The organism is Elusimicrobiota bacterium (assembly GCA_041660925.1).
Taxonomy (GTDB): domain Bacteria; phylum Elusimicrobiota; class Elusimicrobia; order UBA1565; family UBA1565; genus JBAZUV01.
Genome location: JBAZVI010000002.1, coordinates 1 through 57481, shown reverse-complemented (window position 1 = coordinate 57481; position 57481 = coordinate 1). Strand labels below are relative to the sequence as shown.

Below are 57481 nucleotides of genomic sequence, written 5' to 3'. Positions count from 1 at the left end.
CGCGCAGGCCTGAAGGCCTGTAAGCGACGAGCAACGAAGGAGGAGCCCAATAGCGCGCGACCCGCTCCTCCGACGAGGATACGAGGAGGAGCGGGAGGCCCCATCCCGGCCGTGCGCCGCGTTGCTCCTCGCTCACATAGCGAAGCTATGCTCGCTCGTCACGCCTTGCGCACGGCTCAGGCTGAGGGCCTCCGGGGAATACGCTATTACTCGGACGGACTCCTAGCGAGCACAGGCCCGCGCTTATCCCCGCGCACCCCCAATAAGTTCCGAAAGTTGCGGTGCCTGACGCCGCTGTATCTGACGCCGCTGCATCCATATAGGGAGTACGCGCCGAGGCGTGGGAAAGTTCCAGATTCGCGGGGCAGGGCCGAAGGCGTCCGCCAAATATTCATATCTCAAATGGAACTTATTGCGTTCCCGTACGTATCCTATTTGAAGACCGCAGGAGGGGGGATGATCGGGGTGGGGAGATGGCTTTGGGACATATTGACATATGTATGTCTATACCCCATACTATCCATGGAGGGTATCCCCATGGTACGCACGACCATCTATCTGCCGGAAGAACTGCACAGCGGGCTCAAGCATCTCGCCGTCGAGATGCGCTGCCCGATGGCGGATCTCCTGCGGAAAGCCGTGGAGGAGACCTACCACCAGGAGCTGGCGGACCTCCGCGCCGCACAGAAAGCGTGGAAGAGTCACCTGAAGCGTCCGGAGAAGGCGGTCTCGGCCCGGGGGTATTTCACCCGACGGGCGAAGGATGCATCTGGCGGATCCTCTACTCCATCGACGACGGCAAGCGCATCGTGACGGTCCTGCGAGTCCTACGCCGCAACGAACGGACCTATCGTCGCCGTCTTCACTGAACAGAGCGTGAAACAGCGGGGCGGGGCCGAAAGGCCCCTCCACGCTGTTTCACGCTTCGCTTAGTTCTGGATCTGGGAGACGTCGGCGACCGAGCGGAAGAGCCGCACGAGCCGGCCGACGAGCGAGAGGCGGTTCGCCTTCACCTTCGGGTCCTGGGCCATGACGAGGACCTTCTCGAAGAAGAGGTCGAGGTCCGGCTTGATGCGCACCAGCGCCCGCAGGGCCGCCTCGTACTCCTCCTCGGCGGTCTTGCTGCGGACCTCGCCCTCGACGCGGGCGAGCGCGTCGTAGAGCCCGCGCTCGGCCTCCTCGGAGAACAGGGCCTTGTCGACGTCCTGGAGCGAAGCCCCGTCGTCGCCCTTCACGATGTGCGAGGCGCGCTTGAAGGCCTGGGCGAGCGCGGAGAACTCGGCTTCCGCGCGCAGGGCGTGCAGGGCGGCGAGGCGTTTGTAGGTGCGGGGGAAGTCGTCGAGGCCGCCGTCTTTGACCGCCTTGAGCTCGTCCTGCCGGAAGCCCTGGTCGAGGAAGAGCGACTCGGCCCGCTGCCAGAAGAACTCCTCGAGCTCGCGCAGGGTCTCGGCCTTCCCGTCCTTGAGCCGGGAGGCGGGAAGCTCCTGCTTCTCGACGACGGCAAGAGCCGCCTCGAGGATCTCGCGCAGCGGGACGCGGACCTGCTTCTCGAGGAGGATGCGCACGGCGCCGTTGCCGAGCCGGCGCAGCGCGAAGGGGTCCTCGCTGCCCGTCGGCTTCATCCCGGCGGAGAACATCGCGGCGACGGCGTCGACTTTCCCGGCGAGCGAGGCGAGCACGGCCTCCAGGTGCGAGGGGAGCCGGCCCTTCGCTCCCACGGGGAAGTAGAACTCCTCGAGACCGAGCGCGACGCGCTCGCCGAGGTCCTCGTGGCGGGCGTAGACGCCGCCCATCGTCCCCTGCAGCTCGGGGAACTCCTTGACCACGTCGCTGACGAGGTCGCAGTGGCAGAGGTCGGCGATGGCCTCGGCCGAACGCTCGTCGAGATGCTTCTCCTGGCGCAGGCGCTCGCAGAGCCAGCGCGTCAGGGCGAGGGTGCGGTCGCTCTTGTCGAGCATCGTGCCCAGGCCCTTCTGGAAGCCGACGAGCTTCAGCTTCGCGCGCTTGGCGGACAGCGTCGTCTCGCGGTCGCGCCCGAAGAAGAAGCGCGCGTCGCTGTAGCGCGCGGTGAGCACGCGCTCGAAGCCGTACTGCACCTCCTTCTGGCCCTCGCTGACGCCGTCGCGGACCCCGATGAACTCGGGGAGGAGCCGGCCGTCCTTGCCGACGAGCGGGAAGAACTTGAGCTGGGTCTTGAGCACGGTCGTGAGCAGGGCCTGCGGCAGCTCGAGATAGGCCTTGTCGAAGCCGGCGAGCACGGCGACGGGATGCTCGCAGAGGAAGTTCAGCTGCTCGAGGAGCTCGTCGTCCTCGTCGAGGCGGCCGCCGGAGCGCTTCGCGGCGGCTTCGAGCCCCTCGCGCAGGGCCTTCATGCGCTCGTCCTGGTCGACGAGCACGCAGCGGTCGCGCAGGGTCTTCACGTACTTGTCGGGGTCGGCGACGGGCACGGGCTTCTGCCCGAGCGCGGCGAGTCCGCGCGTGCGGCTGCCCGCGCGCACGCCGGCCAGCGTGAAGGGCACGACCTTCTTCCCGTAGAGGGCGACGAGGTTGCGGATCGGTCGGCCGAAGCGGAAGCGCGACTCCTCCCACTCGAGGGTCTTCGGGAACTCGAGACGCCCGATGAGCGCCGGGAAGACGCGGCGCAGGACCTGCAGCGCGCCCTCGCCGGGAAGGGTCTTGCGGGCGAGCAGGACGAGTCCCTTGGGCGTCTCCTTCGTCGAGAGGTCCTCGACCCGGACGCCCTGCGCCCGGGCGAAGCCCAGCGCCTGCGGCGTGTACGCGCCCTTCTCGTCCTTGAGCAGGCGCGCGGGCGGCCCGGAGGCCTCGCGCTCGTCGGCGGAGGACTTCTCGGCGACGCCCGAGATGAGGAGCGCCAGGCGCATCGGAGAGCCGACGGCGCGGACGGCGCCGTGCTCGAGGCGCTCGGCCTTGAGCATCTCGACGGCCAGCGCCTCCATCTGGCGCAGGGTCGGACGGATGAAGCGCGCCGGCAGGGTCTCGACGCCGATCTCGAGCAGGGCGGTCTTCATCGCGCGCCTCCGGCGACGGCGTCCTTCTTCGGCTCGCCGAGATACGCCCCGATGACGCGCTTGGCCGCGCCGCGCACGCGGGAGATGTAGCCCTGGCGCTCGGAGACCGAGATGGCCCCGCGCGCGTCGAGCAGGTTGAAGAGGTGCGAGCATTTGAGCACGCAGTCGTAGGCGGCCAGCGGAAGCTCCTTCTCGCAGAGCCGGGCGCCTTCCTTCTCGTAGTCGTCGAAGTGCCGGCGCAGCATCTCCGGGTCGGAGTGCTCGAAGTGGTAGGGGGAGAACTCCCGCTCCTGGCGGAGGAAGAGGTCTCCGTAGGTCGTGTCGTCGTTGTAATCGAGGTCGTAGACCCGGTCCTTCTTCTGGGAGTACATCGCGAGGCGCTCGAGCCCGTAGGTGATCTCCACGGAGACCGGGTTCAGCGTCTGGCCGCCCATCTGCTGGAAATAGGTGAACTGGGTGACTTCCATGCCGTCGAGCCAGACCTCCCAGCCCACGCCGGCGGCGCCGAGGGTGGGGGACTCCCAGTCGTCCTCGATCCAGCGGATGTCGTGGCGGCGCGCGTCGAGGCCGATGGCCTTCAGCGAGCGCAGGTAGACGGCCTGGACGTCGGCCGGCGCGGGCTTCAGGATGACCTGGAACTGGAAGTACTTGCCGAGGCGGTTCGGGTTCTCCCCGTAGCGCCCGTCGCCGGGGCGGCGCGAGGGCTCGACGTAGGCGGCCCGCGTCGGCTTGGGACCCAGGACGCCGAAGAAGGTCGCCGGGTTGAAGGTGCCGGCGCCCTTCTCGAGGTCGTAGGGCTGGACGATGAGGCAGCCCTGGCGCGCCCAGAAGCGCTGGAGGTTCATCACGAGATCCTGGAAGTTCATTGGTTCCTCAGGGTCGTCCTTTCAATATTCCCTCCCCTACGGGGAGGGCAGGGTGGGGGAGAACCGCCGTCTTAGGAGTCCTACCCACCCCCAGCCCCTCCCTTGAGAAGGGAGGGGAGATGATGGGCGCGGCGAGCTGCGCGCGCATCCGGAGCGTGCGCAGCGGCTTCTCGGTCAGGCCCTCGACGCTGCGCTGGAGATAGCCCTCGAGGCGCGCGCGGCGCTCGGGGTCCTCGGGCAGGGCCGCGACCTCGGAGAGCGGCGCGTCGTGGAGCAGGTCCCAGAGCGCGCGGTTGCGCTCCGTGACGGGCAGGTCGGCCACGCCGAAGCCGGCCTCGCCGAGCAGGCGCAGCGAGAAGGAGATGAGCAGCCAGTCGCAGGAGAAGAGGGCCTCGGCGTCCTCGATGCGCGCGAGGGTCTCGAGCGCGAGCGAGAACTTGGCGGGACTCGGCTGAGAGACGGGCGTCAGGCGGTCGAGCAGCTCGCAGACCTGCAGCGCGCGCAGCAGCCGGTCGAGGTCGGCGCGCAGGCGCGGGTGGGTGGTGGTCAGGGACCCTCCCGTGCAGAGCGCCGACTCGGAGCCCTCGCGCAGGTGGAGGCGGTACTCGCCCAGGGCCAGCGGCTCGGAGAGGGCCTTGAGCTTCCCGTGCGGGCGGTTGACGCCGATGAAGCGGACCGGCAGCTTGCCGTACTCGGCCGTGTAGAGGACGCAGAAGCGGTCGGACTCTCCGAGCACTCCCCGGCGAAGGACGAGCCCCTGGGCGATCGCCATGCGACCGCGCGAGTGGCGACGGCCCGCCATGGTCAGTTCCGGTCGAACGTCAGGGGGATGTCGATCTCTTCCCCGACGAGGAGCTTCAGCATGCTGTCGTAGCAGCCCTCGGGGAGGCGGGTGAAGAGGCGGCGGGCGGCGGGGGGGAGACCCTCGAGCGCGGGCGCGACGGACGCGGGCGCGTAGCCGAGCAGGAGGAAGTACTTCTCCTCGAAGGGGAGCGCCGCATAGAGGCGCATCGCGCGGTCGGAGTCGAGCAGCTTGAAGAACACGAGCTTCTCGAGCTGCTTGAGACGCGGCCAGGCCTCGGCGAGCGGCGGGACCGGCTCGTCGTTGAGGCGCTCGCTGAGATGCTCGTAGCGCCGCGAAGTCGCGAGGCGGCGCAGGCCGTCGAGGTCGGTCATCGTCCCTCGGTTCAGCTCGCGGAGGAGTCCTCTCCGGAGATGAGGCCCATCTCGATGCCGCGCACGACGGCCTCGGTGCGGTTGCTGACGTCGAGCTTCTGGAAGATGCTGTTGAGGTGGTTCTTGACCGTCTTCACGCTGCACTCGAGCGCCGCGGCGATCTCCTTGTTGGAGAGCCCCCGGCCGAGGCAGGTGAGGACCTTGACCTCGGTCTTCGTGAGGGCGGTGCCGCCGGAGTCGGGGCTGAGCGCCTTCGAGCGCAGGCCCTCGAGGAGCTTTCCCATGACGCCCTGCGGGATCATGACGCCCTCGTTGGCGAAGGTCTTCAGCGCGCGGATGAGCTCGACGGCCGGGAGCATCTTGGAGAGGTAGCCGTTGGCTCCGGCCGAGATGGCCTCGAGCACGTGAGACTCGTCTTCGAAAGAGGAGAGGATGAGGATGTTGATGCTGGGGCATTCCTTGCGGATCTGCCGCGTGGCGCCGATGCCGTCGAGCTTCGGAAGCTTGATGTCCATGAGCACGACGTCGGGCTTCAGGCGCTTGGCCTTCGCCACGGCGTCCGCGCCGTCGACGGCCTCGCCGACGATGACGATGTCCCGCTCACCCTCGAGAACGTCCTTGATGCCCTCGCGGAAAAGAGTCTGATCGTCCGCGATAAGGACGTTGATCTTCTTCTGGGTCGGTTTGCTCGCCATCAGGCCTCCGGTGAAATGGGCTTCTCGTCCGTCATCCGAACCTCTGGATTCTAGCATTGAAAGCGGGCCCCGTATACAAGACGTTCACTCGCGCGTATCCACCAGACGCCCGTCGCGCGCGTTGAAGGTGTAGCGCGAGTTCCCCAGGTTGAAGACCCAGAAGAGGGTGACCTGGGAGAGCGCGGGGTCGCGGAAGGGCGCCTTCTTGAAGTTGACGAGGCGCAGCGTGCCCAGGCGCGTGTAGTTGCGGCCGAGCCCCTCGTTCATGGAGCCGGGCTGGAGCTTGAGCAGTCCGTCGAGGATGACGTCGCTGTCGACGAAGCGTCCCTCGAGGGGCTGATGGGTCTCCTTGCTCACCGGGATGTTCGGCGAGGCGCCCACGCCGACGTCCCCGAGGCAGGAGAAGATCGCCGCGAAGTCCTTCCGGTCGGGATACGCGAAGTAGTACGCCCAGCCGTCGCCGGGCCCCACGCAGGGGGAGCCGCCCCAGGAGTCGACGATGCTCTCGACGGCCATGAGCCGCGATCCGGGATACTTCTTGCCGGCGAAGGCCATGACCTTGTCGTAGTCGGTGCGCGCCGTCGCGTTGCGCTTGCCCTTCTTCGGGCGCTGCTTCAGGTTCGCTTCGCGCTTGGCGATCTCCTCGTCGGGCAGGAAGATCTCCGGGTTCAGACCGTAGGCGGCGGGGTCGAAGAGTCCGGCCTTCCCGGCGTCGACGGTGAACCGGGAAGAGCCGACCGTCACCTCCCAGACCGCGGGCTTGGGGTCGGGGAAGCGCTGGTCCTCGATGCTCGAGAGCTTCAGGGAGAAGGGGCGCTTGCCGACGACCCGGTACTCCTTCGGGTCGAGCGAGACCTTCTGGGCGGAGAGCACGCGCATGGCCTCGTCGCTGTCGATGAAGCTGCCCTCGATGGGACGCTGGAGGATCTCGCTGTCGCGCATCTCCTCGAGCGGCCCGGCGACGGCCCCCGCGCACTCGGCGAGCAGGAGGAACTTCCGGGCCGATTTGGAGTAGAGGCTGAAGCGCCAGCCCTCCTGGAAAGGGGCCGTCGGGTCGCAGAGGACGGTCCCGGAGGCCGTGGTGCGCGCCGAGATGGAGACCAGGCGCGCGTCCGCGCGGGAGAGGCGCGCGCGCCGCAGGACCTCCTTGAGGCCCGCGCCCGCGGTGTCGGGGACCTCGGCGGGGGCCTCCTCCTCGATGGGGCCGGCTTCCGTCGGCGCGGGGGCGGACGCGGCCGGCAGGGCCAGGAGGAGGAGCGCGGCGGAGAAGAAGCTCGTCATCGTACGCCTCATATATCATTTTTTCGACGCCCCCGACTTCCCCGCGAGGGAGCGGCGCCGGCGCGTCGGATTCCTATATATACGCCGGGACGATTCTCCGATGCCGCCTTCGCGCCGATTTTTACTATAATCCGCACCATGCTTCCCACATATCGACCCAATCGACGCAAGCGCGCTAAGCACATCGGTTTCCGGGCCCGCATGAAGACGGCCGGGGGCCGCAAGGTCCTTTCGGCTCGCCGAAGAAAAGGCCGGCACCAGCTGATCAAGATCGAGAAGCACTGAGTCTCCGCCCGGTGCGCACCGGAGGACTCGGGCGATGCGCGCGGATGACGGCCCTCGCGATGAGGGGCGTCTTCTCCTCAGGCCGCAAGTGCGTGCGCCCGGACCTGATCCTCTGGTACCGACGGGACTCGGGGACGACGGTCGGTCCGCGCATCGGACTCTCCGTCAGCCGCAAGCTCGGCGGCGCCGTGCGCCGCAGCCGGTTGAAGCGTCTGCTCCGCGAAGCTTTCCGCCTCAACCGAAGCCGCATCGACCCCGGGGCGGACTGTATCTTCTATCCGCGCCCCGGCTGCCGTTGGATGGGACTGGACGACGCAGAGGCAGCGCTCCTGGATGTCTGCCGCAGAGCGGGCATCCTCCGCCATGAATGAGAAGGTGCGGACCGTACTCCTGACGGTGCTCGACCTGTTCCGCGCGGCCCGTGCGGCCCTGTGGCCGGCGAGCTGCCGGTTCTCTCCGACCTGCTCTCTCTACGCCCGCGAAGCGCTCACCCGCCTGCCCCTGCACCTCGCCTTCATGAGGATCGTCGGGCGGCTCCTGCGCTGCCATCCGTTCCATCCCGGCGGCCACGACCCCGTACCGGCCGGATGACCCCGCGCGCTCGCGGCCTCCAGCCGGACGGCGACCGTCATCGCCTGGAGATGGAATGGACCGCAACCTCTTCCTAGCCGTAGCCCTCTCGATCCTCGTCTACGCCGGCTGGTTCGGCATCATGAAGCGCGTCTACCCGGACACGAACAAGCCCGCGCCGCCGGCCGCATCGGCGTCCGCGGGAGGGAAGGCCGCTCCCGCCGCAGCCGCGCGGACCGCGGCCGCGGAGGGGAAGACCGCCGCCGCGCTGCCCGCGGCCCCGGTCTCCGCGCTCCCCGACGACGGGACCGAGGGGGCCCTGCCCTACACGCTCGGACGCGTCGAGCTCAAGGTCCAGCCGCTCGGCGCGTCGATCGCAAGCTACCGCTACCCCGGGCCTCTCGGCCCCGTCGAGCTCGTGCCCGCGGCCCGGCCGGGCTTCTTCGCGACCTGGCCCGAGCTCGCCTTCCGCGCGGTCCCCGCGGGAGCGGGCGCCCTGGCCTTCGAGGCGAAGCACCCCTCCGGCGCGCTCATCCGCAAGGAGTACCTCTTCGACGAAGCGCGCGGGCTGCACAAGATGAAGCTCACGGTGAACAACCCCGGAGCGAAGCGCGTCGAGCTCCCCGCCTGGGACCTGTCGGTCGGTCCCGGTCTCGGCACGGTCCCCAGCGAGCTCAAGGAGAACTCGTCTCAGTGGAGGAGCGCGCTCCTGCTGCCCCCGGAGCTCGGCAAGAAGCAGCCGCGCTTCCAGGACTTCAAGCCCAAAGGAGAGCCCGTCTCCCGCGACGGGGAGTTCCGCTGGGCCGGCGTGCACAACCGCTACTTCCTCGCCGTCGTCCTTCCCGGCGACGCGGCCTCCGGCCGCGTCGAGACCTCGGCCGAGCCGATGGCGGGGGACCTCGCCCCGCGCACGCGCGTGGGGATGAAGCCGCTCGCCCTCGAGCCCCGCGCCGAGATGACCCTCGAGCTGCCGTTCTACCTCGGCCCCAAGGGCTACGTGGCCCTGCGGGACCTGCAGCTCGGCCTCGAGAAGTCGGTGCAGTTCGGCTGGTTCGACACCTTCGGGCGCGCGGCGCTCAAGGTCATCTACCGTCTCTACCGGCTGACCGGGAACTACGGCTGGGCGATCCTGCTCATGACCGTCCTGCTGCAGATCCTGATGTTCCCTCTCACGTACAAGCAGATGAAGTCCGCGGCCATCATGAAGAAGGTGCAGCCCGAGATGTCCCGCATCCAGCAGAAGTACTCGAAGGACCCCGCACGCATGAACCAGGAGATGATGGAGCTCTACCGGAAGCACGGCGCCAATCCGCTCGGAGGCTGCCTGCCCATCCTCCTGCAGATGCCGGTCTTCGTCGCGCTCTTCAACGCCCTGCGCAACGCCTGGGAGCTGCACGGCGCGCCGTGGATCTTCTGGATCCACGACCTGTCCGCGCACGACCCGTACTACGCGCTCCCGCTGGTGATGGGCGGAGTCATGTTCCTGCAGAGCCGACTGAACCCCGTGCAGACGGGCGACCCCGTGCAGTCGAAGATGTTCCAGTACATGCCCGTGATCTTCACGTTCATGTTCCTGAAGTTCCCGGCCGGGCTCGTGCTCTACTGGCTCACCAACAGCACGCTCGGCCTCATCCAGCAATATTCCCTCCGCAAGCACTGGAGCTGACCATGAAAGAACTAGAGATGGAAGGAAAGACCGTCACCATCGCCGTCGAGCACGGCCTCAAGGAGATCGGCCTGCGCCGCGACCAGGTCGAGGTGCAGGTCCTCGAAGAAGGCAACGCGGGCTTCCTCGGCATCGGCGCCAAGCCCGCCCGCGTGCTCATCCGCGAGAAGCGCTGGGGACCCGAGGCGCCGGAGCCCTCCGAGCCCCCGTCCGTCCGTCCCGCCGCGCCCAAGCCGGTCGCGCGAGCGCACTCGACGCCGCGCCCGGAACGCCACGCCCCGCGCGCGGAGAGGACCCCGCGCCCGCACGCCGCGCCCGAGCACCGGCCGGGTCCCGCGCCGGAACGGCGCGAACCGCGTCCCCAGGAGCCGGAAGTCCCCGTCGACACCGCCAAGGCCTGCGCCGTCGCGCAGGAGGTCCTCAAGGAGTTCCTCCCGCTGCTCGGCGTCGCCGAGGTCGGGGTGAGCGCCGCCTGGGACGTCGAGCAGGCGCGCGTGCGCGCGGAGGTCGAGACCGTCGACGCCGCGCTGCTCATCGGCAAGGGTGGGAAGACCCTGGAGTCCCTGCAGTTCCTCGTCACCGTGATCGCCGGGCGCCGCATGGGCTCGCCGGTCGCCGTGCAGGTCGACAGCCAGGGCTACTGGAAGCGCATCGAGGAGCGGATCGTCGCCGACATCGGCGCCGCCGTCGCTCAGGTCAAGAGCACGGGCCGTCCCTGGCGCTTCGAGCCCATGGACCCCGCGATGCGCCGCCTCATCCACCGAAAGCTCATGAACGACCCGGACGTCGAGACGGCCTCCGAAGGGGAAGGTCCCTGGCGGAAGGTCGTCGTCAAGCCCCGCAAGGGCTGAGACCCCGCGCGGTGAGCGACGTCATCGCCGCGCTCGCGACGCCCCCCGGACGAGGGGCGCTCGGGATCGTCCGGCTCTCCGGCGGGGGGGCGCGCGCGCTCGCGCGCGCCCTCCTCGCCGGGGCGGAGCTCCCCGCTCGCCATCCCGTCCTGCGCACGGTCTTCGACGGGGGGAAGCCGCTCGACCGCGCGCTCGTGACCTACTTCCCCGCCGCTTCGAGCTCCACGGGTGAGGACGCGGTGGAGTTCTCCGCGCACGGCTCCCCCTGGATCCTCGAGCGCCTGCTCGCGCTCTGCCGCGAAGCCGGAGCGCGGCCGGCGCGGCCGGGGGAGTTCACCCAGCGCGCCTACCTCAACGGACGTCTCGACCTCTCCCAGGCCGAGGCCGTCGCCGACCTCATCGCCGCCCGCAGCCGCCGGGCCCACCGGGGCGCGATGCTGCGCCTCGAGGGCGGCCTCTCCCGCGAGACCGCGGCGCTGCGCGCCGTCCTGCTCGACGCCCTGGCCCCCGTCGAGGCCGCCGTCGACCACCCCGAAGGGGAGGTCGCCGCGCTCTCCGCAGAGAGCCTCCGCCGCGCGCTCGCGCGCGCCCGCGAACGCCTCTTCCGGACGGCCGCGGCCGCGCGCCGCGGGCGCATCCTTTCGGCGGAGCCGCGCATCGCCATCCTCGGGCGCCCCAACGCCGGGAAGTCCTCGCTCCTCAACGCCCTGCTCGGGCGCGAACGGGCCATCGTCTCCCCGCTGCCGGGGACGACGCGCGACACGCTCGAAGCCGCCTGCGACCTCGACGGCCTCCCCGCCGTCCTGGTGGACACGGCGGGGCTGCGCGAGGACGGAGTCGGCGCCGTGGAAGCCGAGGGACGCCGCCGCGCCGAGGCGGAGCTCGCCGGCTGCGACGCCGCCCTCGTCGTGCTCGACCGCGCGGCCTCCCCGGGACCGCAGCGCGCGCTGCTCGAGCGCGTCGCGCGGGAGGGGAGGCCGGCCGTCGCCGCCCTCAACAAGTGCGACCTGCCCGCCGGCCTTACGACGCCCGCGGTCCTCTCCTGGACGCCCGGCCTGCCGGTCGTCGAGGTCTCCGCCCTGCGCGGGGAGGGTCTCGAGGCGCTCGCCTCCGGCCTGCGCGCCGCCGCCGTTCCCGCCGACGACGCCGGCGAGCCCTGGGCCTTCGGGCTCGGGGAGCGCCACCTCGCGGCCCTGGAGGAGGCGCTGAAGGAGACGGACGCCGCCTGCGCTCGGGCCGCCGAACCCGAGCTCGCGGCCGCGCACCTGCGCGCGGCGCTCGACGCCCTCGACGAGCTCTGCGGACGGACGACGCGCGAAGACGTCCTCTCCGCGGTGTTTGCGCACTTTTGTGTAGGCAAATGAGTCCGCCCGACCCGATCGCCCGACTTTCCATCACCCTCCCTCTTCGAGGGAGGGACGGAGTGGGTAGAACTGCCGTTCAGAGCTCTACCCTCCCCCCTACCCCTCCCTCGAGAGGGAGGGGGGAACAACTTATGGGCGGACCGCGCGCGTGAGCTCTCCCATCACGGCCGACCTTCCCTCCGAGCGCGCGGCGGCCTGGGCGGGGATCGCCTCTCCCAACGGCGCGCTGCTGCTCCTCTTCTTCATCAACCTCTTCAACTACATCGACCGGCAGGTCCTCTACGCGCTGCTTCCGCTCATCAAGGCGGAGTTCCTCGTCAGCGACGCGCGGCTCGGAGCCCTCGCCTCGGCGTTCATGCTCGTCTACATGTGCGCGGCCCCGCCCATCGGCTGGCTCGCCGACCGCACCCGCCGGACCCGCTGGATCGCCGGAGGCATCGCCTTCTGGAGCGTCGCGACCTGCTTCTCGGGGCTCGCCCGCGGCTACGCGCAGCTCTTCGCCGCGCGCGCCGCGGTGGGCATCGGAGAGTCCTGCTACGGCAGCGTCTCTCCCTCGTTCGTCGCGGAACCCTTCCCGGCCGAGCGCCGCGGCCGCGTCCTCGCCCTCTTCTCGATGGCCATCCCCGTCGGCAGCGCGCTCGGCTACGTCCTCGGCGGCTGGTTCGGCGGCCGCTTCGGCTGGCGCGCCGCCTTCTTCCTCCTCGGCCTCCCGGGGCTCCTGCTCGCCGCGCTCGCCCTGCGCCTGCGCGACCCGCGCGGGGAAGCCGGCGCCTCCCGCATCCCGCCGACCCTTCGAGAGTACGCGGCGCTCTACCGCAACCCCTCCTACCTCGCGAGCACGCTCGCCATGGCCGCGATGACCTTCTGCCTCGGCGGCCTCGCGGTCTGGATGCCGAGCTTCTTCAACCGCTACTGGGGCATGGACGTCGCCCGCGCCGGGACGCTCTTCGGCGCCGTCACGGTGGCGGGGGGACTCGTCGGGAGCCTCCTCGGCGGCTGGCTCGGAGACCGCCTCCTCAAAGTCACCGGCAAGGCCTACTTCCTCGTCTCCGGCACGGGACTCCTGCTCGCGATGCCCTTCGGGATCTGGTCCCTCTGCGCGGGCTCGCTGCCGCTGACGCTCGGCGCCCTCTTCCTCGCGGAGACCTGCGCCTTCCTGAACATGGGGCCGCTCAACGGGGTCATCGTCTCCGTCACGGCCCCGGCCGTCCGCTCCATGGCCTTCGCGGCCAACATCTTCGTCATCCACGCCCTCGGCGACGCGGTCAGCCCGACGCTCATCGGCCGCGCCTCCGACCTCTGGGGCCTGCGCGCCGCCCTGCTCGGCTCCATGGCGTTCATGGGCCTGGCCGGCGCCTTCTGCCTCTGGGGCGCGCGCAGCGTGGAGACCGACTCCCGGGAGGCCGCCCGTGCCGCGTAAGGGGGAAGCGAAGACCCTCGCGGAGGCCGCGTCGGCCTGGGCGCTCGCGCGGGACCTGGTGTTCGCGCCGGCCCGCGCCCTGCGCGCGCTGCACGAGGACCCCGAGGCGCTCTGGTCGGCCGCGCGCGTCTACGCCGCCTACCTCGCCTTCAGCACCGTCTTCTACGCGCTCAAGCCCGCCGGCTTCCCGCCGCTCGGGCCGGAGCAGCCCTTCACGCCTCCCGAGGGGGGTCTCCTCTTCTGGGCGCAGGTCCAGGCCTGGAGCCCGCCCCTGACCGCGCTCCTCTGCGCGCTCACGGCCTTCTTCCTGACGCTCCTCGCCGGCCGGCGCCTCGCGCCGCGCCTGCTGGCGGCCTGCGCGAGCGCGGCCGCGCCCCTCGCGCTCCTGCTCATCTACCGGAACACGGGGATGCCGCGCTGGGCGCTCGGCGCCGGACTCCTCGCGCTCGCCGCCCTCATCGGCCGCCGCCTGCGCGCGACCGACCCCTCGCTGTGGCGGCCGCTCGCAGGCTGGCTCCTGCTCGTCAACGCACTCAACCTCGCGCTGATGCCGCTCTTCGCCGCCGCCGTCCTGCTGCGCGCCGCCCTGCTCTACAACGGGCTCGAGATCGCCCTGCTCTTCGCGACGCTGGGGTGGGGGACCTACGGCGTCGCCCGCATCGCCCGGCTGCCCAACGCCCGGGCCTTCTGCGCCCTCTTCCTGGCGATGCTCTCGCAGATCGTCCTCGTCTTCGCCTTCCACTACCTCGGGGCGCTCCCGCGCACCGTGCTCAAGGCGCTCATGTCCGTATGAGCGCGGCGCCCGTCGTCGTCGTGGTCGGCGCCGGCCACGCGGGCTGCGAAGCGGCCCTCGCCGCCGCGCGCCTGGGCTGCCGCGCGGTCCTCGCCACGCACGCCCTCGCCTCGGCGGGACGGATGTCCTGCAACCCGTCGATCGGCGGCACCGCGAAGGGGCAGCTCGTGCGCGAGCTCGACGCCCTCGGAGGAGAGACGGCGCTGGCCGCCGACCGCTCCGCGCTCCACTACATGACGCTCAACCGCTCGCGCGGGGCCGCGGTCCGCGCGCCGCGCGTGCAGTGCGGCCGCGAGGCCTACTCGGCGGCGATGCGCGCCGCGCTCGAGGCCCAGCCGGGGCTCGAGGTCCTCGAAGACGAGGTCGAGGAGGTGCTCGTCGAGAACGGCCGCGCGCGGGGCGTCCTCGCGCGCCGAGCCGGCCGCGTGGAGGCGGACGCCGTCGTGCTCTGCGCCGGGACCTTCCTCGGCGGCCGCATCCACGTCGGCTCGCGCACCGAGCCCGGCGGCCGCGCCGGAGAGCCCCCCGCGCAGCGGCTCTCGGCCTCGCTGCGCGCGCTCGGTCTCGAGGTCGCGCGCTTCAAGACCGGGACGCCGCCGCGCCTGCGCGCGGGCTCCGTCGACCTCGGGCGCCTCGAGCGCGAGGAGCCCGACCCCGAGCCCGAGCCGTTCTCCCTGCGCTCACCGAAGCCGCGCGGGCCCTTCCAGCCGTGCTGGATCGCGTGGACCGGGGAAGCCGCGCACGCGCTCATCCGCGCGAACCTGTCCCGCTCGGCCCTCTACGGCGGCGTCGTGAGCGCGCTCGGCCCGCGCTACTGCCCCTCCATCGAGGACAAGGTCGTGAAGTTCCCGGAGAAGACCCGCCACCAGGTCTTCCTGGAGCCCGAGGGGCGGGACTCCGACGAGCTTTATCCCAGCGGCCTCTCCACGAGCCTCCCCGAGGAGGTCCAGCTCGAGTTCCTGCGGACGATCCCCGGTCTCGAGCGCGTCGAAGTCGCGCGGCCCGGCTACGCGATCGAGTACGACTACTGCCCGCCGACGGGCCTGCGCGCGAGCCTCGAGACGAAGGCCGTGCCCGGGCTCTTCCTCGCCGGACAGCTCAACGGGACCACCGGCTACGAGGAAGCCGCCGGCCAGGGCCTGCTCGCCGGGATCAACGCCGCGCAGGCCGCGCTCGGGCGCGAAAGCTTCACCCTCTCCCGGGAGGAGGCCTACCTCGGGGTCATGGTCGACGACCTCGTGACCCGGGGCGCCGACGAGCCCTACCGGCTCTTCACCGCCCGCGCCGAACACCGCCTCTCCCTGCGCGCCGACAACGCCGACCTCCGCCTGCTCGAGAAGGGCTTCGCGCTGGGCCTCGTCGGACGCGAGCTTCGCGAGCGCTTCCTCCGCTACCGCGACGCGGTCGACGCTCTTGCCGCCGGCCGCGCGCCGGCGGACGGCGACGCGGCGATGAGCCCCTGGTCGCTGGAGAAGGCGCGGGCGCAGGCCGAGACGGTCCGCCACTACGCCGCCTACGTGCGCCGCGACCTGCGCGCTCTCGAGGAGCTGCGCCGCCTCGAGCGCACGCCGATCCCCGCCGCCTTCCGCTACGAGCGCCTGCCGCTGGTCGCCGAGGCGCGCGTCCGGCTCTCGCGCGTCCGTCCCGAGAACCTCGCGCAGGCCTCCCGCGTCCACGGCGTCACCGCCGCCGACCTCCAGGTCCTCTCGGTCTGGCTCAAGAGGTGCGCCGCATGAAGCCCGAGCTGCGCGCCGAGGCGGAAGCGGTCCTCTCCTCCTGGGGGATGTCCCTGGACGCCAGGGCCTGGGGACTCCTGGACAATTATCTCGTCGATGTGTTGGAATACAGCCGCCGCGTCAACATCACCGCGGCGGAGGGAGAGGAGGAGCTCGTCCGCCGCCACCTCCTCGACTCCTTCGCGGGCGTGAACGCGCTGCGCGGGCGCCTCGGCCCCGCTCCGCGCATCGCCGACGTGGGCGCGGGCGGGGGCTTTTTGGGCTTCTGCGTGAAGATCGCCTGGCCCGAGGCCGAGGTCACGCTCATCGAATCCGTGTACCGGAAGTACCGCTTCCTGAACGTCGCCGCGCTGCACCTGGGCGTGCCGGGCCTGCGCGTCGTGCACGAGCGCATCGAGCCCCGCCGCGTCCCCGCGCCGGGCGCGGGGCGCTACGACGCCGTGATGGCGCGCGCCGTCGCGCCGCTCCCGGAGCTCGCGCGCATCGCCCTGCCGATGGCCCCGCTGCTGGCCGCCTGGACCAGCGCGCCGCCCTCGCCGGGCGACGCCGCGCTCGAGAAAGCGCTTTCGCCGCACGCCGCCGCCGTGCTGGAGGACCGCACCTACCGCCTGCCCGGCGAGGAGCGGGAACGCCACATCGTCCTGGTCGGGGCGAAAAGCCCCGCCGAGAGAGGGAACGCATGAACCTGATGAACATCTACTTCACCCCGTTCGCGACCATGCTGGTCCTGGCCGCGATCTACTTCTCGGAGCCCGACAAGCTCACCCGCAACATGTCCTTCGGCGTGCTGCTGGCCTCGCTGCTCGTCAACCACTGGTTCGCGCGCAACACCTACCGCTTCGTCGGCTGGGCGAGCCGCCTGAAGCTCCTCCAGGTCTGGCTCACCTACTTCTGGGTCATCCCGCTCTTCTACCTGCTCGGGACCTACTGGGGGCCGATGTGGCTGCTCTTCACGATGGCCCCGGTGACCGCGGCGATGTATCAGGGCCGCTGGCAGACCTTCGCCACCGCGGTCGTCTCGGGCCTGACGATGCTCGCGCTCTACGCGCTGCGCGCGCACACCCAGGGTCTCGAGCTCGGCGAACAGCATTGGGCGATGGCCGGCGTGCACGCGGTCTTCATCGTCGTCATCGGGATGTTCGCGCACGCTCTGGCCGAGACCGCCCTGCGCATGCGGGACGTCGGCTCGAGGGTCTAGGGCTCCGCGGGGGGGGCTTTCGGGCCCCCCGGCGGTTCCTATAAAGGAGGCGGTTCTCGACGAGGTTTCTGTTCGTATCGTTTGAAGAATGGACATCCTGATCAAGCTGCGGCTGTACCTCTGGCTCATGGTCCTCTGCCTGTGGGGGATCATGATCTATCAGTTCCTGGAGGACGAGACCGGGGAGCTGCCGCAGATGCGCTGGGTCACCAGCCGCATCGCCACGGCGCCGCCGCCGGCCGAGCCCGTCTCCCATGCCCAGCTCTTCCCGCCGCGCCCCGCCGAGGACCTGCTGCAGGAGCCCGCGCCGCCCTCCTCGACTTTGCCGAAGCAGGTGGACCGCGCGCGCGAAGAGGCCGCGCTCGCCGCCCTCCCGCACCTGCGCGCGCTGCCGACGACGCCCCAGCCGATCGGGCCGGCGCCGGTGGACGAGAGCGCTCCGCGCCCCGTCCCCGAACGGCCCGTGCGGCCCGCGCCCACGGCCGCGGAGCCCGCGACGCCCAAGGGCTTCCTTCGGACGCAGACGCGCCACTTCAACATCTACGCCGAAGGGACCGAGGCGCCGGCCGCCTATGTGGACGCCATCGAGAACCTCCACGCCAACCTCATGCTCGACCTCGCGGCGTTCTCCCCGTGGGCGCGCGACGAGCGCGTCTCCATCTACCTCTTCCGAAGCCAGGACTCCTACCGCCGCGTCACCGGCCGGCCGTCCTGGTCGGGCGGCGCGAGTTCGGTGAAGGGCCGCAAGATCTACCTCTACGAGAGCGAGGAGAGCATCGGCATCCTCGCCCACGAGCTCTGCCACATCTACTTCGACAGCTTCTTCCTGGGGGGACGCTCCAACCCGCTCTGGCTCAGCGAGGGCATGGCGACGCTCGTGCAGACCGAGCGCGGACTCGCGGCGCCGAACTGGCTCAAGGAGAACATGGAGGTCCTCCGCCGCGGCGGCGGCTACGCGCTCACCGAGCTCCTTTCGGTCGAGAACACGGCGGGCGCCGACGACGCGAGCGTGCGCCTCTGGTACACGCAGGCCTACAGCGTCGTGCGCTTCCTCATCCGCGCGCAGTACAAGTCCTCGTTCTTCCGCTTCTCGGCCCTCCTCAAGGACGGCGTCGCCGTGCACGACGCGCTCTACCGCGCGTACGGCATGCCCTTCAACCGCGTCAAGGCGCTCGAGTACGCCTGGCGCTACGATCTTCAGCAACACAGGATGTAGACGACCTTCCTCAACTCCTCCTCCCGCGGGAGGAGGCAGGAGGAGGGGGAACCTGCTGTTGTACCTAGCGATGGCATCCGTCCTCCCCCACCCTTCCCTCCCCCGAAGGGGAGGGAGTTAAGGAACCCAACTCCCAACGGAACCCGACACTCCCCTATAAGGTTCGCGCGCGCACCGCGCGCATCCACTACGCGCGCGTGTTCCTCACGCGCGCGATAGTACGTCGGCACCGCGCGCTCTTTTTCAACTAGGTCTTGACAAATCGCGACTCACTACCTATACTCAAGCTCCCAGTGGGGAAGAGTGGCAAAGAGTGGGGAAAAGTAGGGAACTGGGACCCCGCAGAAAAAAGAAAATGACCGTCACCATCGGACAGTACGACTACTCTCTCGACCCGAAGAACCGGGTCGTCGTACCGCCGCGCTACCGCGAAGCGCTCATCGCGGAGAAGGGCTCGCACTTCGTGCTGGCGATCGGTCAGGACGAATGCCTCTGGCTGTTCCTCCCGTCCCAATGGGAGGCGTTCCTGGACGACGCGAAGACGCATACGCAGGACATCAAGGACAAGAAGAAGGCCCGCGCCGCGAAGCGCTTCATCTTCAGCAGCGCGGTCGAGGCGCCGGTGGACGAGCAGGGCCGCGTGCTCGTCCCGCAGAACCTCAAGGATTTCGCAGGGCTCAAGAAGGACGTGGTGGTGGCCGGGGCGGGGAACAAGGCCGAGATCTGGGACCGCGCGCGCTGGCAGGAATACTCCCGCAAGCACGCCGCGCCGTCCTTCACGGAGCTCGCCAAGGACCTCGATCTCTGATGAGCACCGCGACCATGAACGAAGAATACACTCACGCACCGGTCCTCCTCGAAGAGACGGTCTCCGCGCTCGTCACCGACCGCGAAGGCCTCTACCTCGACGCGACCCTCGGGCTCGGGGGCCACGCGGAGGCGGTGCTGCGCGGCCTTCTTCCGCAGGGCCGCCTGCTCGGCATCGACCTCGACCCCGAGGCCCTCGCGCTCGCCGAGGAGCGCCTGCGCTCCTACGCGGGGCGCTGCCGCCTCGTCCAGGGCAATTTCCGCGACCTCGTCCGCATCCTCCAGAACGAGGGGTTCTTCCCGCTGGCCGGTGCCTTGTTCGATCTCGGGGTTTCCTCCCTCCAGTTCGACAAGGCGGAGCGCGGCTTCGCGATCCAGCGGGAAGGACCGCTCGACATGAGGCTCGATCCGTCGAATCCGCTCACCGCCGCCCGCATCGTCAACGAGTGGCCGGCCGAGCAGATCGAGCTGCTTCTGAGGGAATACGGGGAGGAGCGGGAAGCCGCGCGCATCGCGCGCTGGGTCGTCGACGCGCGCGCGGCGAAGCCCTTCGAGACGACCGGCGACCTCGCCGTCCTTCTCGAGTCCCGCCTGCCCCGCACCGGACGCATCCACCCGGCGACCCGGACCTTCCAGGCGCTGCGCATCGCGGTCAACGGCGAGCTCGAGAACCTGACCCGCGGCCTCGAGGACGTCCTGGGGATGCTGCGCTCCGGCGGACGGGTCGCCGCGATCTCCTTCCACTCCCTGGAAGACCGCATCGCGAAGAACGTTTTCAAGTCGTACGTGGCCTCGGGCAGCTGCCGATGGGTGACGGAAGGCGCGGTCTCACCCCAGCCGGAAGAGATCGCTCGAAATCCGCGGGCGCGGAGCGCGAAGCTCCGCGTCGTCGAGAAACTCTGAACAGGGGGGAGATCATGAAAGAGTTCTTCTTCGGCGGGACCGGCGGAAGCGAGGGGGGCGAGGGCGCGGCGCGCATGCTCCCGGCCCGCGAACAGATCATCCGGCTGATGCCCGTCGGCCCGGCCTCCGGCGCCGGCTATATCTGGCAGCGCGTCTTCCTCAAGGGACGGCCCCAGAGGCACTGAAACCGATCTGGTGGGCACCTACTCGGCGGGGTGCCCGCCGCATTTTGAATGAACCGCATCCGCGTCGTCGTCCTCGCAGCCCTCACCGCACTGGCCTTCCTGTTCCTCTGGGAGCAGGTACAGGCCGTGCGGGTGGGCTATGAGGTGGGCCGGGCCCGCAAGGAGCTGCGCCTGCAGTCGCAGACGGTCGTCCATCTGCGCATGCAGCTCGCGCGCCTGCGGGCCCCGGAGCGGATCGCCCGCGAGGCGGAGACCCGCCTGCGCATGACGCCGCCGACGCCGGAGAGTCAGATTTTCCTCGGACGCGCGCTCGCCCGGGGGGGAGAAGGGCAGGGTCTTCTCAGCTTCCTGATCCATTGAGGCGCGGTTGGAAACTCGCAGCCGCCTGGCCGTCGTCCGAACCCTCTGCATCCTCGCACTCCTTCCGCTCGCCCTGCGCCTGGCCTGGCTGCAGGTCGTCCGCCATCAGCAGCTCGAGCTGAAAGCCGCCGACGAGACGCTCGGCAGCGAGCTGATCCTCGTCCCCCGCGGCCGCATCCTCGACCGGGAAGGCCGCGTCCTCGCGGAGTCCGTCCCCGTCTCCTCCAGCTTCTGCGACTTCACCGGCGTCGAGGAGCCCGCGCGCGCCCTGCGCGCGGCGGCCAAGGCGGCCGGCGTCGACGCCGGCCCCCTGCTCGGGAAGCTGCGTCCCGGCCGGCGCTTCCTCTGGCTCAAGCGCAAGATGCTGCCGGAGGAGGCCGCCCGGCTGCGCGCCTTCCGCCTGCCCTGGGTCGGCTTCGTCGCCGACGAGCAGCGCGTCTATCCCAACGGGGAGATGCTCCGCGCGGTCATCGGCTCCGTGGACCTCGACGAGAAGGGACTCTCCGGCCTCGAGCTCGCCTACGACCGCGAGCTCAGCGGGCGCTCCTACCGCGTCCGGACGACGAAGGACCGCGCGGGCAACGCGATCGTCCAGGAGGGACCGCCCGACACCGCGCGAGCGCCGGACCTGCGCCTGAGCATCGACCGCAGCGTCCAGCACTTCGCGGAGTCGGCCGTCCGCGAAGCGGTCGTCGCGCGCCGCGCCAAGCGCGGCACCGTCGTGGTGCAGGATCCGCGCACAGGCGACCTGCTCGCCCTCGCCTCCTGGCCCCCGGACGCGCTCAAGAACCACGCGGTGCAGGACGTCTACGAGCCCGGCTCGACCTTCAAGCTCGTCGCGCTCGCCGCCGCGCTCGACAAGGGTCTCTTCCGCCCCGACGACATCGTCGACTGCGAGGGAGGCCGCTGGGAGGTCGCCAAAGGCGTCACCATCAAGGACCACGAACCCGAGACCCGCATCACCCTCTCCCAGGTCCTGGAGCGCTCGTCGAACATCGGGACGGCCAAGGTCACCCTGCGCGTCGGCGCCGGGAGCTTCCACCGCTTCTGCCGCCTCTTCGGATTCGGCTACAAGACCGGCCTGCCGCTGCCCGGCGAGAGCGCGGGGCTTCTGCCCGAGCCCAAGGAGTTCACCCCGGTGCGTCTGGCCAACGCCGGCTTCGGCCAGGGCGTCGCGGTGACGCCGCTCCAGCTCGCCGGCGCCTATTCCGCCATCGCCAACGACGGGGAGCTCCTCGCGCCCCGCCTCCTGCTCGCGCTGGGAGAGCGCGAGGCTCCCGGGCCCGTGCGCCTGCGTCAGGTGGCGTCGCCGGAGGCGGTCGCGGCCGTGCGCGACATGCTCGAGGGCGTCGTCCTGCGCGGGACCGGACAGTCGGCGCAGGTCCCCGGCTTCCGGACCGCGGGCAAGACCGGGACCGCCCAGAAGATCGACCCCGCGACCGGCCGCTACTCCCCCAACGACTACGTCTCGTCCTTCATCGGCTACCTGCCGGCCCGGGACCCGAAGCTCACCGTCCTCGTCGTCATCGACAGCCCGCGCGTCGGCTACTACGGCTCCGAGGTCGCGGGCCCCGTCTTCTCGCGCGTCGCGCGCGAGGTCCTCGCCCATCGCGGGATCCCGCCCGACGTGTCGCTGCCGCTGCGCATCCCGAGCGGACCCAACGCCTGGCGCACCGCGCCCCAGCGCCCCGCGCTCCCCGCGCGCCCCCTGGCGCCCGGCCGCGTCCAGGCCCCCGGCGGGAAGGCCGCCTCGCCCGCCCTCGGCCGCCCGAGCGGCGCATGAGGCTCGCGGAGGTCCTGCGCGGCGTCCAGCACCCGCCGCTCGGCGCCGCGGGAGACCGCGAGGCCTCCGACGTCGCCCACGACTCCCGGCGCGTCCTGCCCGGCACCGTCTTCTTCGCGCTGCCCGGCGCCCGCACCGACGGGAACCGGCATGCCCGCGAGGCCGTCGAGCGCGGCGCGGCGGCCGTGGTCAGCGAGCTCGCGCCGCCCCCGCCGCCGATGACGCTCGCGCGTCCGGGAGGAGGGGGCGCCGCCTGGGTGCAGGTCCCCGACGCGTTCGAGGCCATGAGCCGCGGGGCGAACAACTTCTTCGGCGACCCGAGCGCGGGGCTCTCCGTCGTCGGGATCACCGGGACCAACGGGAAGACGACGACGGCGTGGTTCCTCGAATCCGTGTTCAGCCGCTGCGGGAAGGTCCCCGGCCTCGTGGGGACCATCGCCCACCGCCTGCGCCACCGGGTCCTCGAGAAGGCGGCGAACACCACGCCCTACAGCCTCGACCTCCTGCGCCTGCTCGCGCGCATGCGCGAGGGCGGAGCCACGCACGTCGCGATGGAGGTCTCCTCTCACGCGCTCTCGACGAAGCGCGTCGAGGACGTCGAGTTCGACGCCGCGGTCCTCACCAACCTCCAGCGCGACCACCTCGACTTCCACAAGACGCACGAGGCCTACCTCGAGGCCAAGCTCCGGCTCTTCGAGCTCCTCGACCGGGCCTCCTCCTCGAAGCGCGAGCGCGCGGCCGTGGTCAACCGCGACGACCCGGCCTTCGCGCGCTTCGCCCGCGCGGCCGAGGGAGCCCGCCTCGTCAGCTACGGCTTCCACGAGGCCGCCGACCTCCGCGCCGAGGGCGTGGTGCTCGGCCGCCGCGGCACGACCTTCCGCCTCCGGCGCACGGGCGCGGAGGCGGCGGTCACCCTGCGCCTGCTCGGGCGCCACAACGTCTCCAACGCCCTGGCGGCGGCGGCGGCGGCGTGGGCGCTGGGCCTCCCGGAACAGGGCGTCCTGGAAGGGCTCGCGGCCCTGGAATGCGTCCCGGGCCGGCTGGAGCCCGTCGAGGCGGGCCAGGAGTTCGCCGTGCTCGTCGATTTCGCCCATACCGCCGAGGCCCTCGCCTCGGCGCTCGAGACCGTGCGCGCGCTGCCGCACCGCCGCATCGTGACCGTCTTCGGCTGCGGCGGAGACCGCGACCCCGGGAAGCGCGCGCCGATGGGAGAGGCCGCGGCCGCGGGCAGCGACGTCGTCCTCGCGACGAGCGACAACCCTCGCGGGGAGGACCCGCTCGCGATCCTCGCCGCGGTCGAGGAGGGGCTCAAGCGCGCCGGCCGGCAAAATTATAGAATCGTCCCCGACCGACGGGAAGCGATCCGCGAGGCCGTGCGCCTGGCCCAGCCCGAGGACCTCGTCCTCATCGCCGGGAAGGGGCACGAGGACCATCAGATCCTGCGCGAGCGCACCGTGCGCTTCGACGACCGCGAGGTCGCCCGCGAGGCCCTGAAGGACCTGGGCCGATGCTGACGGCAGAGGAGAGGATGGAACTGACGCTGACCTGGGGAGACTTCGCGCGCGCCGCCGGCGGACGGCTCCTGCGCGGCCGCCCCGACGCCCCCGTGCGCTCCCTCTGCACCGACAGCCGGCTCCTGCGCCCCGGAGAGGCCTTCCTCGCGCTCAAGGGGGAGCGCTTCGACGCCCACGCCTTCCTCAACGAGCACGCCGCTCGCGCCGCCGGCGGCTGGATCGTGCGCGCCGGCGCGCCGCTGCCCGCCCTCCAGCCGCCCTGCGTGCTCGAGGTCCCCGACACGCTGAAGGCCCTCTCCGACGCCGCGGCGGAGCACCGCTCCCGCTTCACCCTCCCCGTCGTGGGGCTCACCGGCACCAACGGCAAGACCACGACCAAGGAGATGCTCCGCGCCGTCCTCGCCCGCCGCGGGAAGGTCTGCGCGACCGAGCTCAACTTCAACAACGAGGTCGGCCTGCCCATGACCGTGCTGGGCCTGCGCGCCGAGCACGCCTTCGCCGTCTTCGAGATGGGGGCCTCCCGCCCGGGGGACATCGCGTACCTCTGCCGGGCGGCCCGACCGACGCTCGGCGTCCTCACGAACATCGGCGCGGCCCACCTCGAGTACTTCGGCAGTCTCGAGCGCGTGTTCAAGACCAAGGCGGAGCTCTTCGAAGCGCTGCCGGCCGACGCCCCCGCGGTGCTCAACGCCGACGACCCCTATCTCTGCCGCCTGCTGCCGGGCCTCGGCGCGCGCGCGGTCACCTTCGGCTTCGGCGCGGAGGCGCGCGTGCGCGCGCTCCCGGCCGAGGCCGGGGAGATCGCCCTGCGCCTGCCCGACGGAGAGGCCCGCGCCCGTCCGGGGGGGCCGATCGGGCGTCCCCACCGCCTCGACGCGGCGGCGGCGGCCGCCGCCGCCCACGCGCTCGGCTTCTCCGCCGCGGAGATCGCCGCCGGCCTCGCGGATTTCCGCCCGGCGCCGCTGCGCTTCGCGCAGCGCGCGCATGCGAGCGGAGCCTGGCTGCTCGTCGACGCCTACAACGCCAACCCGGACTCGATGCGGGCCGGGGTGGAGACCTTCCTGGAGACCGCCCCGCCCGGCCGGCGGGTCCTCGTGCTCGGCGACATGCGCGAGCTGGGCCCGGAGTCGCCGCGCTTCCACCGCGAACTGGGCCGCTGGCTCGCCGGCCTCCCGCTCTCCGCCGTCCTCCTCGCCGGGCCCCTGAGCGCCGAGACCGCCGAGGGGCTGCGGGAGAAGGGCGCCCGCTTCGAGATCCTCCACGCTCCCGACGCCGACGGGCTGCGAGACGCCCTGCGCGGCCTGCTCGCACCCGCCGTCAGCGTCTACTTCAAGGCCTCGCGCGCCATGCGCCTGGAGGCCCTCGCGGAGGCGCTCTGATGCTCTATTATCTCCATCTGCTGCGTGAGTCCTGGGGCCCGCTCAACGTCTTCCGCTACATCACCTTCCGCAGCGGCGGCGCCATGCTGACCGCCCTCGGGATCTCCCTGCTCTTCGGGCCCTCCCTCATCGCCCTGCTGCGCGAGAAGAAGATCGGCCAGCAGCAGCGCACCGACGGTCCCAAGAGCCACCTCGCCAAGCACGGCACGCCGACGATGGGAGGCCTGCTCATCCTCCTCGCGCTGACCCTCTCGACCCTGCTCTGGATGCGGCCCGACGTCCGCTTCACCTGGATACTCCTCTTCGTCACCGCCGCGCTGGGGGCGGTCGGCTTCTGGGACGACTACCTCAAGCTCGTGCGCAAGGACCCGCGCGGGGCGCCCTCGCGGCTCAAGTTCGCCGTCCAGATCGCCGCGGCGGTCGTCGTCGTCGCCTGGCTCGCGGTGCGCCCGCCCAACGGAGACTACGTCGACTCCCTGCTCGTCCCCTACACCAAGGGACTCTACGTCGCGCTGGGCTCGCTCTACTTCGTGCTCGGCGTACTGATCATCGTCGGCTCCTCCAACGCGGTGAACCTCACCGACGGACTCGACGGGCTGGCGGCCGGCTCGATCATCTTCTGCGCCATCGCCTACGGCGTGTTCGCCTACACGGCCGGCAACGCCAAGTTCGCCGACTACCTGCGGATCATCCACGTCGAGAACGCCGGAGAGATCGCCGTCTTCTGCGCCGCCCTCATCGGCGCCTGCCTCGGCTTCCTCTGGTTCAACGCCTACCCGGCCGAGGTCTTCATGGGCGACACCTCCTCGCTCTTCCTCGGAGGCGTCATCGGCACCATCGCGCTCTGCGTCAAGCAGGAGCTCATCCTCCCGGTCGTCGGCGGGGTCTTCGTCGTCGAGACCCTCTCCGTCATCCTCCAGATGGGCTCCTACAAGCTCCGGGGCGGCAAGCGCGTCTTCCGCATGGCCCCCATCCACCACCACTTCGAGCTCGGCGGGGTCGCGGAGTCCAAGGTCACCGTCCGCTTCTGGATCACCTGCATCGTGCTCATGCTGGCCGCCCTGGCCTCGCTGAAGGTGCGCTGAGTTGAAGAAGCGGAAGGCGGCGAAAAAGTCTGCGGCGCGCGGGAAGAAGGCGCCTCCGCGCAAGGCGGCGAGAAAGGCGCCCGTCCGCCGGCCCAGGCCGGCGCCGCCCCAGGACCGGTTCCTCCCCGCCGCCTGGAAGGGCAAGCGCGCCCTCGTGCTCGGCCTGGGACGCTCGGGCTTCCACGCCGCCGTCCTGCTGCGCCGCAAGGGCTTCCGCGTCCTCGTCCAGGACGACAAGCAGCGCCGCGACCTCCCGTTCGCCGACAAGCTGCCCGAGGGCGTCGTCCTCGAGGCGGGCGGCCGCATGGAGAAGGTCCTCACCTGCGGCTTCGCGGTGAAGAGCCCCGGCCTCCTGCCGGGAGCGAGCGTGCTCGCGAAGCTGAAAGAGGCGGGCATCCCGGTCTTCAGCGAGCTCGAGGTCGCCCTCGCCTTCTGCCCGCCCGACGTCCGCGTCGTGGCGGTGACGGGGACCAACGGGAAGACCACGACGGCGCACCTGACCGAGGCCGTCTTCCGAGCCGCGCGCCGCCGCGTCCATCTCGTCGGGAACGTCGGGACCCCGCTCTCCGCCGAAGCCGCCCGCGTCCGGAAGGGAGACGTCCTCGTCCTCGAGGTCTCGAGCTACCAGCTCGAGGACAGCCGCCGGTTCCGTCCGTCCTCGGCGGCGATCCTCAACATCACCTCCGACCACGTCGACCACCACGGCAGCATGGCCGCGTACGTCGCGGCGAAGGCCCGGGTCTTCCGCGACATGGACCGCGGAGGCGTCTGCGTCTTCAATTCGGCCGACCCTCTCTGCTTCGGGCTCGCCCGGACCTGCCGGGCCCGCCGCCTCCTCTTCGCGCTCTCGCCCTCGACGGCGGGCTCGGCCTGGGTCGAGGGGGGGAAGATCTTCGCGCGCCTGCCGGGCGAGAAGAAGCCCCGGAAGCTCGCGCCCCCGCGGCTCCCCGGCGACCACAACCTCGAGAACGCGATGGCGGCCGCCCTCCTCGCCCTCTCGCAGAAGGTCCCCGACGCCGCCATCGCGAAGGCCTTCCGCGCCTTCCGCGGCGTCGAGCACCGCATCGAGGACTGCGGGAGCCACCACGGACTCGACTGCATCAACGACTCCAAGGCCACGAACGTCGACTCCACCCTCGTCGCGCTCAAGAGCCTCGACGAGCGCGCCGGGAAGATCCTCCTCATCCTCGGCGGGCTGGCCAAGCCCGGCGGCTTCGCCGCGCTGCGCCCGCTCGTCTCCCGCTGCGCGAAGGCGGTGCTCACCATCGGCAGCGCGGCCGCCAAGATCGAAGAGGACCTCGCCGGCGCCGCGCCCGTCTTCCCCTGCGAGACCCTCGCGCAGGCCGTCGAGGTGGCCTTCCGCATCGGGCAGAAGGGCGAGACGCTCCTGCTCTCTCCCGCCTGCGCCTCGATGGACCAGTTCAGGGACTTCGAGCACCGCGGCCGCGCCTTCAAGGAGCTGGTCGAGACGACGAAGCCGCGATGATCCCCCGCGCGCGCCGCCGCGACGCGCAGTCCGACTACGGCCTGCTCCTGGCCGCCCTCCTCCTGCTCGGCTTCGGTCTCATGATGATGTGGTCCGCGAGCGCGATCCTCGCCGACCAGCAGATGCACGACTCCCTCTTCTTCCTCAAGCGCCAGGGCCTCTTCGCCGCCGTCGGCCTCATGCTCATGGCCTTCTTCGCCCGCACCGACTACCACCGCCTGCGCGGCTGGGTCTGGCCGGCCTTCTTCGTGAGCGTCCTCCTGCTGGCGGCGGTGCTCTTCATGCCCCCGGTGGCGGGGGTGCGCCGCTGGATCCGCCTCGGGCCCTTCGGGCTCCAGCCGGCCGAGTTCGCGAAGCTCTCGGTCATCCTCTTCATCGCGGATTTCGTCGACCGCAAGAAGAGCCGCATCGGCTCCCCGCTGATCGGCCTCCTCGTCCCGCTCGGGGTGGTCGCCGTCCCGCTGGTCCTCATGGGCCTGGAGCCCGACCTCGGCACGCCGGCGCTCATCTTCGCGACGGTCATCCTCACCCTGTTCATCGGCGGCGCCCGCGTCTCCTACGTGCTCGGCGCCATCCTGGCGGCCGTCCCGATCGTCATCGTCGAGCTCCTGCGCAAGCCCTACCGCCGCAAGCGCCTGCTCACCTTCCTCGACCCCTTCGAGCAGGCCCAGGGCGCGGGCTACCAGCTCGCGCAGTCGCTCATCGCGGTCGGCTCGGGGGGCTGGTTCGGGAAGGGCCTCGGCGCCTCCCAGCTCAAGCTCATGTACCTCCCCGCCCCGCACACCGACTTCATCTTCCCCATCGTCTGTGAAGAGCTCGGCTTCGTCGGCGCCCTCGCGGTCCTCGCCCTCTTCGCCTCCCTGCTCATGCGCGGGCTCCGGGCCGCGCGGCACGCCCCCGACCTCTTCGGCAGCCTCCTCGCCTCCGGCCTCACGCTCCTGCTGGTCCTGCAGGCCTTCTTCAACGTCGCGATGTCCATCGGCCTCATCCCCACCAAGGGCATCCCCCTGCCCTTCTTCTCCTACGGCGGCTCCTCCCTGCTCGTGAGCCTCTGTGCGGTGGGGATCCTGCTCAACATCTCCCGCCAGGGCGCGAGCCCGACGCGCTGAGCGGGATTTCCCGCTGGGAAATCCCGGCCAAAAACTGGCATGATTGGGCCATGCGCATCGTCATCGCCTGCGGGGGGACCGGCGGCCATTTCTACCCCGGCTACGCGCTCGGACGCCGTCTGCGCGAGCGCGGCCACGAAGTCCTCTTCGTGTTGCGCAGCGACGACCCCGCGGCCGCGCGCCTCGAGGCCGACGACCTCCCGTACGCGGAGCTCGACCTGCGCGGCCTGCCCCGCAAGGTCTCCACCGAGCTCCTCGCGTTCCCCTGGCGCCTGGGACGCAGCGTCCTGGCGGCGCGCGCGCTGATCCGCGCCTGGCGGCCCTCCGCGGCCGTCGGGATGGGGGGCTACCTGACCTTCCCGCTCGGGGCCGCCGCGCGCTCGTGCGGGATCCCGGTCGTGCTCCATGAATCCAACGCCGTGCTCGGCCTGGCGGTCCGCGCGATCCTCCCCTTCGCCGACGCCCTCGCCCTCGGCCTCCCGCTCTGCGACCCGGGCGCCGCGCCCGGAGCGACGCTCACCGGCACGCCGGTGCGCTCCGGCTTCTCGAAACTCCCCGACTCGACCGAGGCCCGCCGCCGGCTCTCCCTCGAGCCCGAACGGGCGACCCTCCTGGTCTTCGGCGGCTCCCAGGGAGCCCGCGCGGTGAACCGGGCCGCCCCCGCGGCGCTCGCGCGCCTGCGCGCCGAGGGCGTCCGTCCGCAAGTCCTCCACCTCGCCGGGCGCGCGGAGGCGGAAGAGACGTCGCGCCTCTATCGTGAAGCCGGACTCCCCGAAGCGCGCGTCCTTCCCTATCTCGAGGATATGCCGGCCGCGTACGCGGCCGCCGACGTCGTGCTCTGCCGAGCCGGCGCCGCCACCCTGGCCGAACTGGCGGCCGCGCGCCGCGCGGCGGTCCTCGTCCCCTACCCCAGCGCCGCCGCCGGGCACCAGGAGCGCAACGCCCGCGTGCTCGAGACGGCAGGCGCCGCGCGGATGCTCAAGGAACCCTTCCCGCCGGAGGCCCTCGCCGACCGCCTGCGCGAGCTTTTCTCCGACGCGGCCCTGCGCGCGCGGATGGCGGACGCCTACGCCCGCATCGGGCTGCCCTCCGCGAAGGAGAGCGCTTCGGCCCTCGCCGACCTCGTCGAAAAGGTCGTGCGCGCGCACCCGCGGAGGAACGCGTGAAGCGTCCCTGCCGACGGCCTCGGATCCTCGTCGTCAACGACGACGGGCTCCCGGGCGCCGGCCTGCTTCCCCTCATCGCGGTGCTCTCCGGATTGGGAGAGGTCGTCGCGGTGGTCCCGGAGGGGGAACGCTCCGCGGTGAGCCACTGCCTCACCCTGCGCCATCCGCTGCGCATGCGCGAGGTGCGCGCCGGCCTCTACGCCGTCGACGGGACCCCGGCGGACTGCGCGCGCCTGGGGCTCCTCGAGGTCCTCAAGGGCCGGGCCGACCTCGTCGTCTCCGGGATCAACGACGGCTACAACCTGGGCTCCGACGTCGTCTACTCGGGCACGGTCGCCGGCGCCCTCGAAGGGGTCCTCCTCGGCGCGCCCGCCCTCTCCGTCAGCCGGGGCCGCTCGCGCCGCTCCCGCGACTTCATCCCCGCGGCCGAAGCCGCAGGCAAGGTCGCGGCCCGCATCCTCGCGCGCGGCCTGCCTCCGGGCGTCTGCCTCAACGTGAACGTCCCCGCCCTGCCGAAGGCGCGGCTGAAGGGTTTCCGGACCGCGCGGCTCGGACGCCGCCTCTACTCGAAGAAGGTCGAGGTCCGGCGCGACCCCAACGGGAAGCGCTATTTCTGGCTCTCCGGCCCGTACGTCTCCAGCGTCCTGGAACCGGGCACCGACGTACGCGCGGTCGCCGACGGCTTCGTCTCCGTGACCCCGCTGAACATCGACCACACCTATCTTCCCATGATGGACGAGCTGCGCACATGGTCCTTCTAGAAGCCATCCAGAAACCCCGCTGCGCCTGCAAACGCGGCTTTCGGCCTCCGGCGTCGTTGCTCGAACCGCCGCGTACCTCCAGTAGTGTCATCCTCCTGACCTCTATCCTCCTTGGGCTGACGCCCGCCGCGCAGGCCGCGGAGCCGACAGCCTCCGTCGACCTCTCCTCCGCCTCGGCGCCCGCCGTCATCTCCACCCCGACAGTCACCGTTCCCAACACCCCATCTCCGGCTCCGACGCCGGAGCCGGAGATGATTTTTGTAGCGATGGGGGACATCCGCCTCGATGGCCCGGAGGGCCGGGCCTTTGCGGAGAACGGCCCCTCGGCCCCGGCCTCGGCCGTCCGGCGCTGGCTCGAGGGCGACGTCCTCTTCGGGAACCTCGAGACCTCCGTCTCCCGGCGGGGAGCGCCGACGCGGGGGAAGACCTTCACCTTCCGCGCCCCGCCCGAGAACATCGCCATCCTGCGCGCGACGGGATTCACGGTCCTCAACCTGGCCAACAATCACGTCATGGACTACGGGCCCGAGGCCTTCCTCGACACCCTGCGCCTCCTCGACGAGGGCGGCTTCCGCCGGGTGGGCGCCGGGCGCGACCTCGGCGAGGCCGTGCGCCCGGTCTTCTTCGAGCGCGGCGGACTGCGCGTCGGCCTGCTCGCCTTCACGAGCACGCACCCCGAAGAGGCCTGGGCCCGGCGCGAGCGCCCCGGCGTCGCGTATTCGGGCGACGCGCGCGTGCCCGAATGGATCCGGCTCGCGAAATCCTCCTGCGACGTCCTCCTCGTCTCCTTCCACGGAGGGACGGAGAAGGCGGAAGACCCCAACGAGATCCAGCGCGCCTTCGGCCGCCTCGCGGTCGACGCCGGCGCGGACGCCGTGATCGGACACCACCCGCACGTCCTTCAGGCGGTCGAACTCTACAAAGGCCGCCCCATCCTCCACAGCATCGGCAACGGTCTCTTCGTCTCCCCGACCCCGGTCACGCGCTGGAGCGCGCTCGCGCGCATCCGCATAGGACGCCGCGGCGTCCTCGGCGTGGAGTTCGTGCCGACCGACACCTGGTCCGACGGCCGCCTGCGCCCGGCCCCCGACTCCGCGGACATCGTCCGCGCGGCGCTCGACCGCGACGGGACCCTGAGCGCCCATCCCGAGCTCTTCCGCCTGGCGGACCCGCGATGAGCGTCGCCCTCGACGAAGCCGCCTTCCGCGCCGAGGCCGAGCGCCGCGGAGGCGCCGTCCTCGCCCTCGCCGTCGACGAACTCGAGACGGTCCGGCGAACGCGCGGAGAGCCGACCGCGCGCCGCCTCCTCGGCCGCCTCGAGCTCTCCCTCCACGCGCTCCTCTCAGAGGGGGAGCTCGCCGGGCCTTTCGAGGGGGGCCTCGCGCTGAGCCTGCGCGCGGAGGACGCGCGCGCGCGCGCCGCGGAGCTGCTGCGCCGCCTGCGAGAGGAGTTCCGCTTCCCCGTGAGCCTCGGCCTCGCCGCGGGCGGGGACCCCCGCGACCTCTGCGAGCGCGCCGCCCGGGCCCTGCGCGAAGCGGTCGATGCGGGGGGGAACCGGCTGCACCTGCACGCGGGAGGGGCCCTGGAGGCCGCCGCGGCCCCGGCCGGCGGCGGCGCGCCCGAGAACGCTCTCGCCGAGCGCTACCAGAAGCTCGTCCTCCTCAACCATTTCGCGCTCGGCCTCTTCGCGAAGGAGTCGCTCGAGGCCTCCCTCGGCGCGGTCGGGCACAACGTCCTGGCCCTGACGGGCGCCAAGTACTTCGGCGTGCACCGCATCGAGGGTTCGTCCCTCCAGGCCCTGCACCGCATGGGCGACGCGCGCTTCCGGACCGAGGAGGCCGCTGGGGCGGAGCGCGCGCTCATCGAGCAGGTCCGCCGCGAGCGCAAGCCCGCCGCCCTCACGCGCGAGGAGATCGGCCTCTTCGCCATGCCCGCGGCGGCGGCCGGCGCTGACTCCCATCTCGCCGGGATCGTCGTCGTCGGCTTCCCGCGCTCCGCCGGCGTCAGGACCGACGCGGCCTCCCACGCCCTCGAGGAGGTCGCACGCCTCCTCTACAACGCCCTCGTCCTCGAAGGCGAGCTGCGCCGCGAACGCACCCTCGCCGCGATGCTCGACCAGTCGGCCGACCCCGTCATCCTCATGGACCTCGAAGGCCGGATCACCCTCTGGAGCCGTACCGCCGCCGAGTTCTTCGGGCACGCGGCCGAGAGGACGCTCCGACAGCCGCTCGAGGAGCTGCTCGTCCCCGCCGACCGCCGCGTGGAACACCGCAAGGCCGCGGCCAGGGCCCTCGAGCGCGGGACCCTGCGCGACCACGAGACCCTCTACCTGCGGGCCGACGGAGAGCTCGTCCCCGTCGAGCTCACGATGACGCGCATCGACGACGAGAAGGACCGCCCGTTCGCGCTGCTCCTGATCGTGCGCGACCTGCGCCGCCGCCAGGAGCTCGAGCGCCTCAAGACCGAGCTCGTCAACGTCGTCAGCCACGAGCTGCGCGGTCCTCTGACCTCCATCCGCGGCTTCTCCGAGACCCTGCTCGAGTACGGAGAGAAGATGACCCGGGAGGAGCGCGGGAAGCAGCTCGAGGTCATCGCCCGAGAGTCGGCCCGTCTCGCGCGCCTCCTCACCGATTTCCTGGACGTCTCGCGCCTCGAGTCCGGCGGCGCCCGGCTGGAGCGGGCGCCGGCCGACCTCGCCGAGCTCGCCGCGCGCGTCGCCGAGACCTTCGCCGGGCACCCCTCGGGGGTCCGCGTCGAGCTCGACTTCGAGAGCGGCCTGCCGAAGGCCTCCGTCGACGCCGACGGGATCCAGCGCGTCCTCCTCAACCTCGTCGGGAACGCGCTCAAGTACTCGCCCAGAGGCGGTCGCGTGCTCATCGCCGGCCGCCGCAGGGACGATGAGCTCGAGTGCTCGGTCGCCGACGAGGGCCCCGGCATCCCGGAGGCCGCGCGCGGCCGCATCTTCCAGCGCTTCTTCCGCGCCGGCGACGAGGCGACCCGCCGCCTGCAGGGCGCCGGACTCGGCCTCTACATCGTCAAGGGCATCGTCGAAGCCCACGGAGGGAGCATCGGCTTCGACAGCCCCGGCCGCGGCACCCGCTTCTGGTTCCGTCTTCCTCTCGCCTGAAAAATCCGGCGCATTCCCTCGCCAGCCGATGAATCCCGCTGCGCCGGATTTCCCAGGCGAATCGATTCGGACGAGCGTCACCTAACCCCGTCGAAAACGAAGCCCTCCGGCAATCCCCGTCCGGGGATTGCCGGACGTCGGCTTTTTCGGTAGACTCCGCCCATGACCCTTTCCCAGCTCCATCGCTTCGCCCTCCTGCGCACCCTGCCCAAGACGCAGCTTCAGCGCATCCTCAAGCTCGCGAAGACGCGCGACTTCGCCGCCGGCCAGCTCGTGTTCTCGAAGTCCGAGACCGCCAACCACATCTTCTTCGTCGTCTCGGGACGGGTGAAGATCTACTGCCAGTCCCCGGCGCGCAAGCGCAAGACCTTCGCCTACCTCTCGGCGGGGGACATCTTCGGCGAGATGGGCCTGCTGCTCCATGCGCCCCGTTCCGCCTCCGCCCAGGCCGTCATCCCCTCGCGCCTGCTCATCATCCGCAACCGGGACTTCGAGCGCTTCCTCCTCTCCGACCCCAACGTGACCCTCACCCTCCTGCGCACGGTCGCGGAGCGGCTGCGCCACGCCGACGACGAGATCGAGAGCCTGCTCTTCCGCAACATCCTCGGCCGCGTCTCAAAGACGCTCCACGACCTCGCCGCCCACTGCGGCCGCCCGCAGCGCCGCGGCGTCCTGCTCCAGGAGCGCTATACGCACCAGGAGCTCGCCGACCTCGTCGGGACGACGCGCGAGCCGCTCTCCCGCGCGCTCGCGATGCTGCGCAGCGCCCAGATCGTGGACACCCACGAGGGCCGCTTCTTCATCCCCGACCCTAAGAAGCTCGCGGGGATGATCCGCGACTCCGTCGTCGCCGGCTGACGCGATGTCCTCGAAGATCCAGAGCGTCCGCGGCTTCCGCGACCTCCTGCCGCCCGAGTCCGAGCGCACGGCCGCCCTCGAGGCGCTCGCGCGCGCCGCGCTCGCGCGCTACGGTTTCCGCGAGCTCCGCCTGCCGACCGTCGAGAACCACGAGCTCTTCGTGAAGTCGACCGGCGAGACCACCGACATCGTCGAGAAGGAGATGTTCGCCTTCGAAGACGCCGGCGGACGCCGGCTGGCCCTGCGCCCCGAGGGGACCCCGGGGGCGGTGCGCGCCTTCCTGCAGCACTCCCTCTCGCAGGGCGGACCGGCCTGCAAGCTCTACTATGTCGGCTCGATGTTCCGCGCCGAGCGCCCGCAGGCCGGACGCTACCGCGAGTTCGAGCAGATCGGCGCCGAGACCCTGGGCAACCCCCACCCCGCCGCCGACGTCGAGTCCATCCTGGCGCTCAAGGCCGTCTTCGACGCGGCCGGGCTCGAGGGGCGCGTGAAGCTCCGTCTCAACAACCTCGGCTGCGACGAGGACCCCTCCTGCCGCCCGGGCTTCCGCGCCCGCCTGAAGGAGTACCTCTCGGCCCGCGAGGCGGAGCTCTGCGAGAGCTGCCGGCGCCGCGTCGGACGCAACCCGCTGCGCGCTCTCGACTGCAAGGCCGACGGTCCGCGCCTCGCCGCCGACGCTCCCCGCCTGGAGCCCTGCGCCGCCTGCGCGGCCCACGTCGGGACGGTCTCTCGCGCGCTGAGCGCCGAGGGCTGCGCCCACGTCTACCCGGACGCGAACCTCGTGCGCGGTCTCGACTACTACACCCGCACCGTCTTCGAGTTCACCGCCGCGGGCGTCGGCGCTCAGGACGCGCTCGCCGGCGGAGGCCGCTACGACGGGCTCGTCGGCTCCATGGGCGGCCCGGCGACGCCCGCCGTCGGCTGGGCGCTCGGCGTCGAGCGCACGCTCATGGCGGCCCTGGCCGCCGACCCCGAAGGGGCGGCGCTGCGCCGCGCCATGCCCGCCGAGAAGCCCGACGTCTTCGTCGCGCTCCAGGGACGCGGAGACGAGGCCGACGCCGCGGGGATGCGCCTGCTCGAGGCCGTGCGCCGCGCCGGCCTGCGGGCGGCGGGGGGGCTCTTCGCCTCCAGCCTCAAGGCGCAGATGCGCGAGGCCAACCGCTGTGGCGCCCGCTTCGTGGCCATCCTCGGCGAAGAGGAGCTCAAGAGCGGCGCGTGCACGCTCAAGGACATGACCGGCGGCGCGGAACGCCGCGTCGCGCTCGACGAAGTCGCCGCCGCCGCCCGCGCGGCCTGAGGGACGCCATGCAAAAATACAGGACGCTTTGGTGCGGAGAGATCGGCGCGGACCGCGTCGGCAAGGAGGTCCACCTGGCCGGCTGGGTCAACGCCCGGCGCGACCACGGCGGGCTCTATTTCTTCGACCTGCGCGACCGCACCGGCGTCGCCCAGGTCGTCGCCGACCCCGCGCAGAAGGAGGCGTTCGCGGCGGCCGGAGCGCTCGGCGCGGAGTTCGTCGTCAGCGTGCGCGGCCGCGTCGAGAAGCGCCCCGCGGGCCGCGAGAACCCGAAGATCCCGACCGGGCTCTACGAGCTCCACGCCCACGAGATCACGGTCCTCAACGTCTCCAAGACCCTCCCGTTCGAAGTCCAGGACGACGTCGTCGCCAACGAGGACACGCGCCTGAAGTACCGCTTCATCGACCTGCGCCGCCCCCGCATGTACGGGAACCTGCGCGTGCGCCACCAGGCCGCCGCCGCCGCGCGCCGCTTCCTCGACGGACGCGGCTTCATCGAGGTGGAGACTCCCATCCTCGCGAAGTCCACTCCGGAAGGGGCGCGCGACTTCCTCGTGCCCTGCCGCATCAACCCCGGCACCTTCTACGCGCTTCCGCAGTCCCCTCAGATCTTCAAGCAGATCCTCATGGTCTCCGGCGTCGAGCGCTACTTCCAGTTCTCCCGCGCCTTCCGCGACGAGGACCTGCGCGCCGACCGCCAGCCCGAGCACACGCAGATCGACGTCGAGATGTCCTTCATCGGCGAGGACGAGGTCCATCGCCTCGTCGAGGGGATGATGGCCGACATCTTCAAGGCGACCCTCGGCGTGGAGATCGCCGCCCCGTTCATGGCGCTCGACTACTCCGAGACGATGGCCCGCTTCGGCTCCGACAAGCCCGATCTGCGCTACGACCTCGAGATCGCCGACCTCACCGAGGACTTCCGCGCGAGCGCCTTCAAGGTCTTCGCCGAAGCCGCGAAGTCGGGCGGCGTCGTGCGCGCGCTGCCCGCGGCGGCCGGCCCCGAGGGGAAGGCTCTCAACCGCGCCGACCTCGACAAGCTCACGGACCTCGTCAAAGCCCTGGGCGCCAAAGGCCTGGCCTGGATCCGCTGGAAGGACGAGGGGGGGACGGTCGTGGCCGACTCTCCCATCGCCAAGTTCCTCACGCCCTCGGAGCTCGACGCCCTGAAGAAGCGCTTCGCTCCGAAGGCCGGGGACGCCCTGCTTTTCGGCGCCGGGCCCGCGGCCGACGTCTCCGCGCACCTGGGAGCGCTGCGCAAGGAGCTCATCGCGAAGCTCGGCCTCAAGCCGGCGCGGCCCTGGGCGCTGCTCTGGGTGCGGCACTTCCCGCTGCTCGAGAAGGACGCCGAGACCGGAAACTGGACCTTCACCCACAACCCTTTCACCGCGCCGCTCGACGAGGACATCCAGAAGCTCGAGAGCGACCCGGGGAGCGTGCGCTCCTACCAGTACGACCTCGTCGTCAACGGCGTCGAGCTCGGCTCCGGCTCCGTGCGCAACCACCGCGTCGACATCCAGGAGAGGATCTTCGCGCTCATGGGCTACGGCAAGGAGGAGATGCGCGAGCGCTTCGGCCTCCTGCTCAACGCGCTCGACTACGGCGCGCCCCCGCACGGCGGCATCGGCATCGGCTTCGACCGCCTCTGCGCGCTCCTGCGCGGCGAGGACTCCATCCGCGAGGTCATCGCCTTCCCGAAGACCCACAAGGGCTTCGACCTCATGAGCTCGGCGCCCTCGAAAGTCTCGGCGCGCCAGCTCAAGGAACTCCAGATCAAGGTCGAGCTCCCTCCTGCGCCCGACAGCGAACGCCGTCCCTGAGGCCGCGCGCGGCGGGAGGGTCTTCCTCCTCCTGCTGCTCCTCGCGGCCGTCTTCGCCGCCTACCTCCCGTCGCTGGGCGGCGGCTTCCTCTGGGACGACGACCTCTACGTCGAGCGCAACGCGGCGCTGAAGGCGCCCGCCGGCGAGGCCTTCCTGCGCATCTGGGTGAAGCCCAGGACCCCGCAGTACTACCCGCTCGTCTTCAGCTCCTTCTGGGTCGAGCGCCGCCTCTGGGGCCTGCACCCGGCGGGCTACCGCGCCGTCAACGCGGCCCTGCACGCGGGGAACGCGCTGCTCCTCTCGGAGGCCCTCGCCGTCCTCGCCGTGCCCGGCGGCTGGGCCGCCGCCCTCCTCTTCGCGCTCCATCCGGTGCACGCGGAGACGGCCGCCTGGATCGCCGAGCGCAAGAACCTGCTCTCGACCCTCTTCTATCTCCTCGCCTTCCTCTCCTACTGGGCCTTCCGGAACGCGGCGGGGCAGCGCCGCCGACGGCTCTACGCGGCGGCCCTCGGGCTCTTCCTCTGCGCGCTCTGGAGCAAGACGGTCGCCTGCACCCTGCCCGTCGCGATCCTCCTCGCGCTCGCCTGGAAGGAGGACCGCCGCCCCGGCTGGCAGGACCTCCGGCCGCTGCTGCCCTTCTTCGCGTTCGGCGGAGCCCTCGGCCTGGTCACGGTCTGGTACGAGGCCCATCGCGTCGGGGCGCAGGGCGCCGCATGGGCCCTGGGCCCCTTCGAGCGCCTTCTCCTCGCCGGCCGCATCCCCTGGTTCTATCTCGGCAAGCTGGCGTTCCCGCACCCGCTCTCCTTCGTCTATCCGCGCTGGGCGCTCGACCCGGGCGGCCTCACGCAGTGGGCGCCGCCGGCCGCCCTCGCCGTCCTCTTCGCCGGCCTCCTGGCGCTGCGCCGCCGCGCCGAGGCGCGCGCGGCGCTCTTCGCCCTCGCCTTCTTCGTCGCGACGCTCTTCCCGGCTCTCGGGTTCTTCAACGTCTACCCGTTCCGTTACTCCTTCGTCGCCGACCACTTCCAGTACCTCGCCAGCGCCGGTCCGCTCGCCCTGCTGGCCGCCGGGCTCATGCGCCTGCGCCGGCCCTGGGGCGGGGCGCTCGCCGCCGTCCTCGCCGCCGCCCTGCTCGCGCTGACCTTCATGCGCTCGCGCGCCTACCGCAGTCTCGAGGAGCTCTGGAAGGACACGCTCGCGAAGAACCCCGCGGCCTGGATCGCCCGCAACAACCTCGGGAAGCTCTACCTCGAGCAGGACCGGCTCGGAGACGGGATGGACGAGTTCGCGAAGGCGGCCGAGCTCTTCCCGGAGGGAGCGGAGATCTTCAACAACCTCGGCGTCGCCTTCATCCGCGCGGGCCAGCCGCAGAAGGCCGTCGAAAAGCTCGGCCGCGCGCTCGCGCTCAAGCCGGGCTACTCGGACGCGCGCTTCAACCTCGGCGTCGCCCTCGATGCGCTCGGGCTGCCGAACGACGCGCTGGCCCAGTACGCGGCGGTCCTCAAGACGGAGCCCGATCGGGGAGAGGCGCGCTACAACTACGCGCTCGACCTGTTGCGCCTGGGCCGTCCGGGCGAGGCCCTCCCGCACCTGCGCGAGGCCGCACGGACCAACCCCATCCCGCACTCCTTCAACAACCTCGGGGCGGCACTGGCGATGACGGGGGACTACGCGGGGGCGCAGGAGTGCTTCCGGCAGGCCCTGCGCCTCGACCCGAAGAACGCCGAAGCCGCCGCGAACATCCAGAGACTCCCTAAGCACTAAATCAAGACCCCTCTCCCGCCACGCGGGAGAGGGGTGAGCGCGCACCGCGCGCGGGGTGAGGGGCGTTCCCAGCCCTAGCAAACCTCTGGTTCGCGGCTGGGAACGCCCGTGAGCAGGTCGCGCACCCCGTGGAACGCGAGCGCGGCGAGTCCCTCGAAGAGCCCGACGCAGACCCCCGCGTCCACGATGCCGTGCCAGGGCTGGCGGAGGCCGTGGACGAGGACGATGAGGACGATCATCGTCGCGGTGAGCCCCCAGGAAAGCCGGAGTCGGCGCGCCGGCGCGGCGAAGAAGCTCATGCAGAAGAAGGGAGCGAGCGCGGCCCGCACGGGCGTCGGCGCGCGCAGGAGATGGAGCGCGCGCGCCGCGACGCGGGGAGCGAAGCTCCGGACGAGGCCCCGGCAGCCCATGCCGTAGCCCATGAGCAGACAGACGAGCGCGAAGGCCGTCCAGTGCGCCGCGTCCATGCCGGAGCGCATGCCCTCCAGCGCCGGCGGCGCCATGCGCCCCACCGCGCTGCAGAGGAGCAGTGCGACGCCGAAGAGGCCCCAAGCGGCGGCGAAACGACCCAGCGGCGTGACGGAGTCGGAGTCTGCGGGCATGGGAGTATTATAACGGGCGCGGCCGGAACGACAAGGCCTAGGATAGCCGGTCAGCGGTTCGATCCCGGCCCTACACCCACCACTTTAAAACCGAAGGGCCCCCGTGAGGGAGCCCTTCGGTTTTAAAGTGGTGGACCTGAGCGGGATCGAACCGCAGGCTCGCCGCAGGCCTTCGGCCTGAACGTCCTAAGCGGCGACCCTGGGCCTAATAGCGGTCAGCGGTTCGATCCCGGCCCTACACCCATCACTTTAAAACCGAAGGGCCCCCGTGAGGGAGCCCTTCGGTTTTAAAGTGGTGGACCTGAGCGGGATCGAACCGCAGGGTCGGCGCGGGCCTTCGGCCCTCAACGACCAGGCGCCGACCCTGGCCTGATAGCCGGTCAGCGGTTCGCCCCGACCCACATACACCACTTTAAAACCGAAGGGCCCCCGTGAGGGAGCCCTTCGGTTTTAAAGTGGTGGACCTGAGCGGGATCGAACCGCTGACCTCTTCCTTGCGAAGGAAGCGCTCTCCCAGCTGAGCTACAGGCCCGTATGGTTTCGCGACGACGATTGATTATACCAAACTCGTCCGCTTATGAGCGTCGTTGTCGGCGTGGGGTCTCGGCCGGTGTGCGCAGAGCGCACACCGGCCGTAGCGCCGCCGCCCCCGCCCACCCACCGTAACGCGACGCGGCGGCTGCAACGACAGCAACCAACGGCCATTGCCCTATTCGATCCTGGACATTCCGATTTCTGCTCATATAATCGCGCATTCTGGAACCCCTTAAGTTTCCTTAATAGGCCCTTCTCGCCCCTCAGCCCCTCCGACGGAGAAGCCGTTCCTATGCCCCCAAAGGACCCAGGCCCTTCTGGGCCCTAGGACACTGCTTCCGGACCCCCTACGCGCGCAATACTCATAGTGCGTATGGGCATCTACGAACGCGGCGAAAGCTTCCGGCGGGACCTCGCTTTCATCACCGTCGCCGTCCTCCTCCACGGCGGCCTCCTGCTCAAGGACCCGGCGCTCATCTGGGGGCCCTCCTCCGCCCCCCAGGACCATAACATCCCGGTCGAACTCGTCGCCTCGCCGACCCCCTCGCTGGCCCCCGTGCCGGCCGCGGCCGAGGAGAAGGACACCATGCCCGCCTACGGGCAGGGCGAGTACCGGCCCGAGGAAGCCCGCGCCGGCGCCCCGGAGCCCAGGCCGGAGGCGAAGAAGCCCGAGGCCAAGCCGAAGAAGCCCGCCCTCTCCCCCGAGATGCTCCGCGAGCTCGCCCTGAAGAAGGCCGAGCGCAAAGAGCGCCTCGCCGCCGAGCGCGCCGAGCGCGTCCGCCTCGCTCAGGAACAGGCCCGCATCCGCGCCGAGCAGGTCGCCGAGCGCAAACGCCGCAAGGTGGAGCTCGAGAGCCGGCTCGCCATGCTCCCCGACCCCGACGACGCCCTCCAGGACGCCCTCGCCGCCGCCCCCGCGCCGGCGCGCGCATCCCGCCCCGGCGCCGAGACCCGCGCGCCTCAGGCCGAGGTCGCCGACCCCCGCGGCCGAGGCGGCTCCACGACGCGCGACCTGGAGCCCGCCGGCGGCGGTCCCGTGCAGGACGGCGGCGGCGTCGCCTGGTCGCTCGAGGGTCCGGTGGGCAACCGCCGCCTCGCGCACCGCGAGGTGCCGGCCTGCCCCGACTGGGTCTCCGAGCGCGGTCTCGACCTCGTCGTCCAGATCCGCTTCCAGGTCCTCGAGGACGGCACCGTCCAGCGCGCGATGGCCGTGCGCCGCACCTCCGGCTTCCCCGAGCTCGACCGCGTCGCGCTCGACGCCCTCGGGCGCTGGCGCTTCGAGGCCGTCCGCGGCTCCGCGCCCGACACCTGGGGCGTCGTGACCTTCCACTTCACCATGGGATAACGGGAATCCCCAACGGGGATTCCCGTCCGCGTCGTTTCTGCTAAACTTCCTTCGTGAGCCCCCGTCCGAAAAACGCGGCGTTCAGAAGAGCCTTCGCTCTGACAGGCCTCCTTCTTCCCGCCGCGTTTTTCGGACGCCTTGATGCCAAGGCGCCCCCGCAGGAGGAGGAGTTCCGCCCGGAGACCTGGCACTCCTTCTCCATGGAAGCCGGGGCCATCGTCGGGGAGCTCCAGTACCAGGAGCGCGACTACGCGGGCGCGAAGACGAACTTCAACGAGTCCCTCGACTCGAGCATGAAGGTGGCGGACCCCAACGCGCCGTTCATGGCGCTCGACCTCTACCGGACCTCGGAGTTCGCGGTGCGCGAGAAGGACTACGACCGCGCCCGCCGCCAGCTGCAGATCCTCATCCACCGCTACCCCGACTCGGAGTGGGCGGCCCGCGGCCGCGCGCTGCTGGCGGCCATCACGAAGGAGCTCCCGCCCGACGACGAGGACTCCGCCGACCTTCCCGCGGACTCCCGCGAGGGCCCCGACGCCGCGCTCGGCCGCATCCAGTCGGCGCTGCAGGGCCGCCGCTTCGCACCCGCCCTGCTGGAATGCGGGCTCTTCCTGCGCCGCCACGCCGCTCACGCATCCGCCGGCGAGGTCCGACTCCTGCGGGGCGCTCTGCTCCTGCGCCGCGGAGAGCTCGACGCCGCCGTCCCCGAACTCGAGGCCGTCGCCCGCGGCGGCCCCGCCGGCCTGCGCTCGCGCGCCGCGTACCTGCTCGCCTCGGCGCAGTTCGCGCGAGGAGACCGGCGCGGCCTGCGCGACGCGGTCGCCGACGCTCCGGACCGGACCGACCGCTGGTCGCTGCTCGCGCAGGCCTGGCGCGCAGCCGACGAGGACGCGGAGGGCCGGCGCGAGAGCGCGCTCGCGCGCTGGCGCCTGGCCCTCTCCGCGCCGGGGCGCTCCGCGCTGGAGCCCTTCCTCCTCGCCGCGCTCGCGGCCGGGGAGGACGCTCTGGGCTTCGGCGAGGACGCGTCTCACGACATGCGCCGGGCCGTCGAGGCGGCCGACCGCGCGAAGATCGAGCGGCTCTCCAGCGCGACCCGCCTCTCCCTGGGCCACGTCCTGGCGCGCGCGCGCCGCTGGAAGGAGTCCGCCGCCGCCTACGCCGACTTCGCCGAGCGCTTCCCGGACCATCTCGCACGCGCCGACGCGCTCTACCTCCAGGGGCTCATGCTGCGCCGCGCGGGGCGGCCCGCCGAGGCCGCCGCCGCCTTCGAGGCCCTGCTCAGGAAGCACGCCTCCTCCGTGCGCGCCTCCGACGCCCACCTCCAGCTCGGCCTGCTGCGCGCCGACGCCGGGAAGATGGCGGACGCCGCGTCCCACTTCGAGAAGATGGCGCGGGCGGCCGGCGCGGACGCCGAGCGTGAGAAGGAGTCCGTGCTCCTCATCGCCCAGACCCGCTACAACACGAAAGACTGGAAGGGCGCCGTCGAACTCTACCGGAGATTCCTCGCCGAACATCCCGGCGACGCGCGTACCGCGCAGGTGGAGGAGCTGCTCCTGACGAGCTGGTGGATGCAGGGCGCGCGCGCGGAGCCCGCCTTCCTCGAGGTCCTGGACCGCCGCCCGGCGCGCCCGGTGGCCGCGCGCATCCGCTGGGAGCTCGGACGCGAGGCGCTGACGAAGGACGACTGCGCCGCGGCGTTGAGCCACCTCGGCCGGCTCGTGTCGGACTTCCCGGAGGACCGCAACGTCCCCGAGGCGCTCTTCAAGCAGGCCGAATGCCTCGAGAAGACGGGCCGCCCCGCCGACGCGGCCGCGCTCTGGAAGACGCTCCCCGAGCGCTTCCCCCAGGCGCCGCAGGCGCGCGAGGCCGCCTTCCGGCTCGGCAACGCCATGCTCAAGTCGGGTGATTACGGGGGCAGCGAGGCCGCCTACCGCCGGGCGGAGGCCGGAGGGGACGCGCTCGCGGCCGACGCGCTCTACAACCGGGCCCTGGCCCTCGTCCGGGCCGGACGCAAGGAGGAGGGGCTCGAAGCCTTCGAGAAGTTCCTCGCACGCTTCCCGAGCCGCGAGCGCGCCGAGCGGGTCTGGCTCGAGACCGGGACGATGCGCGAGGAGCTCGGCCGCACGGCCGCGGCGGCCGAGGCGTACGCGAAGGTCCGCTCGCCGGAGCTCCGCGCGAAGGCGCTCTTCGGAGCCGCCCGCTGCCGCGAGAAGCTCAAGCAGCGCGCGCTCGCGCGCCGGGCCTACGAGGAGCTCTACGCCGTGAACCCCGCCACCGATGCCCTGCGTCTCAACGGCCTCCTGCGCCTGGGACTTCTCTATGAGCTCGACGAAGAGCCGCTGAAGGCCATGTCGGTCTACAGCGAGCTCGTCCGGCTCGTCTCGGACCCCGCGCTCAAGAAGACCGCTCTCGAGCGCCTCCAGGACCTCATCGACCGCAAGGCGTACAACGAGAAGAAGGCTCCCGCGCCCGCGAAGAAGAAGGGGGCCCCGAAGGGGGGGAAGAAGGCCAAGCCCCGCGCCTAACCCCGGTTTCGTATACTGTCCCCATCATGGAAAGCATGACCCTCTCGCAGATGATGCGCGTCAGTCTCGCGATGCCGGCGCTGCTCGTCCTCTCGGTGCTCGTCGTCGGCCAGGCGCTCGAACGGCTCTACGTCTTCTGGGCGGCCCGCCGCCTGCCCTACGCCTTCTGGGAGCGCGTGCTCGCCCGCCTCGAGGAGGGCGACCGCGGAGGAGCGATCACGCTCTGCGAGCGCTCCGCCGACCCCATCGGCCAGGCCTTCCTGCGGCTGCTCCTGCTCCCCGAGCGGAGCACGGAGCGCCTCGTCGAGGCCTTCCAGCTCCACCGCCAGCGCTTCTCGATGGAGCTCAACCGCCGCCTCGGCCTCTTCGGCACGGCGAGCTTCATCGCTCCGCTCATCGGGCTCCTGGGGACCGTGCTCGGCATCATGCGCGCCTTCCACGACCTCGCGGCGGCCGGCACCGGCGGCCCCGCGGTCGTCGCCGCGGGAATCTCCGAGGCCCTCGTCGCCACCGCGGCGGGCATCGGCGTGGCCGTCTTCAGCGCGGTGCTCTACAACTACTTCACGCTCGCGGCGCGCGAGCGCCTCGCGACCCTCGACCTGTGGGTGCTCGAGCTCGCCCGCGTCCTGGCCGAGGTCCCCGCGAAGGGCTGATTGAACCCCTTCCTCGCGGAGGAGGAGCGCAAGGCCATCAGCGACATCAACGTCGTGCCGCTGGCCGACGTCTCGCTGGTCCTGCTCATCATCCTCCTCGTCCTCTCCCCGATGATGACCCCCTCGGCGCTGACGGTGAGGGCCGCCGGCCGCGACGCCGCGCAAGCCGCCCCCGAACCCGCCGCGGCGCAGGCCCCCGAGCCGGAGCCCGTGCTGGTGGTCTCCCTCTCCCCCGACGGGACGATCGGCGCGGCCGGACGACGCTTCCCCGGCCCCGGGGAGTTCATGGCCTTCGTGCGCGAGGAGCTGGCCCGGCGCACCGACCGGAAAGTGTTCGTGGCGCCCCACCCGGACGTCCCGCACGGGCGCGTCGTCCACATGCTCGAGACGCTGCGCTACAACGGCGCCTCCTCGGTGGCCCTCGTCCAGACCGAGGAGACTCAGCCACCGGCCGCCGCGCCGGGTCCGGGGGCTCCGTGAGCCGCTACCCGCTCATGCGCCTGCGCATGGGGCAGGACCAGGCCGAGCCCATGACCGAGGTCAACATCATCCCGGTCATCGACATCTCGCTGGTCCTGCTCGTCATCCTCTTCGTCACCGCCCCGCTCCTCTCGTACCCGCACTACCCCATCGACCTGCCGCGCTCCTCGGCCGTGCCCGCCCCGGGGAAGACCGTCGCGCTGACCTGCACGAGCGAGGAGCGCCTCGCCGTCGGCTCCCGCGACTCGAGCTGGCCGGAGCTCGAAGACGCCCTGCGCGCCGAGCTCGAGCGCAGCCCGGGAGCCGGCGTCGTGCTGCGCGTGGACAAGAAAGTGCCCTACCGCACCGTCCAGCGGCTCCTGCTCGCCGCGAAGAAGGCCGGCGCGAAGGAGATCGCGCTGGCCACGGACCCTTACAAGTGAGCCCCTTGCTCCTGGCCGCGCTCCTCGCCGCCGCGCCGCCGGCCGCGCAGGACGACGCGAAGCCGGGCGAGGCGGTCGTGCGGCAGGACATCACCATCAAGGGCAAGGGCCCGGCCGCGCCGCCGGCACGGGTGCCTCCCCCGCTCCCCGACGCGGCGGTCGTCGACGAGGTCGTGGAGTCGCTCGAGCTCTACCGCGGGGAGCGGCGCACCGAACTGCCGAAACTCCGCCTCCTGGCCCTCCAGCGCCGCCTCGACCGGCCCTTCCCGGAGGCTCCCTTCCTCGTACTCTCGCCCAGGGCCGCGACGCAGTCCTTCGAGCGCTGGAGCTTCGAGGTCTTCTGCGAGGGCCGAGGGGAGCGGGCGCTCTGGCGCGCCGACGGCTCCGGCCGCCTCGTCGAGCCGCTCGAGTGGAACGGCGCCGACGCCCTCGGGCGCACGATCCTGAGGGCGGGGGACCGCTGCCGCTTCCTCTTCGCGGGCGTCAACGCCGGGGCGCGGGTCGTGCTCGAGAGCGAGCCGGTCGAGACCTCCTCGCTGGCCTACCGCGACAACCTCTCCACGCTGCGCATGGAGGCCGCGCTCGGCCGGATCTTCCCGCCGGGCTCCTCGGAGCCCTACCCCGAGGCGGCCGACTACCTCGCCCCGATGGCCGAACGCCTAGAACGCTCGCTGCCTCCCGGAGCGCCTCTGCGACTGGAGCTGCGGCAGAAGGCCCCGGACTCCGCGCTCGCGCAGCGGCGCGCGGAAGAGCTCGTGCGGGCCCTCTCCAACGACCGCGTCCTCAGCCGGGAGCGCTTCCGGGTGGAGAGGATGGCGCCGGGAGAGCGCGGGGAGGTCGTCGCCTGCGAGCTGCCGCCGGACAAGGGCGCGACCATCCGGCTTGAAGAGTAGTCGGGAATCCCCGGAGGGGGATCCCGCCGGGATTCCCTGCTACTTCTGCTGGAGACGGCGCTCGCGCTTGACCTTCGCGCGCGCCTGCAGGTGCTCTTCGTTGGTCCGGCTGAAGATGTGTCCGCCCTTGTCGTCCGCCACGAAGTAGGTCGCGTCGGTCCGCGCCGGCTCGAGGGCCGCCTTCAGCGCCTCCACGCCCGGGCTGCAGATGGGGCCCGGCGGAAGGCCGAAGTACTCGTAGGTGTTGTACTTCGAGAGCATGCGCAGGTCCGAACGCCTCAGGGCCTTCGGCCACTCCCCGGTGTCCCGGCCCAGCGCGTACTGCACCGTCGGGTCCGCCTGCAGGCGCATGCGCCGGTCGAGACGGTTGACGTAGACCGCGGCGATGGTCGGCATCTCGGCGGAGAGCTTCGCCTCGCGCTGCACGATGGCCGCGAGCGTGAGGGCCTGGGAGAGGGTGAAGCGCCTCTGCGGGGAGGCGGAGAAGACCGGCTCCATGGCCGCGCGGAAGGCGTCGTGCATGTGGTGCGCGACGTCGACGGCGGGCGTGCCGCGGTCGAAGAAATAGGTCGTCGGGAAGAGGTAGCCCTCGAGGTTGTTGGCGCGGACGTACTCCATGAAGTCGGCCGCCTTGCAGACCCCGTTCTCCTCGAGCCGCGCGGCGATCTGCGCGGCCATGAAGCCCTCCGGAACGACGATCCGCGCGCGCTCGCTGCGCCCCTCGCGGATGACGAGCAGGGCCGGGAACGCGCCCATGCCCTTGCGCAGGAGGTAGACCCCGGGCTTGAGGCGGCGGTCCGCGCCGGTGAGCTTGGCGGCGGCCCGGAAGGCCCAGTCGGGACAGACCCCCTCGCGGGCCAGGATGGCCGCCGCGCCGTAAGCGCCGGTCCCGGGGGGGATCTCGAGCCGCCGCGCCTCGCCGCCCGGACGCAGGGCGAGCCAGGCGAGAGCCGAGCAAAGCCCCAGCACGAGGGCGGCGGAGAGGGTCTTCAGGCGCATGTCGTCGACCGCGTCAGGCGCGGGCGCGCCGCAGGACCGCGCGCAGGCGCGCGAGGAGGTCCTCCGGCTTGAAGGGCTTGATGATGAAGTCGTCGACGCCGAAGTGCAGGGCCTCGAGTTCGTCGTCGGCGGTCTGCTTGACGGTGAGCATGATCACCGGGACCTCGGCGGTGGCGGGGGAGCGGCGCAGAGCCTGCACGAAGGACTGTCCGTCCATCTTGGGCATCATCCAATCGACGAGCACCGCGTCGGGCTTGAACTCCTCCGCCTTGGCGAGCCCGTCCATGCCGTCGGTGGCGAGGCGCACGTCGAAGCCCGCCCCGTCGAGCACGTCCTTGATGATGACGCGAAAATCGTCCTCGTCGTCGACGACCAGCACTTTCACGGGCATCCTTTCCTCCGCTTCGCCTCTCATCTTACGACATCCGGAGGGTGAAAAGGAACTGCGTCCCCTTCCCCGGCGCGGAGCGCGCGCTGACCTTCCCTCCGTGCGCCTCCACGATGGACTTCACGATGAAGAGCCCCAGTCCGGTGCCCTTGGTCCCGTGCACTCCGGACTGGATGTTCTTGCCCTGCTGGAAGCGCTGGAAGAGGTTCCGGAGGTCCTCGTCGTCCATCCCGCGCCCCGTGTCGGCGACCGCGACCTCGAGGAAGCGCGCCCCGCCCTCGCGGTAGGCCTCTCCCTGGATCCAGACCTGGCCGCCGGAGGGGGTGAACTTCAAGGCGTTCGCGATGAGGTTCACGAGCACCTGCCGCACCCGTTCCGGGTCGGCCTGGACCTCGCCGATGCCCGCGTCGAGCCGGTTGGAGAGCGTGATGTTCAGCTCCCGGCTCTTCGCCTCGAAGAACTGGACGACCTCGTCGGCGACGCCCTGCAGACGCGTCGGCTTGAGGTGGCACTCCATCTTCCCGCGCTCGATCTTGGCGACGTCGAGGAGGTCGTTGATGAAGCCCGAGAGCCGCCGTACGTTGGCCTGGATGCGGCCGAAGTACTCCCAGAACTGCTGCGGGTCGGCCGACTGCCCTCCCGCGGCCTTGGCCTGCAGGAGGTTCAGGAAGGACTCGATGGCCCCCAGCGGCGAGCGCAGCTCGTGGGTGACCGAGGAGACGAAGTCGCGCTTCATCGCGTCGAGGTCCTCGAGGCGCGCCGACATGTTGTTGAAGGACTCGACGAGCGCCCCGATCTCGTCTTTGGACCTCCACTCGAGGCGCAGGCCGAGCCGGCCCTTCGCGATCTGCGCGGCGCCCTCGGAAAGCGCGTGCAGGGGCTGCGTGAGTCGGCTCGCGAACCAGCCCGTGAAGAGCAGGGTCGCGATGAGGGTGATGCCGAAGAGCCGCGCGAGGTCGCGCTGCAGCCGGCCGACCTGCTGCTTGACGCGGGCGCTGAGCTCCTCTCCGTCGATGCCGACGGAGAGGGAGACGCGCCGCCGGCCGTCGGCGGGATCCCGGACGATGATGAGGCGCTCGAAGAGCTCCGGACCCGAGCGCGCGGTCCCCACCGTGCGAGTCTCGGAGTGGGTCCCCTCCTCCCACTGGATGCGGCAGTAGGCGATGGAGGGGAACTGCGCCTGCAGGAACTTCACGTAGCTGATCAGCAGCACCTCGTCGCGGTTGAGGAGGGCGTCGCGCGCAGCGCGCTCGACGGTGCCCTCGATGATGCGCACGCGGTCCTGGCTCTCCGCGACGAGATGCCGCTCCTGCAGGGTCACGAGTCCGTAGCCCAGGCCGCCGAACGAGACGGCGAAGAGCGTCGTCATCGCGACCATGAGCTTCAGGCGTATCGTCATCGTTTCCTCGCTTCCGGCTAGCGCGAGCCTCCCTGCAGGATCTCGGCCTGCACGCGCTGAAGCGCGCGCCGGGCCGAGGCGTTGTTCGCGTCCACGTCCAGGATGCGCTGGAACATGGTCGCGGCCTCGCTGAGGCGCCCCTGCGCGTAGAGGTCGACGCCGGCCTCGTAGAGGCGCTGGATCTCCAGCGGCGCCGGCGCGGCTGCGGCCGCCGGCTTCTCGACCGGCTGGGCGGCGCGCTCGACCTCCCGGGCCTTGCGCTCCATGAGCTGCACCAGCGCGTCGATGTAGGACTTTAGCGACCTCCGGGCCTCCGCGTCAACCTCGAAGCGGTGGGCCAGGCGCAGGGACTTCAGCGCCTTCGGATAGTCCTTCTGCGCGTAGTACGCGGTCGCCATGCGCTTGTGCGCGAGCACGTTCTCCGGCGCGACCTCGAGGACCTCGCGCGCGAGTTTGAGGACCTTGTCGTAGTCGCCGTCGCGCAGCGCGACCTCCATGAGCGCGAGGCTCGCGCCCACGATCTTCTCGCGCCCGAGCGTCGGCGCCGTCGTCGGCGCCGCAGGCGCCGGCGCGCGCGCCACGCCCGCCTTGCCCTCCACGACCTGGAGCATGCGCTCGTAGCGCTCGTCGGCCGGGTTGAGGCTCTGCGCGTAGGAGAACTTGCGCAGCGCCTCGCGGTCCTTCCCGGAGAGGAAGTCCATGACGCCCTCGTAGAGGGCGGCCTCTCCCGCGTCCGTGTGGAACTGGGTCACCAGCGGGAAGGTCCCGGAGACCGCGCTCATGCGCTCGAGGCTCATCGCGAGGCCCCGGTCGCTGGGGTTGAGGCCCGCCGCCTGCGCGAGCTTCTCGCGGGCGTCGGCGAAGCGGCCTTCCGCCGTGTCCAGGCGCGCCTGGCGCAGGAACTCGCGCTGGGCGGTGCGCTTGTAGAGCGCGAGGTCCTCGGCCTGGGCCCGGAACTCGGGGGTCCCGACCTCGGCGAGCTCGCGCATGTTCTCGAGGATGGCCTCGGAGAACTTCGGCTCCGCCCCGCGGGGGCGGCCGAAGCGGAAGCTCATCCCCATGCGGTGCGTCCCCATGGTGTTGGAGACGGTCCCCAGCGGGATGTTGAAGCCGTAGTCGACCTGGATGCGGCTGACGCGGTAGGAGAGGCCCACCGCGATCTGCCGGTAGTCGCGGTCGCCGAAGCCGAGCGCGCCGCGCAGGCCGAAGGTCCCGTGCACCAGGGTCGGCAGCCATTTCTCGCCGGCCACCGTCATCACGCGGTCGGTGGCTCCGTTGGGGGCCTTGAGCAGCTGCAGCTCGGAGGTCAGCGTCATCCACCCCGTCTGATAGGCCGCGCCGAGCTTCACGTTGCGCCCGAGCTTGTCGCTGTCGGAGCTCGAGATGGCGATGTTCGGCTCGAAGAGGTGCTGGATCGCCAGGCCCAGCGAGACCTTCGGACGGGGGCGGTAGAGGAACCCCAGGTCGAAGTCCATGTTCGACTGCCCGCCTTTCTGGAGCACGGGGTCGACTCCCTGGTCCGCGACGCCGGTGTTGCTGAACGCGTTGTCGGCCGCGGCGACGTGGCCGAGCGAGCGGGTGAGGTACTTCATGCTCGCGCCGGCGTAGAAGCCGTGGGGCGCCGCCTCCGCGAAGAGCCTGCGGCCGTAGGAGCCGTAGACGCTCATCTCCTTGTAGAGGTCGTCGAGCGTGAAGTAGTTCCACGCCGCGCCCCAGCCGCCCTTGCGCCCGCCGTCGATGGGCTGGGCGTAGGCCAGGAAGGAGTTCTGCAGGTTCGACTTGTCCGAGAGCCCCGTGAAGAGCTTCGAATAGGTCGTCGTCAGCTGCGGCCGGTCGATGATCCCGAGTCCGGCCGGGTTGTAGTAGACCGCGTAGGCGTCGTCGGCCACCGCGGTGAAGGCGTTCCCCATGCCGGTCACGCGGGCGCCGACGCCCACGTCGTCATAGGCCGCCTCGGCGGGCCGGATGGAGGCCGCCGCGAGAAGGACCGCGAGAAGAAGGATCGTGTTTTTCATGGCTCTCACCTCGCCACCACGACGGTCCCCGAGACCGTCGCGTCCTCGGATTGGATCTGCCAGAGGTACACTCCGGCCGAGACGGCGCGCCCGCCGGCGCGTCCGTCCCAGGTCAAGGCGTCGTATTGCCTCGCGCCCGGATAGGCCGACTGGCACTGCGGCTTGATGGCCGAGCCGGTCTCGGGGATGAAGAGCATCTCGGAGACCGCATGGCCGCGCAGGTCGTAGACGACGCCCGAGACGGCCGAGGCCTTCGGGTTGTCCACGCAGAGGATCCCGATGTCGTTGCGCCCGTCGCCGTTGGGGGTGATGACCCGCACGAGGGCGCCGAGGTAGCGGAACGCGCCGTTGGAGGCGGCGTTGAGGCGGCCGGTCTCCAGCGTGGCGCCGAGGAGCGCCGCCGCGAGGGCCCCGAGCGCCACGAGGGTCCAGTTGAGCACGCGCTCCCTTGCGAGATTTCCGTGAATTTCTTTCTGTTTTTTCATAATCCCTCTTCCTTTATGACGCTCAGCGCGCCACCACCAAGGTCCCGTTGAAAGTCTTCCCGTCGCCCTTCACTTGATAGATGTAGACGCCGCCCGTCACCGTGCGGCCGTCCATCTTCCCGTCCCACATCAGCGAGTTCTCGAGCGGCCCCGGCGCCATCATCGCGACGAACGCCCCGCGCAGGTCGTAGATCTTGCCCTCGACCGACGCGTTCTTCGGATTGTCGAAGCTGAAGATCACCACGTCGTTCTTGCCGTCCCCGTTGGGGGTGAAGATGCGACTGGTGATGTTCGAGAGGTCGAAAGTGACGCCCTGCTCGCGGAAGATGCCGCGGACCTGGAAGCGTCCGAGGTTGGGCGTGACGACGGTGACGGTCTGCTCGGCGGCATCCACCTTGCCGTAGAGCTTCTTGAACTCGACGCCGTTGTTCCAGAAGATGCCGAGGTTCTGGACGTCGTCCTCGGCGGCGGCGAGGACCGTCCCCTTCTGGGCGCGGACATCCTGCAGGGAGACCCCGCTCGTATGCGGCACGGGCTTGCCTCCCTGGGTAACGAAGTGGAGGACCACCGGGACCGGCGGCGCGAGGACCAGGTTCTTGACCTCGCTCACGCCGCCGAGCATCGGGACGAACTCGACGGACTGGAAGATCTTGTCGCCGACCTCCTGGGGGAGGCGGCGGCGGGCGATCTGGATGTCGTCTCCGAGGCCGTTGCGCGCGCCGTTGAGGAGGAGGTCCGCCGAGGAGTTCGGCAGCACGACGCGCGAGGCGCAGTCGTCGATGAAGTAGGAGCGGTCGCCCAGAGAACTGATCGCCAGAGAGTCCGTCGACACGCCCAGGGTGTTGTACGAGCGGAGGCGGTAGTAGAAGAGGTCTCCGTTGGTGACGTCGGTGAAGCTCGTCTGGCTCACCCCGTTGACCGCGGAGAGCGAGAAGTGGTCGCAGGGGTCGGTCGAGCGCGAGACCTGGTAGCCGATGAGCTCGTCGGCGAGCGGGGTCCCCGTGCTCTCGAAGAGCGTGCCGTCGGCGAAGCGGGTCGTCGTCGACCAGTTCAGGTTGAACGTGTTGGAGCTGATGCTCTGGGTCAGGCCCAGGGGCTCCATCGGCGGCAGGGTGTAGGGCAGCGCGGCGACGACGGGCGAAAGCGTGCTCTCGAGACCCTCCTGGTCGCGGCCGGAGATCCGGTAGTAGTAGGTCGTGAAGGCGGTCAGCGGCCAGTCGGTCAGCGCCGCCGCGGTCGTGGCGATGCGCAGATCGTAGGGTCCTCCCGACTGGCTGGAGCGGTAGAGCGCGTACTCCTTGAAGTCCACGCCGGCCTGGGCCGGCGAGAGGGCGTCCCAGCGCACGAACGCCTTGTTGAGCCCGTTGCCGGCGCTCAGGCCGGAGGGCGTCGCGGGGGGCAGGTTGAAGGGCTTGGCGAAGACCTGGAGCCCGCCGGTCGCGCGCGCATCGAGCGCGGAGACCTCGCTGATGGCGTCGTAGGAGCGCACGGCGAAGTAGAAGGTCGAGGAGGCGTTGAGGCCCTGGAGGAGGAAGGTCTCGACGCTTCCGGGGTCGTGCGCGGGGGAAACGGCGGCGGCGCTCGCCGCGGAGAGCGCGTACCAGGCCGCGGAGTCTCCTCCGGTCTGGGCGATGGAGAAGGTCGCGAAGCGCAGCTCATAGCGCGCGATCGGGACGAAGTTCGCGTTGCGCGGCGCGGTCCAGGCGAGCGCGAGCTCGCCCTCGCTCGCCGTCGCGAGCGCGGTCAGGTCCGTGACCGCGTCCGGGGCCGTCAGGACGAAGCGCGGCAGCCCGAAGTTCGAGGCGTTGAGGCCCAGCGCGGGATCGCGCAGCCAGCGCCCGAGGCGCGCGGTGCCGGAGGAGTCCTCGACGCGCAGAGCGAAGTAGTAGGTCGTCAGCGGGTTGAGGCCCGTGAGGACGAGCGTCCTCGTCTCGCCGTACGCCGTGGTGGGCGCCGGGAGGGGGGTACCGGTGAAGACCGAGAGCGGCTGGGCCGCCGCGAAGGCCGCGTCGTCGCCGATGTTGGAGGCGCTCGAGGCGCGCAGCTCGTAGCGTTCCGGCGCCTGGGTCCCCGAGCGGCCGGGCTCGCTCCAGCTCAGCTGCAGCTCGCCGGCCGAGGCGCCCGCTCCCGCGTGGAGGTCGGTGACGGGCGAGATGCCGCGCGAGCGCGCCTGGGCCTGGGCCGGGGTCGCCGCGGCAAGGTCGAGGGGGGAGACATCCCCGCCGCGGTCGATGGAACGCACCGCGAAGAAGTAGAGCGTGGGCGTCAGGCCGGTCAGCGTCAGACCCTCGAGCGCGCCCGGCGCCTTCGCCGGGGCGAGCGTCCGGGTCTCCGCACGCGAGAGCCAGGCCGCGTCGCTGACGACTCCCGCACGCGAGAACGTCGCGTAGCGGAGCTCGTAGCTCGTCACGGTGGTGAAGTTCGGGTTGCGCGGCGCGGTCCACGCGAGCGCGATCTCTCCGTCGTCGGCCCCCGTCAGCGCGGTGAGGTCCGTGACGGCGTCGGGCGGACCGGGGATGCGGTTCGGGAGGCTGTAGTTGTTCGCGTTGATCGCGAGCAGCGGGAGACGGGACCACTGGCTCACGACCGGCTGGGAGTCCTGCATGCGGAGCGCGAAGTAGTAGGTCGTGAAGGGCGTCAGACCCGTGACGACCAGCGCGGCGGGACCGACGCTGCCGGTCGGCACGGAGAGCGGCGTCCCCGAGAAGGCCGAAAGCGGCTGTGCCGCGTCGAAGGAGGCGTCGTCATCCATGTTCGCGACCGTGGAGACGCGCAGATCGTAGGCCAGCGGCGCGATGAGCTCCGCGGAATCCGGCTCGGTCCAGGTCAAAGAGACGCTTCCCGACGCGGCTCCGGGGAGGGCCGTCAGGTTCGAGATGGCGGCAATCTGGCGCGGGCGCGCGAAAGGCTGGGTCGAGACGCCCGCCGTCTTGGCGTCGATCAACGAGGTCAGGCCGATGAGGTCGACGGACTTGACCGCGACATAGTAGTCGAAGAACTGGCTCAGGCCGCCGACGCTCAAGGTCTCGGTGGCGCCCGCCGGGAGGGCGGAGGCGGTGACGACCGTGGTCGCATCGGCGAGGTCGAACCAGGCGTCGGCGGAGCCGCCGTACGAGGCGAGGCTGAGGGTGTTGACCTTGACGATGTAGTGGTCGACCGGCGTCCCGCCGGGCACGGCCGGGGAGGTCCAGTTGAGCCGGATGGCGCGCAGCTGAGCGAGATCGGGCGCCGCGGAGAGGTCCGTGACGGCGGAAGGCGCCACGCCGACGTAGCGCGCGACCGCGGAATTCGAAAGATTGAGGCCGAAGGGCCCGGCCCGGCGCCAGGCGCCCTTGTAGGCGGGCGCGCCGGAATCGACGAGGCGCACGGCGAAGTAGTAGGTCGCCGACGGCGTCAGGCCCGAGACCGTGAAGACGGGGCGGGCCCCGGGGACTCCCGGCACCGGCGGAGTCGAGGAGGAGAAGGCGGTGAGGGGACGCGCGGTCTGGAAGGCGGCGTCGTCCGGGATCTGGGCGCTCGTGGAGACGCGCAGCTCGTAGCGGCTGGGCTCGAGCGTGCCGACGCGGCCGGGAGCCGACCAGACGAGGTCGATGCTCCCGTTGGCAGTCCCCGGCACGGCGGACAGGTCGGTGACGCCGGCGACGCCGACGACGGGGACGCGCGCCTGCTGAGCGGCGCCTCCGCGGGCGTTGACGTCGATGATCGAGACGTTCCCGACGACGTCGACGGTCTTGAGGGCGAAGTAGTAGGTCGTCCCGCCCTCGAGGGCCGTCAACACGCTCTGCTGCGAGCCCGGCGCCATCGGAAGAGGCGCCGGAACGGGTGCGGCCAGACTGAACCAGGCGGTCGTGTCTCCGCCGAGGTCCTGTACGCTGAAGGTCGCGACGCGCAGCTGATAGCTCGCGGCCGCGACCGCGGTCGGATGGGTCCCCGTGCTCTCCTGCGGGGCCGTCCACTGGAGGAACGCCTGTCCTTCGGCCCCCGCGGTGCCGACCAGGTCGGTGACCGGAGCGGGGGGCCAGATGTCCACGGGACGGACGGAGATGGTGAACGAGTCGTCGTCGCGCTCGAAGGCCTGCGCGGGGACCGGGGGGGTCAGGGCGACGCAGAGCATCCAGGCGGCGGCGAAACGCCGCGCCCTGCGCAGGCCCATGCGGGCCGCGCTGCCCATGCCGCTCAACCGTCGATCCATTCCGTTCGCCACTCGTTCAGGCGCCGCTCATCCGGCAGCGGTGTCCCTCCCGCCGTGTAGAGTCCCGTCGGCGCACGAGGGCTCCCCGCGGGCGCGCTGCCGCCGGCGGAGGGGGACGGACGCTCCCGCCTCCGCTGCCGGCGCTCCGCGCGCTCCGTAGAGCTCTCGTATGCGATTCATCGCGACCTCCTAGTTCGTCACTCCCGTCACCGCGGTCAGCGTCACCACGAAACGCTGCACGCCGGACCAGTCCGAGAACGTCGGCGCGTCCAAGCGCAGCCACAATTGCCGCACCGTGTTCACCGGCAAGTTATCCATGTCTGCCCCGTTCGGCATGTCTCCGTTGTTGATCTCGTAGGTGTTGGCGGCGAGGGTGTCGTCCTCCGCTCCGTCCGGTTCGCCGGCCACCGCCGGAGCCGTCCTCACCATGTGCCGGCCATCGTCACCCTGCTGGAACTCCGCCTCATCCGGGTGCGCGTCCTTGTCCTGCGCGAACAAGGCGTACAGCTGCGCTGCGTTCGTCTCGTTGACCACATCGTCCGCGTCGACGGTCCACTGGTCCAGCGCCTGAGCCTTCAGCTCCACTTCCTGGTTGTTGAAGTTCCCCAGGATCGTCACCGTCGCCGGGCTCACGAAGTACGCCGTCGCCCCCAGCGCCAGCGAGAGGCTCATCGTCCCCGGCGTGTCCGCGGCGCTGAACCGCGTCGTCGTCGTATCCACATCCACCCCCAGGTCCGTCGCGGGCGTGATCGTGATGGTCAGCGAGTCCGAGTCGTTGAGCGGATTCGTGTCCGCCGCCAACGCCCCGCCCGCTCCCAGCAGCGCCAGCGCCGCCGAGAGCAGCACTCCCGTCAGGTCCTTCATCCTCGTTTTCATCTCAGCTCTCTCCTTTGCGTTGTTTCGACGTCATCAGTTCGTCACGCCCGTCACCGCCGTCAGCGTCACCACGAAGCGCTGCGTCCCCGACCAGGCCGAGAACGGCGGAGCGTCGACGCGCAGCC

51 protein-coding genes and 1 tRNA gene are annotated in these 57481 nt (G+C 71.3%); 37 read left to right on the top strand and 15 right to left on the bottom strand.

Going from position 1 to position 57481, the window contains the following annotated elements; translation table 11 throughout:
* Positions 1-537 precede the first annotated feature (537 nt).
* Positions 538-813 carry a ribbon-helix-helix domain-containing protein gene (locus tag WC969_02835; GenBank protein ID MFA6028772.1) on the top strand — a complete coding sequence of 92 codons (276 nt, stop codon included), beginning with the start codon at positions 538-540 and terminating at the stop codon, positions 811-813.
* A gap of 116 nt (positions 814-929) precedes the next feature.
* On the opposite strand, the gene glyS is transcribed toward WC969_02835, so the two are convergent.
* The 6 genes from glyS to WC969_02805 form a co-directional block, all read right to left on the bottom strand.
* Entirely contained in the window at positions 930-3029 is a 2100-nt protein-coding gene (gene glyS, locus WC969_02830) for a glycine--tRNA ligase subunit beta (GenBank protein ID MFA6028771.1), read from the bottom strand.
* Entirely contained in the window at positions 3026-3895 is an 870-nt protein-coding gene (locus tag WC969_02825) for a glycine--tRNA ligase subunit alpha (protein MFA6028770.1), read from the bottom strand. Before WC969_02825 ends, glyS begins: the two co-directional genes overlap by 4 nt.
* 7 nt (positions 3896-3902) lie before the next feature.
* Complete coding sequence (gene recO / locus WC969_02820; GenBank protein ID MFA6028769.1) at positions 3903-4667, bottom strand: DNA repair protein RecO; 765 nt, start codon at positions 4665-4667, stop codon at positions 3903-3905.
* A gap of 32 nt (positions 4668-4699) precedes the next feature.
* On the bottom strand, positions 4700-5071 hold the full coding sequence (locus tag WC969_02815; GenBank protein ID MFA6028768.1) for a hypothetical protein: 372 nt from the start codon (positions 5069-5071) through the stop codon (positions 4700-4702).
* Positions 5072-5082: 11 nt separating this feature from the next.
* On the bottom strand, positions 5083-5766 hold the full coding sequence (locus WC969_02810; GenBank protein ID MFA6028767.1) for a response regulator transcription factor: 684 nt from the start codon (positions 5764-5766) through the stop codon (positions 5083-5085).
* 84 nt (positions 5767-5850) lie between these two features.
* Positions 5851-7047, bottom strand: coding sequence for a hypothetical protein (locus WC969_02805; GenBank protein MFA6028766.1), 1197 nt, complete (start codon positions 7045-7047; stop codon positions 5851-5853).
* A gap of 138 nt (positions 7048-7185) precedes the next feature.
* Between WC969_02805 and rpmH the strand changes: the two genes are divergently transcribed.
* The 30 genes from rpmH to WC969_02655 all read left to right on the top strand — a co-directional run bounded on the left by rpmH (position 7186) and on the right by WC969_02655 (position 39548).
* Entirely contained in the window at positions 7186-7332 is a 147-nt protein-coding gene (gene rpmH, locus WC969_02800; protein ID MFA6028765.1) for a 50S ribosomal protein L34, read from the top strand.
* A gap of 44 nt (positions 7333-7376) precedes the next feature.
* The gene (gene rnpA / locus WC969_02795; GenBank protein MFA6028764.1) at positions 7377-7703 is read left to right on the top strand and encodes a ribonuclease P protein component; all 327 of its coding nucleotides are present in this window, start codon (positions 7377-7379) and stop codon (positions 7701-7703) included.
* Positions 7704-7707: 4 nt separating this feature from the next.
* Positions 7708-7923, top strand: coding sequence for a membrane protein insertion efficiency factor YidD (gene yidD / locus WC969_02790; protein MFA6028763.1), 216 nt, complete (start codon positions 7708-7710; stop codon positions 7921-7923).
* A 55-nt stretch (positions 7924-7978) separates the two neighbouring features.
* Positions 7979-9568, top strand: a complete 1590-nt coding sequence (yidC, locus tag WC969_02785; protein MFA6028762.1) for a membrane protein insertase YidC — start codon at positions 7979-7981, stop codon at positions 9566-9568.
* A 2-nt stretch (positions 9569-9570) separates the two neighbouring features.
* Complete coding sequence (gene jag / locus WC969_02780; GenBank protein ID MFA6028761.1) at positions 9571-10419, top strand: RNA-binding cell elongation regulator Jag/EloR; 849 nt, start codon at positions 9571-9573, stop codon at positions 10417-10419.
* Positions 10420-10430: 11 nt separating this feature from the next.
* Positions 10431-11783: a tRNA uridine-5-carboxymethylaminomethyl(34) synthesis GTPase MnmE gene (gene mnmE / locus WC969_02775; GenBank protein MFA6028760.1), complete on the top strand. Its 1353-nt coding sequence runs from the start codon at positions 10431-10433 to the stop codon at positions 11781-11783.
* Between the two features lie 148 nt (positions 11784-11931).
* On the top strand, positions 11932-13203 hold the full coding sequence (locus WC969_02770; protein ID MFA6028759.1) for an MFS transporter: 1272 nt from the start codon (positions 11932-11934) through the stop codon (positions 13201-13203).
* Positions 13193-13996 (top strand): hypothetical protein, encoded by an 804-nt coding sequence (locus tag WC969_02765; GenBank protein ID MFA6028758.1) that lies wholly within the window; start codon positions 13193-13195, stop codon positions 13994-13996. The genes WC969_02770 and WC969_02765 overlap by 11 nt, the downstream gene beginning before the upstream one ends.
* On the top strand, positions 13993-15732 hold the full coding sequence (gene mnmG / locus WC969_02760) for a tRNA uridine-5-carboxymethylaminomethyl(34) synthesis enzyme MnmG (GenBank protein ID MFA6028757.1): 1740 nt from the start codon (positions 13993-13995) through the stop codon (positions 15730-15732). Before WC969_02765 ends, mnmG begins: the two co-directional genes overlap by 4 nt.
* Positions 15729-16415, top strand: a complete 687-nt coding sequence (locus tag WC969_02755; GenBank protein MFA6028756.1) for a 16S rRNA (guanine(527)-N(7))-methyltransferase RsmG — start codon at positions 15729-15731, stop codon at positions 16413-16415. The genes mnmG and WC969_02755 overlap by 4 nt, the downstream gene beginning before the upstream one ends.
* The gene (locus tag WC969_02750; protein ID MFA6028755.1) at positions 16412-16930 is read left to right on the top strand and encodes a hypothetical protein; all 519 of its coding nucleotides are present in this window, start codon (positions 16412-16414) and stop codon (positions 16928-16930) included. Before WC969_02755 ends, WC969_02750 begins: the two co-directional genes overlap by 4 nt.
* An 88-nt stretch (positions 16931-17018) precedes the next feature.
* Positions 17019-18146 carry a hypothetical protein gene (locus WC969_02745; GenBank protein ID MFA6028754.1) on the top strand — a complete coding sequence of 376 codons (1128 nt, stop codon included), beginning with the start codon at positions 17019-17021 and terminating at the stop codon, positions 18144-18146.
* Positions 18147-18501: 355 nt separating this feature from the next.
* The gene (mraZ, locus tag WC969_02740) at positions 18502-18954 is read left to right on the top strand and encodes a division/cell wall cluster transcriptional repressor MraZ (GenBank protein ID MFA6028753.1); all 453 of its coding nucleotides are present in this window, start codon (positions 18502-18504) and stop codon (positions 18952-18954) included.
* Positions 18954-19856 carry a 16S rRNA (cytosine(1402)-N(4))-methyltransferase RsmH gene (rsmH, locus tag WC969_02735; GenBank protein MFA6028752.1) on the top strand — a complete coding sequence of 301 codons (903 nt, stop codon included), beginning with the start codon at positions 18954-18956 and terminating at the stop codon, positions 19854-19856. Before mraZ ends, rsmH begins: the two co-directional genes overlap by 1 nt.
* A 14-nt stretch (positions 19857-19870) precedes the next feature.
* Positions 19871-20041: a hypothetical protein gene (locus WC969_02730; GenBank protein MFA6028751.1), complete on the top strand. Its 171-nt coding sequence runs from the start codon at positions 19871-19873 to the stop codon at positions 20039-20041.
* 48 nt (positions 20042-20089) lie between these two features.
* A complete protein-coding gene (locus tag WC969_02725) occupies positions 20090-20401 on the top strand; it encodes a hypothetical protein (protein ID MFA6028750.1) in 312 nt (103 codons plus the stop codon).
* A 7-nt stretch (positions 20402-20408) separates the two neighbouring features.
* Positions 20409-22184 carry a penicillin-binding protein 2 gene (locus WC969_02720; GenBank protein MFA6028749.1) on the top strand — a complete coding sequence of 592 codons (1776 nt, stop codon included), beginning with the start codon at positions 20409-20411 and terminating at the stop codon, positions 22182-22184.
* A complete protein-coding gene (locus WC969_02715) occupies positions 22181-23698 on the top strand; it encodes a UDP-N-acetylmuramoyl-L-alanyl-D-glutamate--2,6-diaminopimelate ligase (GenBank protein ID MFA6028748.1) in 1518 nt (505 codons plus the stop codon). The genes WC969_02720 and WC969_02715 overlap by 4 nt, the downstream gene beginning before the upstream one ends.
* Positions 23699-23712: 14 nt before the next feature.
* Positions 23713-25077, top strand: coding sequence for a UDP-N-acetylmuramoyl-tripeptide--D-alanyl-D-alanine ligase (murF, locus tag WC969_02710; GenBank protein ID MFA6028747.1), 1365 nt, complete (start codon positions 23713-23715; stop codon positions 25075-25077).
* Complete coding sequence (gene mraY / locus WC969_02705; protein ID MFA6028746.1) at positions 25077-26162, top strand: phospho-N-acetylmuramoyl-pentapeptide-transferase; 1086 nt, start codon at positions 25077-25079, stop codon at positions 26160-26162. Before murF ends, mraY begins: the two co-directional genes overlap by 1 nt.
* A gap of 1 nt (position 26163) precedes the next feature.
* Positions 26164-27648, top strand: coding sequence for a UDP-N-acetylmuramoyl-L-alanine--D-glutamate ligase (murD, locus tag WC969_02700; GenBank protein MFA6028745.1), 1485 nt, complete (start codon positions 26164-26166; stop codon positions 27646-27648).
* Positions 27645-28757: a putative lipid II flippase FtsW gene (gene ftsW / locus WC969_02695; protein MFA6028744.1), complete on the top strand. Its 1113-nt coding sequence runs from the start codon at positions 27645-27647 to the stop codon at positions 28755-28757. Before murD ends, ftsW begins: the two co-directional genes overlap by 4 nt.
* Before the next feature lie 50 nt (positions 28758-28807).
* Positions 28808-29923 carry an undecaprenyldiphospho-muramoylpentapeptide beta-N-acetylglucosaminyltransferase gene (murG, locus tag WC969_02690; protein MFA6028743.1) on the top strand — a complete coding sequence of 372 codons (1116 nt, stop codon included), beginning with the start codon at positions 28808-28810 and terminating at the stop codon, positions 29921-29923.
* Positions 29920-30684, top strand: a complete 765-nt coding sequence (surE, locus tag WC969_02685) for a 5'/3'-nucleotidase SurE (GenBank protein MFA6028742.1) — start codon at positions 29920-29922, stop codon at positions 30682-30684. Before murG ends, surE begins: the two co-directional genes overlap by 4 nt.
* A gap of 56 nt (positions 30685-30740) precedes the next feature.
* Positions 30741-31862 (top strand): CapA family protein, encoded by a 1122-nt coding sequence (locus tag WC969_02680; GenBank protein MFA6028741.1) that lies wholly within the window; start codon positions 30741-30743, stop codon positions 31860-31862.
* Positions 31859-33811 carry an ATP-binding protein gene (locus tag WC969_02675; protein MFA6028740.1) on the top strand — a complete coding sequence of 651 codons (1953 nt, stop codon included), beginning with the start codon at positions 31859-31861 and terminating at the stop codon, positions 33809-33811. Before WC969_02680 ends, WC969_02675 begins: the two co-directional genes overlap by 4 nt.
* Positions 33812-33973: 162 nt before the next feature.
* A complete protein-coding gene (locus WC969_02670) occupies positions 33974-34669 on the top strand; it encodes a Crp/Fnr family transcriptional regulator (GenBank protein MFA6028739.1) in 696 nt (231 codons plus the stop codon).
* A gap of 4 nt (positions 34670-34673) precedes the next feature.
* The gene (gene hisS, locus WC969_02665; protein MFA6028738.1) at positions 34674-35966 is read left to right on the top strand and encodes a histidine--tRNA ligase; all 1293 of its coding nucleotides are present in this window, start codon (positions 34674-34676) and stop codon (positions 35964-35966) included.
* A gap of 8 nt (positions 35967-35974) precedes the next feature.
* Positions 35975-37786 carry an aspartate--tRNA ligase gene (aspS, locus tag WC969_02660; protein MFA6028737.1) on the top strand — a complete coding sequence of 604 codons (1812 nt, stop codon included), beginning with the start codon at positions 35975-35977 and terminating at the stop codon, positions 37784-37786.
* A gap of 166 nt (positions 37787-37952) precedes the next feature.
* Entirely contained in the window at positions 37953-39548 is a 1596-nt protein-coding gene (locus WC969_02655; GenBank protein ID MFA6028736.1) for a tetratricopeptide repeat protein, read from the top strand.
* A gap of 74 nt (positions 39549-39622) precedes the next feature.
* On the opposite strand, the gene WC969_02650 is transcribed toward WC969_02655, so the two are convergent.
* Both WC969_02650 and WC969_02645 read right to left on the bottom strand, forming a co-directional pair.
* The gene (locus WC969_02650) at positions 39623-40150 is read right to left on the bottom strand and encodes a hypothetical protein (GenBank protein MFA6028735.1); all 528 of its coding nucleotides are present in this window, start codon (positions 40148-40150) and stop codon (positions 39623-39625) included.
* 456 nt (positions 40151-40606) lie between these two features.
* Positions 40607-40682, bottom strand: a tRNA-Ala gene (locus WC969_02645).
* 375 nt (positions 40683-41057) lie between these two features.
* On the opposite strand from WC969_02645, the gene WC969_02640 reads away from it, so the two are divergent.
* From WC969_02640 to WC969_02615, 6 genes are read left to right on the top strand one after another with little or no spacing between them, the layout of a single operon-like run.
* The gene (locus WC969_02640) at positions 41058-42029 is read left to right on the top strand and encodes a TonB family protein (protein ID MFA6028734.1); all 972 of its coding nucleotides are present in this window, start codon (positions 41058-41060) and stop codon (positions 42027-42029) included.
* A gap of 53 nt (positions 42030-42082) precedes the next feature.
* Positions 42083-44554: a tetratricopeptide repeat protein gene (locus tag WC969_02635; protein MFA6028733.1), complete on the top strand. Its 2472-nt coding sequence runs from the start codon at positions 42083-42085 to the stop codon at positions 44552-44554.
* Positions 44555-44580: 26 nt separating this feature from the next.
* The gene (locus WC969_02630; GenBank protein MFA6028732.1) at positions 44581-45207 is read left to right on the top strand and encodes a MotA/TolQ/ExbB proton channel family protein; all 627 of its coding nucleotides are present in this window, start codon (positions 44581-44583) and stop codon (positions 45205-45207) included.
* The gene (locus WC969_02625) at positions 45208-45687 is read left to right on the top strand and encodes a biopolymer transporter ExbD (GenBank protein ID MFA6028731.1); all 480 of its coding nucleotides are present in this window, start codon (positions 45208-45210) and stop codon (positions 45685-45687) included.
* On the top strand, positions 45684-46109 hold the full coding sequence (locus tag WC969_02620) for a biopolymer transporter ExbD (protein MFA6028730.1): 426 nt from the start codon (positions 45684-45686) through the stop codon (positions 46107-46109). Before WC969_02625 ends, WC969_02620 begins: the two co-directional genes overlap by 4 nt.
* Positions 46106-47002, top strand: coding sequence for a hypothetical protein (locus WC969_02615; GenBank protein ID MFA6028729.1), 897 nt, complete (start codon positions 46106-46108; stop codon positions 47000-47002). The genes WC969_02620 and WC969_02615 overlap by 4 nt, the downstream gene beginning before the upstream one ends.
* 39 nt (positions 47003-47041) lie before the next feature.
* Here WC969_02615 and mltG read toward each other — a convergent pair whose 3' ends face one another.
* The 7 genes from mltG to WC969_02580 form a co-directional block, all read right to left on the bottom strand.
* On the bottom strand, positions 47042-48001 hold the full coding sequence (gene mltG, locus WC969_02610) for an endolytic transglycosylase MltG (protein ID MFA6028728.1): 960 nt from the start codon (positions 47999-48001) through the stop codon (positions 47042-47044).
* Positions 48002-48014: 13 nt separating this feature from the next.
* On the bottom strand, positions 48015-48392 hold the full coding sequence (locus WC969_02605) for a response regulator (GenBank protein MFA6028727.1): 378 nt from the start codon (positions 48390-48392) through the stop codon (positions 48015-48017).
* Between the two features lie 25 nt (positions 48393-48417).
* Positions 48418-49788: a HAMP domain-containing sensor histidine kinase gene (locus WC969_02600; GenBank protein ID MFA6028726.1), complete on the bottom strand. Its 1371-nt coding sequence runs from the start codon at positions 49786-49788 to the stop codon at positions 48418-48420.
* A gap of 17 nt (positions 49789-49805) precedes the next feature.
* Positions 49806-51803 (bottom strand): type IX secretion system membrane protein PorP/SprF, encoded by a 1998-nt coding sequence (locus WC969_02595; protein ID MFA6028725.1) that lies wholly within the window; start codon positions 51801-51803, stop codon positions 49806-49808.
* 5 nt (positions 51804-51808) lie between these two features.
* Entirely contained in the window at positions 51809-52243 is a 435-nt protein-coding gene (locus tag WC969_02590) for a hypothetical protein (GenBank protein ID MFA6028724.1), read from the bottom strand.
* A gap of 67 nt (positions 52244-52310) precedes the next feature.
* Positions 52311-56480 carry a hypothetical protein gene (locus tag WC969_02585; protein MFA6028723.1) on the bottom strand — a complete coding sequence of 1390 codons (4170 nt, stop codon included), beginning with the start codon at positions 56478-56480 and terminating at the stop codon, positions 52311-52313.
* Between the two features lie 189 nt (positions 56481-56669).
* Positions 56670-57344, bottom strand: a complete 675-nt coding sequence (locus WC969_02580) for a hypothetical protein (protein MFA6028722.1) — start codon at positions 57342-57344, stop codon at positions 56670-56672.
* Positions 57345-57481: the final 137 nt, after the last annotated feature.

Coding starts and splice junctions, on each gene's coding strand:
- glyS (MFA6028771.1), bottom strand. CDS start 3,029: ATGAAGACCGCCCTGCTCGAGATCGGCGTCGAGACCCTGCCGGCGCGC.
- WC969_02810 (MFA6028767.1), bottom strand. CDS start 5,766: ATGGCGAGCAAACCGACCCAGAAGAAGATCAACGTCCTTATCGCGGAC.
- WC969_02835 (MFA6028772.1), top strand. CDS start 538: ATGGTACGCACGACCATCTATCTGCCGGAAGAACTGCACAGCGGGCTC.
- WC969_02675 (MFA6028740.1), top strand. CDS start 31,859: ATGAGCGTCGCCCTCGACGAAGCCGCCTTCCGCGCCGAGGCCGAGCGC.
- recO (MFA6028769.1), bottom strand. CDS start 4,667: ATGGCGATCGCCCAGGGGCTCGTCCTTCGCCGGGGAGTGCTCGGAGAG.
- WC969_02585 (MFA6028723.1), bottom strand. CDS start 56,480: ATGGATCGACGGTTGAGCGGCATGGGCAGCGCGGCCCGCATGGGCCTG.
- WC969_02815 (MFA6028768.1), bottom strand. CDS start 5,071: ATGACCGACCTCGACGGCCTGCGCCGCCTCGCGACTTCGCGGCGCTAC.
- hisS (MFA6028738.1), top strand. CDS start 34,674: ATGTCCTCGAAGATCCAGAGCGTCCGCGGCTTCCGCGACCTCCTGCCG.
- mraZ (MFA6028753.1), top strand. CDS start 18,502: ATGACCGTCACCATCGGACAGTACGACTACTCTCTCGACCCGAAGAAC.
- murG (MFA6028743.1), top strand. CDS start 28,808: ATGCGCATCGTCATCGCCTGCGGGGGGACCGGCGGCCATTTCTACCCC.
- rsmH (MFA6028752.1), top strand. CDS start 18,954: ATGAGCACCGCGACCATGAACGAAGAATACACTCACGCACCGGTCCTC.
- rpmH (MFA6028765.1), top strand. CDS start 7,186: ATGCTTCCCACATATCGACCCAATCGACGCAAGCGCGCTAAGCACATC.
- jag (MFA6028761.1), top strand. CDS start 9,571: ATGAAAGAACTAGAGATGGAAGGAAAGACCGTCACCATCGCCGTCGAG.
- WC969_02670 (MFA6028739.1), top strand. CDS start 33,974: ATGACCCTTTCCCAGCTCCATCGCTTCGCCCTCCTGCGCACCCTGCCC.
- WC969_02595 (MFA6028725.1), bottom strand. CDS start 51,803: ATGAAAAACACGATCCTTCTTCTCGCGGTCCTTCTCGCGGCGGCCTCC.
- WC969_02755 (MFA6028756.1), top strand. CDS start 15,729: ATGAAGCCCGAGCTGCGCGCCGAGGCGGAAGCGGTCCTCTCCTCCTGG.
- WC969_02605 (MFA6028727.1), bottom strand. CDS start 48,392: ATGCCCGTGAAAGTGCTGGTCGTCGACGACGAGGACGATTTTCGCGTC.
- yidC (MFA6028762.1), top strand. CDS start 7,979: ATGGACCGCAACCTCTTCCTAGCCGTAGCCCTCTCGATCCTCGTCTAC.
- murF (MFA6028747.1), top strand. CDS start 23,713: ATGGAACTGACGCTGACCTGGGGAGACTTCGCGCGCGCCGCCGGCGGA.
- WC969_02825 (MFA6028770.1), bottom strand. CDS start 3,895: ATGAACTTCCAGGATCTCGTGATGAACCTCCAGCGCTTCTGGGCGCGC.
- rnpA (MFA6028764.1), top strand. CDS start 7,377: ATGACGGCCCTCGCGATGAGGGGCGTCTTCTCCTCAGGCCGCAAGTGC.
- WC969_02750 (MFA6028755.1), top strand. CDS start 16,412: ATGAACCTGATGAACATCTACTTCACCCCGTTCGCGACCATGCTGGTC.
- mnmG (MFA6028757.1), top strand. CDS start 13,993: ATGAGCGCGGCGCCCGTCGTCGTCGTGGTCGGCGCCGGCCACGCGGGC.
- mraY (MFA6028746.1), top strand. CDS start 25,077: ATGCTCTATTATCTCCATCTGCTGCGTGAGTCCTGGGGCCCGCTCAAC.
- WC969_02650 (MFA6028735.1), bottom strand. CDS start 40,150: ATGCCCGCAGACTCCGACTCCGTCACGCCGCTGGGTCGTTTCGCCGCC.
- WC969_02580 (MFA6028722.1), bottom strand. CDS start 57,344: ATGAAGGACCTGACGGGAGTGCTGCTCTCGGCGGCGCTGGCGCTGCTG.
- mltG (MFA6028728.1), bottom strand. CDS start 48,001: ATGCGCCTGAAGACCCTCTCCGCCGCCCTCGTGCTGGGGCTTTGCTCG.
- WC969_02725 (MFA6028750.1), top strand. CDS start 20,090: ATGAACCGCATCCGCGTCGTCGTCCTCGCAGCCCTCACCGCACTGGCC.
- WC969_02715 (MFA6028748.1), top strand. CDS start 22,181: ATGAGGCTCGCGGAGGTCCTGCGCGGCGTCCAGCACCCGCCGCTCGGC.
- WC969_02805 (MFA6028766.1), bottom strand. CDS start 7,047: ATGACGAGCTTCTTCTCCGCCGCGCTCCTCCTCCTGGCCCTGCCGGCC.
- WC969_02640 (MFA6028734.1), top strand. CDS start 41,058: ATGGGCATCTACGAACGCGGCGAAAGCTTCCGGCGGGACCTCGCTTTC.
- aspS (MFA6028737.1), top strand. CDS start 35,975: ATGCAAAAATACAGGACGCTTTGGTGCGGAGAGATCGGCGCGGACCGC.
- WC969_02600 (MFA6028726.1), bottom strand. CDS start 49,788: ATGACGATACGCCTGAAGCTCATGGTCGCGATGACGACGCTCTTCGCC.
- WC969_02745 (MFA6028754.1), top strand. CDS start 17,019: ATGGACATCCTGATCAAGCTGCGGCTGTACCTCTGGCTCATGGTCCTC.
- WC969_02630 (MFA6028732.1), top strand. CDS start 44,581: ATGGAAAGCATGACCCTCTCGCAGATGATGCGCGTCAGTCTCGCGATG.
- WC969_02730 (MFA6028751.1), top strand. CDS start 19,871: ATGAAAGAGTTCTTCTTCGGCGGGACCGGCGGAAGCGAGGGGGGCGAG.
- ftsW (MFA6028744.1), top strand. CDS start 27,645: ATGATCCCCCGCGCGCGCCGCCGCGACGCGCAGTCCGACTACGGCCTG.